This is a genomic window from Streptomyces sp. NPDC048462 (genome assembly GCF_043200175.1).
Classification (GTDB): Bacteria; Actinomycetota; Actinomycetes; order Streptomycetales; family Streptomycetaceae; genus Streptomyces.
The window spans coordinates 1-54,199 of record NZ_JBICXG010000039.1 but is presented as its reverse complement, the minus strand read 5'-3'; the positions used below and the strand labels follow the sequence as shown (position 1 = coordinate 54,199).

General features: G+C 72.2%; 54 protein-coding genes and 1 pseudogene (1 of these 55 cut by a window edge). 17 read left to right on the top strand and 38 right to left on the bottom strand.

Going from position 1 to position 54,199, the window contains the following annotated elements:
• The 10 genes from ACGFU6_RS36530 to ACGFU6_RS36485 all read right to left on the bottom strand — a co-directional run.
• Positions 1 to 193, bottom strand: the start of a protein-coding gene (locus ACGFU6_RS36530) for a rhamnogalacturonan acetylesterase (protein WP_393616872.1). Its footprint begins 629 nt before the window's first position; 193 of the gene's 822 nt are visible here — the first part of the coding sequence; the start codon lies at positions 191 to 193; the stop codon falls past the left edge of the window.
• Between the two features lie 168 nt (positions 194 to 361).
• The gene (locus ACGFU6_RS36525) at positions 362 to 1,696 is read right to left on the bottom strand and encodes an ABC transporter substrate-binding protein (protein WP_393616871.1); all 1,335 of its coding nucleotides are present in this window, start codon (positions 1,694 to 1,696) and stop codon (positions 362 to 364) included.
• 61 nt (positions 1,697 to 1,757) lie between these two features.
• Positions 1,758 to 3,314: a family 43 glycosylhydrolase gene (locus tag ACGFU6_RS36520; protein WP_393616870.1), complete on the bottom strand. Its 1,557-nt coding sequence runs from the start codon at positions 3,312 to 3,314 to the stop codon at positions 1,758 to 1,760.
• Positions 3,311 to 4,138 (bottom strand): PmoA family protein, encoded by an 828-nt coding sequence (locus tag ACGFU6_RS36515; protein ID WP_393616869.1) that lies wholly within the window; start codon positions 4,136 to 4,138, stop codon positions 3,311 to 3,313. Before ACGFU6_RS36515 ends, ACGFU6_RS36520 begins: the two co-directional genes overlap by 4 nt.
• Entirely contained in the window at positions 4,135 to 5,316 is a 1,182-nt protein-coding gene (locus tag ACGFU6_RS36510) for a Gfo/Idh/MocA family protein (RefSeq protein ID WP_393616868.1), read from the bottom strand. The genes ACGFU6_RS36515 and ACGFU6_RS36510 overlap by 4 nt, the downstream gene beginning before the upstream one ends.
• Positions 5,317 to 5,321: 5 nt before the next feature.
• Positions 5,322 to 6,242, bottom strand: a complete 921-nt coding sequence (locus tag ACGFU6_RS36505) for a carbohydrate ABC transporter permease (protein WP_393616867.1) — start codon at positions 6,240 to 6,242, stop codon at positions 5,322 to 5,324.
• The gene (locus ACGFU6_RS36500) at positions 6,239 to 7,168 is read right to left on the bottom strand and encodes a carbohydrate ABC transporter permease (protein ID WP_393616866.1); all 930 of its coding nucleotides are present in this window, start codon (positions 7,166 to 7,168) and stop codon (positions 6,239 to 6,241) included. Before ACGFU6_RS36500 ends, ACGFU6_RS36505 begins: the two co-directional genes overlap by 4 nt.
• Positions 7,169 to 7,306: 138 nt before the next feature.
• A complete protein-coding gene (araD, locus tag ACGFU6_RS36495) occupies positions 7,307 to 9,034 on the bottom strand; it encodes an L-arabinonate dehydratase (RefSeq protein WP_393616865.1) in 1,728 nt (575 codons plus the stop codon).
• Positions 9,031 to 9,933, bottom strand: a complete 903-nt coding sequence (locus tag ACGFU6_RS36490) for a dihydrodipicolinate synthase family protein (RefSeq protein ID WP_393616864.1) — start codon at positions 9,931 to 9,933, stop codon at positions 9,031 to 9,033. The genes araD and ACGFU6_RS36490 overlap by 4 nt, the downstream gene beginning before the upstream one ends.
• 32 nt (positions 9,934 to 9,965) lie before the next feature.
• On the bottom strand, positions 9,966 to 10,622 hold the full coding sequence (locus ACGFU6_RS36485; RefSeq protein ID WP_393616863.1) for a GntR family transcriptional regulator: 657 nt from the start codon (positions 10,620 to 10,622) through the stop codon (positions 9,966 to 9,968).
• Between the two features lie 265 nt (positions 10,623 to 10,887).
• On the opposite strand from ACGFU6_RS36485, the gene ACGFU6_RS36480 reads away from it, so the two are divergent.
• On the top strand, positions 10,888 to 12,111 hold the full coding sequence (locus tag ACGFU6_RS36480) for an MFS transporter (RefSeq protein WP_393616878.1): 1,224 nt from the start codon (positions 10,888 to 10,890) through the stop codon (positions 12,109 to 12,111).
• Here ACGFU6_RS36480 and ACGFU6_RS36475 read toward each other — a convergent pair.
• Positions 12,094 to 13,272: a hypothetical protein gene (locus ACGFU6_RS36475; RefSeq protein ID WP_393616862.1), complete on the bottom strand. Its 1,179-nt coding sequence runs from the start codon at positions 13,270 to 13,272 to the stop codon at positions 12,094 to 12,096. The two genes, ACGFU6_RS36480 and ACGFU6_RS36475, sit on opposite strands and share 18 nt — an antisense overlap.
• Complete coding sequence (locus ACGFU6_RS36470) at positions 13,269 to 14,234, bottom strand: 5-dehydro-4-deoxyglucarate dehydratase (protein ID WP_393616861.1); 966 nt, start codon at positions 14,232 to 14,234, stop codon at positions 13,269 to 13,271. The genes ACGFU6_RS36475 and ACGFU6_RS36470 overlap by 4 nt, the downstream gene beginning before the upstream one ends.
• A 315-nt stretch (positions 14,235 to 14,549) precedes the next feature.
• Between ACGFU6_RS36470 and ACGFU6_RS36465 the strand changes: the two genes are divergently transcribed.
• Together ACGFU6_RS36465 and ACGFU6_RS36460 are read left to right on the top strand one after the other, a co-directional pair.
• Entirely contained in the window at positions 14,550 to 15,359 is an 810-nt protein-coding gene (locus ACGFU6_RS36465; protein ID WP_393616860.1) for an NAD-dependent epimerase/dehydratase family protein, read from the top strand.
• A gap of 52 nt (positions 15,360 to 15,411) precedes the next feature.
• On the top strand, positions 15,412 to 16,644 hold the full coding sequence (locus ACGFU6_RS36460; RefSeq protein WP_393616859.1) for a TerD family protein: 1,233 nt from the start codon (positions 15,412 to 15,414) through the stop codon (positions 16,642 to 16,644).
• A 126-nt stretch (positions 16,645 to 16,770) separates the two neighbouring features.
• On the opposite strand, the gene ACGFU6_RS36455 is transcribed toward ACGFU6_RS36460, so the two are convergent.
• From ACGFU6_RS36455 to ACGFU6_RS36440, 4 genes are all read right to left on the bottom strand, one after another.
• Positions 16,771 to 17,001, bottom strand: a complete 231-nt coding sequence (locus ACGFU6_RS36455; protein WP_037711258.1) for a hypothetical protein — start codon at positions 16,999 to 17,001, stop codon at positions 16,771 to 16,773.
• A gap of 318 nt (positions 17,002 to 17,319) precedes the next feature.
• Positions 17,320 to 18,819, bottom strand: coding sequence for an alkaline phosphatase PhoX (locus ACGFU6_RS36450; RefSeq protein ID WP_393616858.1), 1,500 nt, complete (start codon positions 18,817 to 18,819; stop codon positions 17,320 to 17,322).
• A gap of 156 nt (positions 18,820 to 18,975) precedes the next feature.
• Positions 18,976 to 20,469, bottom strand: a complete 1,494-nt coding sequence (locus tag ACGFU6_RS36445; RefSeq protein ID WP_393616857.1) for a hypothetical protein — start codon at positions 20,467 to 20,469, stop codon at positions 18,976 to 18,978.
• A 178-nt stretch (positions 20,470 to 20,647) separates the two neighbouring features.
• Positions 20,648 to 21,361, bottom strand: a complete 714-nt coding sequence (locus ACGFU6_RS36440) for an antibiotic biosynthesis monooxygenase (RefSeq protein ID WP_393616856.1) — start codon at positions 21,359 to 21,361, stop codon at positions 20,648 to 20,650.
• Positions 21,362 to 21,506: 145 nt separating this feature from the next.
• Here ACGFU6_RS36440 and ACGFU6_RS36435 point away from each other — a divergent pair, with 145 nt between their 5' ends.
• Both ACGFU6_RS36435 and ACGFU6_RS36430 read left to right on the top strand, forming a co-directional pair.
• The gene (locus ACGFU6_RS36435; RefSeq protein WP_393616855.1) at positions 21,507 to 22,625 is read left to right on the top strand and encodes a lipid II:glycine glycyltransferase FemX; all 1,119 of its coding nucleotides are present in this window, start codon (positions 21,507 to 21,509) and stop codon (positions 22,623 to 22,625) included.
• An 87-nt stretch (positions 22,626 to 22,712) separates the two neighbouring features.
• A pseudogene (locus ACGFU6_RS36430) lies at positions 22,713 to 22,921 on the top strand (GNAT family N-acetyltransferase); the annotation flags it as partial.
• Positions 22,922 to 22,939: 18 nt separating this feature from the next.
• On the opposite strand, the gene ACGFU6_RS36425 reads toward ACGFU6_RS36430, so the two are convergent.
• Complete coding sequence (locus ACGFU6_RS36425) at positions 22,940 to 23,554, bottom strand: DUF4232 domain-containing protein (protein WP_393616854.1); 615 nt, start codon at positions 23,552 to 23,554, stop codon at positions 22,940 to 22,942.
• A 195-nt stretch (positions 23,555 to 23,749) separates the two neighbouring features.
• Here ACGFU6_RS36425 and dapA point away from each other — a divergent pair, with 195 nt between their 5' ends.
• Positions 23,750 to 24,643 carry a 4-hydroxy-tetrahydrodipicolinate synthase gene (dapA, locus tag ACGFU6_RS36420; protein WP_393616853.1) on the top strand — a complete coding sequence of 298 codons (894 nt, stop codon included), beginning with the start codon at positions 23,750 to 23,752 and terminating at the stop codon, positions 24,641 to 24,643.
• A gap of 77 nt (positions 24,644 to 24,720) precedes the next feature.
• On the opposite strand, the gene dapD is transcribed toward dapA, so the two are convergent.
• The 4 genes from dapD to ACGFU6_RS36400 all read right to left on the bottom strand — a co-directional run bounded on the left by dapD (position 24,721) and on the right by ACGFU6_RS36400 (position 28,534).
• Positions 24,721 to 25,710 (bottom strand): 2,3,4,5-tetrahydropyridine-2,6-dicarboxylate N-succinyltransferase, encoded by a 990-nt coding sequence (gene dapD, locus ACGFU6_RS36415; RefSeq protein WP_123526781.1) that lies wholly within the window; start codon positions 25,708 to 25,710, stop codon positions 24,721 to 24,723.
• Between the two features lie 130 nt (positions 25,711 to 25,840).
• A complete protein-coding gene (locus ACGFU6_RS36410) occupies positions 25,841 to 26,713 on the bottom strand; it encodes a CU044_5270 family protein (RefSeq protein WP_393616852.1) in 873 nt (290 codons plus the stop codon).
• Positions 26,700 to 27,299, bottom strand: a complete 600-nt coding sequence (locus ACGFU6_RS36405) for an RNA polymerase sigma factor (protein WP_393616851.1) — start codon at positions 27,297 to 27,299, stop codon at positions 26,700 to 26,702. The genes ACGFU6_RS36410 and ACGFU6_RS36405 overlap by 14 nt, the downstream gene beginning before the upstream one ends.
• Positions 27,296 to 28,534 carry an MFS transporter gene (locus tag ACGFU6_RS36400; protein WP_393616877.1) on the bottom strand — a complete coding sequence of 413 codons (1,239 nt, stop codon included), beginning with the start codon at positions 28,532 to 28,534 and terminating at the stop codon, positions 27,296 to 27,298. The genes ACGFU6_RS36405 and ACGFU6_RS36400 overlap by 4 nt, the downstream gene beginning before the upstream one ends.
• A 164-nt stretch (positions 28,535 to 28,698) precedes the next feature.
• On the opposite strand from ACGFU6_RS36400, the gene ACGFU6_RS36395 reads away from it, so the two are divergent.
• Together ACGFU6_RS36395 and ACGFU6_RS36390 are read left to right on the top strand one after the other, a co-directional pair.
• Complete coding sequence (locus ACGFU6_RS36395; protein WP_393616850.1) at positions 28,699 to 29,598, top strand: winged helix-turn-helix transcriptional regulator; 900 nt, start codon at positions 28,699 to 28,701, stop codon at positions 29,596 to 29,598.
• Positions 29,599 to 29,708: 110 nt separating this feature from the next.
• Positions 29,709 to 31,016 (top strand): lipase, encoded by a 1,308-nt coding sequence (locus ACGFU6_RS36390; RefSeq protein WP_393616849.1) that lies wholly within the window; start codon positions 29,709 to 29,711, stop codon positions 31,014 to 31,016.
• 63 nt (positions 31,017 to 31,079) lie between these two features.
• Here the strand turns inward: ACGFU6_RS36390 and ACGFU6_RS36385 are convergent, their stop codons facing one another.
• The 3 genes from ACGFU6_RS36385 to ACGFU6_RS36375 form a co-directional block, all read right to left on the bottom strand.
• Positions 31,080 to 31,583: a DinB family protein gene (locus tag ACGFU6_RS36385; protein WP_393616848.1), complete on the bottom strand. Its 504-nt coding sequence runs from the start codon at positions 31,581 to 31,583 to the stop codon at positions 31,080 to 31,082.
• A 68-nt stretch (positions 31,584 to 31,651) separates the two neighbouring features.
• Positions 31,652 to 32,188, bottom strand: coding sequence for a TetR/AcrR family transcriptional regulator (locus tag ACGFU6_RS36380; RefSeq protein WP_393616847.1), 537 nt, complete (start codon positions 32,186 to 32,188; stop codon positions 31,652 to 31,654).
• Positions 32,188 to 32,508, bottom strand: coding sequence for a DMT family transporter (locus ACGFU6_RS36375; RefSeq protein ID WP_393616846.1), 321 nt, complete (start codon positions 32,506 to 32,508; stop codon positions 32,188 to 32,190). The genes ACGFU6_RS36380 and ACGFU6_RS36375 overlap by 1 nt, the downstream gene beginning before the upstream one ends.
• Before the next feature lie 108 nt (positions 32,509 to 32,616).
• Between ACGFU6_RS36375 and ACGFU6_RS36370 the strand changes: the two genes are divergently transcribed.
• The 3 genes from ACGFU6_RS36370 to ACGFU6_RS36360 all read left to right on the top strand — a co-directional run bounded on the left by ACGFU6_RS36370 (position 32,617) and on the right by ACGFU6_RS36360 (position 35,559).
• Positions 32,617 to 33,738 (top strand): hypothetical protein, encoded by a 1,122-nt coding sequence (locus tag ACGFU6_RS36370; protein ID WP_393616845.1) that lies wholly within the window; start codon positions 32,617 to 32,619, stop codon positions 33,736 to 33,738.
• A gap of 177 nt (positions 33,739 to 33,915) precedes the next feature.
• The gene (locus ACGFU6_RS36365) at positions 33,916 to 34,548 is read left to right on the top strand and encodes a HEAT repeat domain-containing protein (RefSeq protein ID WP_393616844.1); all 633 of its coding nucleotides are present in this window, start codon (positions 33,916 to 33,918) and stop codon (positions 34,546 to 34,548) included.
• Positions 34,549 to 34,554: 6 nt separating this feature from the next.
• Positions 34,555 to 35,559: a HEAT repeat domain-containing protein gene (locus ACGFU6_RS36360; RefSeq protein ID WP_393616843.1), complete on the top strand. Its 1,005-nt coding sequence runs from the start codon at positions 34,555 to 34,557 to the stop codon at positions 35,557 to 35,559.
• An 82-nt stretch (positions 35,560 to 35,641) separates the two neighbouring features.
• Here ACGFU6_RS36360 and ACGFU6_RS36355 read toward each other — a convergent pair whose 3' ends face one another.
• The 5 genes from ACGFU6_RS36355 to ACGFU6_RS36335 form a co-directional block, all read right to left on the bottom strand.
• Positions 35,642 to 36,922, bottom strand: a complete 1,281-nt coding sequence (locus tag ACGFU6_RS36355; protein WP_393616842.1) for a TRAP transporter large permease subunit — start codon at positions 36,920 to 36,922, stop codon at positions 35,642 to 35,644.
• A 4-nt stretch (positions 36,923 to 36,926) separates the two neighbouring features.
• Positions 36,927 to 37,559, bottom strand: a complete 633-nt coding sequence (locus tag ACGFU6_RS36350) for a hypothetical protein (protein WP_393616841.1) — start codon at positions 37,557 to 37,559, stop codon at positions 36,927 to 36,929.
• Positions 37,556 to 39,685 (bottom strand): hydantoinase/oxoprolinase family protein, encoded by a 2,130-nt coding sequence (locus ACGFU6_RS36345; RefSeq protein WP_393616840.1) that lies wholly within the window; start codon positions 39,683 to 39,685, stop codon positions 37,556 to 37,558. The genes ACGFU6_RS36350 and ACGFU6_RS36345 overlap by 4 nt, the downstream gene beginning before the upstream one ends.
• A gap of 197 nt (positions 39,686 to 39,882) precedes the next feature.
• Complete coding sequence (locus ACGFU6_RS36340; protein ID WP_393616839.1) at positions 39,883 to 41,496, bottom strand: FAD-dependent oxidoreductase; 1,614 nt, start codon at positions 41,494 to 41,496, stop codon at positions 39,883 to 39,885.
• Between the two features lie 63 nt (positions 41,497 to 41,559).
• Positions 41,560 to 42,663, bottom strand: coding sequence for a LacI family DNA-binding transcriptional regulator (locus ACGFU6_RS36335; protein ID WP_393616838.1), 1,104 nt, complete (start codon positions 42,661 to 42,663; stop codon positions 41,560 to 41,562).
• A gap of 229 nt (positions 42,664 to 42,892) precedes the next feature.
• Here ACGFU6_RS36335 and ACGFU6_RS36330 point away from each other — a divergent pair, with 229 nt between their 5' ends.
• Entirely contained in the window at positions 42,893 to 43,075 is a 183-nt protein-coding gene (locus ACGFU6_RS36330) for a hypothetical protein (RefSeq protein ID WP_393616837.1), read from the top strand.
• A gap of 49 nt (positions 43,076 to 43,124) precedes the next feature.
• Here ACGFU6_RS36330 and ACGFU6_RS36325 read toward each other — a convergent pair whose 3' ends face one another.
• Positions 43,125 to 43,754, bottom strand: coding sequence for an alpha-ketoglutarate-dependent dioxygenase AlkB (locus ACGFU6_RS36325; RefSeq protein ID WP_393616836.1), 630 nt, complete (start codon positions 43,752 to 43,754; stop codon positions 43,125 to 43,127).
• A 100-nt stretch (positions 43,755 to 43,854) separates the two neighbouring features.
• Positions 43,855 to 44,721, bottom strand: a complete 867-nt coding sequence (locus ACGFU6_RS36320; RefSeq protein ID WP_393616835.1) for a helix-turn-helix transcriptional regulator — start codon at positions 44,719 to 44,721, stop codon at positions 43,855 to 43,857.
• 150 nt (positions 44,722 to 44,871) lie between these two features.
• On the opposite strand from ACGFU6_RS36320, the gene ACGFU6_RS36315 reads away from it, so the two are divergent.
• Positions 44,872 to 45,840, top strand: coding sequence for an SDR family NAD(P)-dependent oxidoreductase (locus ACGFU6_RS36315; RefSeq protein WP_393616834.1), 969 nt, complete (start codon positions 44,872 to 44,874; stop codon positions 45,838 to 45,840).
• 49 nt (positions 45,841 to 45,889) lie between these two features.
• Here the strand turns inward: ACGFU6_RS36315 and ACGFU6_RS36310 are convergent, their stop codons facing one another.
• Positions 45,890 to 46,528, bottom strand: coding sequence for an AraC family transcriptional regulator (locus tag ACGFU6_RS36310; RefSeq protein WP_393616833.1), 639 nt, complete (start codon positions 46,526 to 46,528; stop codon positions 45,890 to 45,892).
• 201 nt (positions 46,529 to 46,729) lie between these two features.
• Between ACGFU6_RS36310 and ACGFU6_RS36305 the strand changes: the two genes are divergently transcribed.
• On the top strand, positions 46,730 to 47,431 hold the full coding sequence (locus ACGFU6_RS36305) for an alpha/beta fold hydrolase (protein ID WP_393616832.1): 702 nt from the start codon (positions 46,730 to 46,732) through the stop codon (positions 47,429 to 47,431).
• Between the two features lie 36 nt (positions 47,432 to 47,467).
• Here ACGFU6_RS36305 and ACGFU6_RS36300 read toward each other — a convergent pair whose 3' ends face one another.
• From ACGFU6_RS36300 to ACGFU6_RS36285, 4 genes are all read right to left on the bottom strand, one after another.
• Entirely contained in the window at positions 47,468 to 48,025 is a 558-nt protein-coding gene (locus tag ACGFU6_RS36300) for a CGNR zinc finger domain-containing protein (protein WP_393616831.1), read from the bottom strand.
• 481 nt (positions 48,026 to 48,506) lie between these two features.
• Entirely contained in the window at positions 48,507 to 49,040 is a 534-nt protein-coding gene (locus ACGFU6_RS36295) for a DinB family protein (protein WP_393616830.1), read from the bottom strand.
• A 349-nt stretch (positions 49,041 to 49,389) separates the two neighbouring features.
• Positions 49,390 to 49,599, bottom strand: a complete 210-nt coding sequence (locus ACGFU6_RS36290) for a DUF397 domain-containing protein (protein ID WP_393616829.1) — start codon at positions 49,597 to 49,599, stop codon at positions 49,390 to 49,392.
• Positions 49,596 to 50,426 carry a helix-turn-helix transcriptional regulator gene (locus ACGFU6_RS36285; RefSeq protein ID WP_393616828.1) on the bottom strand — a complete coding sequence of 277 codons (831 nt, stop codon included), beginning with the start codon at positions 50,424 to 50,426 and terminating at the stop codon, positions 49,596 to 49,598. The genes ACGFU6_RS36290 and ACGFU6_RS36285 overlap by 4 nt, the downstream gene beginning before the upstream one ends.
• Positions 50,427 to 50,529: 103 nt before the next feature.
• Between ACGFU6_RS36285 and ACGFU6_RS36280 the strand changes: the two genes are divergently transcribed.
• Both ACGFU6_RS36280 and ACGFU6_RS36275 read left to right on the top strand, forming a co-directional pair.
• Positions 50,530 to 50,769 (top strand): hypothetical protein, encoded by a 240-nt coding sequence (locus ACGFU6_RS36280; RefSeq protein ID WP_393616827.1) that lies wholly within the window; start codon positions 50,530 to 50,532, stop codon positions 50,767 to 50,769.
• Positions 50,766 to 50,957 (top strand): hypothetical protein, encoded by a 192-nt coding sequence (locus ACGFU6_RS36275; RefSeq protein ID WP_393616826.1) that lies wholly within the window; start codon positions 50,766 to 50,768, stop codon positions 50,955 to 50,957. Before ACGFU6_RS36280 ends, ACGFU6_RS36275 begins: the two co-directional genes overlap by 4 nt.
• Before the next feature lie 442 nt (positions 50,958 to 51,399).
• Here the strand turns inward: ACGFU6_RS36275 and ACGFU6_RS36270 are convergent, their stop codons facing one another.
• On the bottom strand, positions 51,400 to 52,179 hold the full coding sequence (locus tag ACGFU6_RS36270; RefSeq protein ID WP_393616825.1) for a hypothetical protein: 780 nt from the start codon (positions 52,177 to 52,179) through the stop codon (positions 51,400 to 51,402).
• A 175-nt stretch (positions 52,180 to 52,354) separates the two neighbouring features.
• Positions 52,355 to 53,395 carry an NAD(P)-dependent alcohol dehydrogenase gene (locus ACGFU6_RS36265; protein ID WP_393616824.1) on the bottom strand — a complete coding sequence of 347 codons (1,041 nt, stop codon included), beginning with the start codon at positions 53,393 to 53,395 and terminating at the stop codon, positions 52,355 to 52,357.
• A 94-nt stretch (positions 53,396 to 53,489) separates the two neighbouring features.
• Between ACGFU6_RS36265 and ACGFU6_RS36260 the strand changes: the two genes are divergently transcribed.
• Positions 53,490 to 54,092 (top strand): TetR family transcriptional regulator, encoded by a 603-nt coding sequence (locus ACGFU6_RS36260; protein WP_393616823.1) that lies wholly within the window; start codon positions 53,490 to 53,492, stop codon positions 54,090 to 54,092.
• Positions 54,093 to 54,199: the final 107 nt, after the last annotated feature.

The window sequence follows — 54,199 nt, the reverse complement described above, 5'->3', positions numbered from 1 at the left end:
AGAACGGCAGGGCCATGCCCCAGCCGGTCTCGGGCGCCGCGTCGGCGTACTTCTGTGCGGCCGTCGAATCGCCGGCGATGTGCACGGTACGGGGGCGGCCGCCCGGACTGTGCGCCGCCGCCGCGGTGCCGGTGGCGAGCACCAGGGGCAGCGCGGCGATGGCCGCCGCGGTCTGCCTGCGAGTGAGTGACACGATGAAACTGCCTCTCTCGTGGATGCGTAGCGGTGCGTACGACGACGTGCGCACCGCGGTACGGAGTACCGGAGAAGAAGTGCGGGCGAGCGGGGGCCGGCGGCGGGACGCGACCCGAACCGCCGCCGGCCCCCGGTCGCCGGGGTGCCGGCCCGGCGGGCGGCCGGATCAGCCGTTGCCGATCTCCTTCCACTCCGCCTGGGCCTTGTTCAGCTCTTCGGCGATCTTGTCCAGGAAGGCCTTGGCAGTGACCTTGCCGAGCAGCAGCTTCTGGAACTCCGGCTCGTTGTCCGCCTTGCTGATGTTGTTCCAGTCGGGCAGGTAGTACGGCAGCTGCACGATCTTGGTGGAGCCGTCGGTGAGGGCCTTCGCGGCCAGCTCGGTCGGCTCCGTCGCGCTGATCCAGGGGTCCTTGGCGGCCTCGGTGTTGGCCGGGATGGCGCCGGCGGACTCGTTCCACTTGCTGTTCGAGGCGTGCGAGGCGGCGAACTCGATGAACTTCCAGGCGGCGGTCTTGTTCTTGCTGGACCGGAACAGGCCGAGGCCGTCGACCGGGTTGGAGACCTGGACCCGGGTGCCGCCGTCCCCGATGGGGTTGGGTATGCCGGCGAACTTCTCCTTGCCCAGGGCCTTCAGGTGGTCCTGGTAGGAGCCGAGGTTGTGGCTGAGCATCCCGATGGTGCCGGTGTCCCACTGGGCGACCATCTTGGTGAAGTCGTTGTTGACGTCGGCGGCAGGCGTCGACTTCTTGTAGAGCGCGGCGTACTTCTCCAGCGCGGCGACGTTCTTCGGGTCGTTGAGCGTCGTCGTGTCGCCGTTCCAGAACTCCGTGATGCCGGACTGGCCGTACGCGGCGTCCATGGCCTGGGCGATGGAGCCGGCGCCGCCCCGGATGGTGTAGCCGAACTTGTTCTTCTTGGCGTCGGTGAGCTTGTCGGCCGCCTTGTAGAAGTCGGCCCAGGTGGTGGGTGCCTTCAGGCCCGCGGACTCGAACAGGTCGGTGCGGTACCAGAGGGCGCCGTTGTTGGCGGAGGTCGGCACCGCGAACATGTCGTCGCCCCGGCCGCCCGCGTCCTTGACGCTCTCGACCATGCCCTCGACGAGCTTGCCCTTGAGCGCGGAGTCCGTGATCCGGTCGCCGAGCGGCTCCAGCGCCTCCTGCGAGACCATGTTGGCGAGGTAGGCCGTGCCGACGCCGCCCACGTCCGGCAGCCCGCCGCCGGCGATGGCCGTGTCGTACTTGGACTGCACGTCGGCGATCGGGATGGGCACGTACTTGACCTTGATGTCCGGGTTCGCCTTCTCGAAATCCTTGATGATCTCGGTCCAGATGGCGGTGCGCGGACCGCCGTTGTTGTCCCAGAAGGTGATTTCTCCCTTGCCGCTGCCCTCGGTTCCGCTCCCGCTGCCGTCGTCGCCGCAGGCAGTGGCGGTCAGCGCGAGTACCGCCGCGACGGACACCGCTGCCGCGGCACGCCCCCGCTGCGTCTTCGAGATCTTCATGGTCGGCTCTTCTCTGTGGGTGGTCCGGGTGACGGGTTGCTGCGTGGGGGGCTTCGTACGGTCAGGCGGTGGTGCGGAACCGGGTGAAGCAGGCCGTTCCGGCCGGCCCGGTCCCGGCAGGTGCGGTGGCGAACAGTCCGAGCAGGGCGCCGACCCAGCGCCAGGGCGTCGCGGCGAAGACCTGGCCCGAGGGCCTGAATCCGGTTCCGTCCCCCGTGTCGGCGTGGAAGCGGCAGCGGGCCCCGGGAGCCACCTCGATCCGCAGCCGGGCCCGCCCCTCGGAGGCCGGCCGGCTGTGCTCGGCGTCCCGTTCGTGTTCGGCGACGGTCTCGGCGTACCGGTGCACGAGCCGCACGGCCCCGTCCCCCGACCGCTCCAGGCCGATCCAGCCGAACGCGTCCCCGAGCACGGCGAGCCCCGCCTTGGCGCCCGCCTCCCCGCTGCTCAGGGAGAGGTCCACCTCGGCGGTGAACGTCTCGGCGGGCAGCCGCTGGACCAGCACGTTGGGCAGGGCCCGCAGGTCGTGCGCGTACGCGGTCCGTACGCAGCCGAGCCGCAGCCCGTCCCCGCCGTGCTCGACGGTCCAGCCGGGGCGGGGGTTGGCGGTCCACTGCCACTGCCTGCCGTAGCGGCCACCGGGGAAGCTGTCGCTGCTCGCCGGGGCCTCGGCGACCTGGCGGGGCGCGGCCGGCTTCGGGTGTGTGGAGACGGGTTCGCCCGCGTCGCCGATGACCGGCCAGCCGCCGTCCTCGGCGGCCCAGCTCATCGGCTGGAGGTGGACGACCCTGCCGTGCGCCCCGCGCTCCTGGAAGTGCAGGAACCAGTCCTCGCCCGCCGCCGTGCGGACCCAGCCGCCCTGGTGCGGTCCGTTGACGTGGGTGCGGCCCTGGGCGAGGACGACGCGTTCCTCGTACGGTCCGAAGAAGTCGCGGGAGCGGAAGGCGCCCTGCCAACCCGTCGCCACACCCCCGGCCGGGGCGAGGATCCAGAACTCGCCGTCGTGCCGGTAGAGCTTGGGGCCCTCCAGGGTGAACCAGCCGGGGATCGTGTCCGCGTCGACCAGGGTCTTGCCCTCGTCGAGCAGCTCCCGGCCGTCCGGGCTCATCCGGTGGCCGGTGAGCCGGTTCTTAATCCCGGAACGGGACTTGGCCCAGGCGTGCACCAGGTACGCCTCGCCGGTCCCCTCGTCCCACAGCGGGCAGGCGTCGATCAGCCCCTTGCCGGCCTTCACCAGGTGGGGCGTGGTCCACGGGCCCCGGATGTCCTCGGCGCTGATCTGCTGGATGCCGTGGTCGGGGTCGCCCCAGAAGATCCAGAACCGTCCGGCGTGGTGTCGCAGCGACGGCGCCCACACCCCTCGGTCGTGGCGCGGCACGGCGAAGTCCGCGGCGGGTTCGAGGCGGTCCAGGGCGTGGCCGACGATCGACCAGTTGACCAGGTCCCGCGAGTGCAGCAGCGGCAGTCCGGGGGCCCGGCCAAAGCTGGAGGCGGTGAGGTAGAAGTCCTCGCCGACCCGCACCACGTCCGGGTCGGACCAGTCGGCGTTGAGCACCGGGTTGCGGTAGGTGCCGTCCCCGAGGTCGGCGGTCCAGGGGCGGGCGCCTCGGGCGGTGCTCACGCGGTCACCGCCCGGCGGACGTAGGCGGCGGCCCCGTCCCGGTCGAGGCGGCCGTCCGCGATGACGGTGACGACCCTGCGCACCACGGTGGCGCCGGCCGGGACGGGCAGCCGGTGGGCGGCGGCGAGGGACGAGCCGACGCCCGGGTACTCGGTGGTCCGCACGAACCACGGGTCCTGCCGGGTCTCCTCGGTGGCGCCCGCGAACACCAGGGTCCAGCCGTCGCCGCTCATCGCGACCCAGTCGGCGGCGTGTCCGTGCACCGCGTCCTCGCCGTCCCCCCGGCCGCTGAACACGGCGGGCGCCGAGGGCTCCTTGGGCGCGCGCCAGAAGAAGCCGCCGTACCCGGCGCCCGGCCGGCCGTTGGTGGCGGGGCTGCCGATCGACAGGTCCGAGGTGCCCCGGTTGGTGAGCGAGAAGGAGAAGTCCAGCGCCCAGGCGGTGTCGGAGAGTTCGGCGGTGGCGACGGTGCGGTGCTCCCGGAGCAGTTCGGTGTCGCCGGCCTCCCAGCTGAGCTCCTCGACGAAGCCGTCCGGGTCGCGGAGCTTCCAGCCGAGGTGGCGCTGGATCCCGTGGTTGTCCAGTGCGGTGGGGCCCTGGTCGCGGACGAAGGTGCGGCCCCCCCAGAAGTTGTGCCCCGCCACGTCGGGCACGGCGACGGAGGTGCCCAGGTGGTGCAGGTGGTCGGCCGGGTGCTCCTCGGTGACCGGGGTGCCGCCGAGGGTGGTGACCGGGTGGAGGTAGGGGCGTCCGTCGGGGGCGGGGAGGTAGGTGTAGCGGCCGACGGGGCGGCCGGCGCAGCTCAGGAGTGCGGTGGTCGTCACGGTGAACTCACCTCGGTAGGGAGCGCCCAGGGGACGCCGAGTTCGGAGAAGAGCGTGAGGGTTTCGGCGCCCGCCGCGACGGCCGCGTCGATCCCGCGCACCACCCGGCGGGTGCCGCCGCCGGTGAGGGCGGGGGCGGTGTGCCAGGCGCCGGAGGGCAGGGCGCGCGGCTCGGGGGCGGTGCGTACGGCCTCGACGACCTCCATGAACGCGCCGGTGCGGTGCGGTGGTGCCAGTAGCGCGGTGCCGTGCGTCAGGTGGTCGACGAGGTTCGCCAGTAGGTCGGTCCGCCCGTGGACGGTCTCCTGGGGACCGTGTCCGGCGCGCTGGACGAGGACCCGGTCCTGCTTGTACCAGAAGGTGATCCGGCCTCGGTCGCCGTGGACGATCACATAGGGTTCCCCGGCCTGTTCGGCGCAGAGGGTGACGGCGGCGGTGACGGGCGGGCCGGACCTGGTGGTGAGGCGTACGCAGGAGGTGTCGTCGGCCTCGATGTCGTGGGCGCGGAAGAGTTCGGTCTCGATCGACGTGATGTCCCGCGCCTCGCCGCTGCCGGCGAGTTCGAGCGCGGTGGCGACGGCGTGCGCGAGCGGGTTGGTCAGGACGCCGTCGACCACGTCGGTGCCGCCGATCCGCCGCCGCCCCGCCCAGGGCGCCCGCCGGTAGTAGGCGTCGTCCCGGACCCAGGCGCCGGCGGCCCCGTAGCCGCGCACGGTGCCGACGGCGCCGGTGCGGACGAGTTCGCGGATGGCGGGCACGGCGTGCGAGCCGAAGGACTGGAAGCCGACCTGGCAGGCGATGCCCGTCTCCCGTACCCCGGTCAGGATCCGTTGGAAGTCGGCGAGGGTCGCGGCGGGCGGTTTCTCCAGCAGGAGGTGGACGCCGCGTGCGGCGGCGGTGAGGGCCAGCCCGGCATGGGTCTGGATGGGCGTGCAGATGACGGCGGCGCGGGCCCCGGTGGAGTCCAGGAGCGCACCGAAGTCGGCCGACTGCTCGGGGGGTTCACCGGCGAAGGCGCCGAGTTCGCCGTCGTCGAGGGGCCTGAGTTCACAGACTCCGGCGAGCCGGACGAGGCCCTGGTCCTGGAGACGGCGGATGTTGGCGAGGTGCCAGCGGCCGTGGCCGCGGGCGCCCGCGAGGACGATCGGGACGGGCGTGGTCGTGGGCAGTGACGGCATGTCCGTCACCCCTTCACGGCGCCGGCGCTGAAGCCGGTGATCAGCCACTTCTGGATGAAGGCGAAGACGATCACCACGGGGACCGCGGCGATCACCCCGCCCGCGGCGAGCGCGCCCAGGTCGACGCTGTCCGCGCCGATGAGGGTGTTCAGGCCGACCGGGATCGTCTGCTTGTCCTGCTCGCTGAGGAACATCAGGGCGAACAGGAAGTGGTTCCAGCTGTGCACGAAGGCGAACGAGCCGACCGCGATCAGCCCCGGCCTCAGCAACGGCAGCACCACCGCGCAGAAGGCACGGAAGCGCGAACAGCCGTCCACCCAGGCGGCCTCCTCCAGGGAGACCGGCACGTTCTTGATGAATCCGCTGATCAGGATGATGGAGAGCGGCAGCTGGAAGACCGTCTCGGCGATGACCACGCTGCCCAGCGAGTTGATCAGCTGGAGGTTCTTGAAGATCTCGAAGAGCGGTACGAGCATCAGCGCGCCCGGGATGAACTGCGAGCAGAGCAGCGCCAGCATGAAGGCGTTCTTGATCCGGAAGTTGAACCGGGCCAGCGCGTATCCGCCGGCCAGTGCGACGAGCGTGGTGGTGACCAGGGTGCAGATGCCGACGATCATGCTGTTCTGGAAGAAGACGGCGAAGCTGCGCTCGTTCCAGACCTTGTTGAAGTGCTCGCCGGTCATCGGCCAGGGCACCAGCGAGGTGGACCCGGCGGGGCGCACGGCGAACAGCAGCATCCAGTAGAACGGGATGAGGGTGAAGACCAGGTAGATGCCGAGCGGTACGTAGATCTGCCAGCGCGGCACCTCGTCGAAGGCGCGCTCGCGGCCGGGCCTGCGGCGCCGGTGCGCGGTGGGCGGGCGGGTGCTCGGCGCGGACGGGTGCGCGGAGTGGGTGCCGTTCTTCTCGGCCAGGGCGGCAGTCACTTGTGGTCGCCTCCGAACTTGCTCAGGCGCAGATAGACGATCGAGCAGAACAGGAGGATCACGAAGGCGACGGTGGTGAGCGCCGAGGCGTAGCCGAAGTCGTGGCCCTCGATGCCGGTGTTGGCGACGTAGAGCGGCAGTGTGGTGGTCTCGCCGGCCGGGCCGCCGCCGGTGAGGGTGTAGAGCAGGTCGACGTTGTTGAACTCCCAGACGCCGCGCAGCAGGGTGGCGAGGATGATCGCGTCCCGCAGGTGCGGCAGGGTGATGTGGAAGAACTGGCGCAGCCGCCCCGCGCCGTCGACGGACGCCGCCTCGTACAGCTCCTTGGAGACGGACTGGAGGTCGGCGAGGATGAGGATGGCGAAGAAGGGGACCCCGCGCCAGAGTTCGGCGACGGTCGCGGCCCAGAAGACGGTGCCGGTGTCGGAGAGCACCGAGGTGCCGTAGTCCCCGATGCCGGCGTCCGCGAGGTAGCGGCTGAAGCCGGTCGAGGAGTTGTAGAGCAGGATCCAGATGGTGCTGGTCAGCACGCCGGAGACGGCCCACGGGGAGAAGACCATGGCGCGGGAGATGCCCCGGCCGATGAAGGTCTGGTTGACGATCAGGGCGAGCGCGAGGCCGAGGGTGAGCTGCAGCGCGACCTGCGTGACCACCCACTGGGCGCTGAAGCCCAGGGTGGTCCAGAACTGGTCGTCCTCGGTGAAGATCCGGGTGAAGTTGTCGAAGCCCGCGAAGCCGTTCCGCCACGGCTTGGTGACGTTGTAGTTCTGCAGGCTGTAGTAGAAGACGCTGATCACCGGGTAGGCGATGAAGCCGAGCATCAGCAGCCCCGCCGGGGCGATCAGCAGGTACGGCAGTCGGCGGGGGCTCGCGGAGCGGCGCCTGGGCACCTTGGGCGGTGTGGCCACAGCGGCGGCTTGGGCCATGACACGTCTCCGTTCTCTGGTGGTACGGGGTACGGGTGCGGGTGCTTCGGGTGCGGGTGATGCGTGTAGTGCGCAAGCGCTTGCCGCATGGCGTTCGACGTGTCGAACAGGGTGGTGCGCGGAATTCCGGTGGGCCGTTCAGCCGGCGTACGGGTCGGGGACTTCTCCCGGCCGGGCCAGGAAGGCGAAGTCGCAGCCGGTGTCGGCCTGGGTGATCTGGTCCTGGTAGAGCGCCGCATATCCGCGCTCGTACCGGTTGGCCGGCGGCCTCCACTCGGCCCTGCGCCGCTCCAGCTCCTCCTCGCTCACGTCGAGGTGGAGCAGGCGTGCCTCGACGTCCAGGGTGATCGGGTCACCCGTGCGGACGAGGGCGAGCGGGCCGCCGACGTAGGACTCGGGTGCGATGTGCAGCACGCAGGCCCCGTAACTGGTGCCGCTCATCCGGGCGTCGGAGAGCCGCACCATGTCCCGTACGCCCTGCTTCAGCAGGTAGTCGGGGATCGGCAGCATGCCGTACTCGGGCATGCCGGGGCCGCCCTTGGGGCCGGCGTTGCGGAGCACCAGCACATGGTCCGGGGTGAGGGCCAGGGCCGGGTCGTTGATGGTGCGCTGCATCTCGCGGTAGTCGTCGAACACGACCGCGGGGCCGGTGTGGCGCAGCAGGTGCGGTTCGGCGGCGATGTGCTTGATGACGGCGCCGTCGGGGCAGAGGTTGCCGCGCAGCACCGCCACGCCGCCCTCCTCCGCGAGAGGGTTGTCGCGTTCCCGGATGACGTCGCTGTTGTGCACGAGCGCCCCGTCGAGCTGTGCGCGCAGGGTGTCGTGCGTGACCGTGGGGCGGTCCAGGTGCAGTACGTCGGTGAGCCGGGCCAGGAAGCCGGGCAGCCCGCCGGCGAAGTGGAAGTCCTCCATGAGGTACTTCCCGCCGGGCCGCAGATTGGCCAGCACGGGGACGGTGCGGGCGACGCGGTCGAAGTCGTCGAGGGTGAGCCTGACCCCGGAGCGGCCCGCCATCGCGATGAGGTGGATGACGGCGTTGGTGGAGCCGCCGAGCGCGAGGACGGTGGCGACGGCGTCCTCGTACGCGTCGGCGGTGAGGATGTCGGACGGCTTCCGCTGCCGCCACACCAGTTCGACGATCGCGAGGCCGGAGTGGGCGGCCATCCGGTCGTGGCCGGAGTCGACGGCCGGGATGGAGGAGGCGCCGGGGACGGTGACGCCGAGCGCCTCGGCCGCCGCGGTCAGGGTGGAGGCGGTGCCCATCGTCATGCAGTGGCCGGGCGAGCGGGCGAGCCCGTTCTCCAGTTCGGCCATCTCGCAGTCGCCGATGAGTCCGGCCCGCTTGTCGTCCCAGTACTTCCACATGTCGGTGCCGGAGCCGAGAACCTCGTTGCGCCAGTGCCCCGGCAGCATCGGCCCGGCCGGTACGAACACGGCCGGCAGGTCGGCGGAGGCGGCGCCCATCAGCAGCGCGGGCGTCGACTTGTCGCAGCCGCCGAGCAGCACCGCACCGTCGACGGGGTAGGAGCGCAGCAGCTCCTCCGTCTCCATCGCCAGCATGTTGCGGTAGAGCATCGGGGTCGGCTTCTGGAACGTCTCCGAGAGGGTAGAGACCGGGAATTCGAGCGGGAAGCCGCCCGCCTGCCAGACGCCCCGCTTGACCGCCTGGGCGCGCTCGCGCAGATGGACGTGGCAGGGGTTGATGTCGGACCAGGTGTTGAGGATCGCGACGACCGGCTTGCCAAGGTGTTCCTCGGGGAGGTAGCCGAGCTGGCGGGTGCGGGCGCGGTGGCTGAAGGAGCGGAGCCCGTCGGTGCCGTACCACTGGTGGCTGCGCAGCTCCTCGGGGGTGATGCGGCCGGTCATATGGACCATCCCGCGACCTGGTCCGCGACCTCGGCGCGCAGCGCCTCGGGCAGCACCCGGCTGGGCGGGCGGACCTCGCGGCCGCAGAGCCCGAGCGAGGCCAGGGCCTCCTTGACGACGGTCACGTTGTTGGCGGACTGCCCCTCGGCGCGCAGTTCCTCGAAGCGGCGGATCCGCTCCCAGATCTTCATGGCGGCCGGGTGGTCGCCGGCCCGCAGCGCCTCCAGCATGGCCAGCGAGACGCCGGGGGCGACGTTGACGAGGCCGGAGGTGAATCCGGTGGCGCCCGCGGAGAAGTACGAGGGGGCGTACAGCTCGGCGAGCCCGGCGATCCAGACGAACCGTTCCAGGCCGGCGTCCCGGGCGAAGGCGGCGAAGCGGGCGGCGTCCGGGACGGCGTACTTGACGCCGATGACGTTGGGGCAGCGGTCCGCGAGCACGGCCAGGGACTCGCCGTCCAGCTGCGGGTTGCGGATGTAGGGCACCACGCCGAGTCCGGGGACGGCCTCCGCGATGGCCCGGTGGTAGTCGATCCAGCCGCCCTGGGAGACGTACGGGTGGACGGGCTGGTGCACCATCACCATCTCGGCGCCGGTGTCCCGGGCGTGCTCGGCGGCGGCGACGGCGGTCGGCACGTCGTGGCCGACGCCGACCAGGATCGTGGCGCGGCCGCCCGCCTCGTCGATGGTCAGCTCGGTGACGGAGCGCCGCTCGTCGGGGGTGAGCGCGTAGAACTCGCCGGTGTTGCCGTTGGGGGTGAGGATGCGGACGCCGCCGTCGAGCAGCCTCCGCAGCAGGGCGCGGTGCGCCGCGGTGTCGATGGTGCCGTCCTCGGCGAACGGGGTGACCGGGATCGCCACGACGTCCGCGAGGGCCGCCCTGAGCGGTGTGAGGTCCATGCGGACCGGCCTTTCTTCGGTGTGCCGGTGGTTCACGCCGCACCGCCCCCGTCCTCGTCGTCGGGGAAGGCGCGGCGGACGAACGACGCGATGTGGTCGTGCAGGGCGCCGGCCGCGGCGTCCGCGTCGTCGGCGAGTGCGAGCCGCAGGATCTCCCGGTGCTCGGCCGCCTCCCGCTCCCAGGACGGGATGGTCGCCCAGGCGACGGTCGACACGAGGGCCGCCTGGTCGCGGACCTCGTCGAGCATCCGCGACAGCAGCGGGTTGCCGCAGGGCAGGTAGAGCGCCCGGTGGAAGTCCCGGTTGGCGAGCGACCTGTCCGCCTTGTCGCCGGCCGAGTCGGCCCGCTCCAGGGCCTCCTGGGCCGCGTCGAGCGAGGCCCTGCGGGTGATGGAGCGGCGCAGCGCCTCCGGTTCGAGCAGGAGCCGTACGTCGTACACCTCCCTCGCCATGGTCGCGTCGACCAGGCGCACGGTCACGCCCTTGTACTGGCTCATGACGACGAGTCCGGTGCCGGCGAGGGTCTTGAGCGCCTCGCGGACGGGGGTCTTGGAGACCCCGAACTGCGCGGCCAGCTCGGTCTCCACGAGCGCCTGCCCTGGTCTCAGCTGCGCCGTGAGGATCGCGTGCTTGATCGCCTCCAGCACGTACTGGGTGCGGGACGGAATCGGGGTGGGCGCAAAGGTCATGGGTGAAGGGCTCTCACATCTCGCGTATCGCGTCTCATATATGACGTACGAAGTACGACGCGATGAAGCTAGAGGCGCCGGGAATGTTTCGTCAACGCTTCCGGCAGAAGAACTTCGCCGGACTACGACGTGTGCCGTACACGCATCCCGGCGGCGGGCCGCCCCGCCGGACGGCCTACGGCATCCTCCCGATGCCCCGCGCCCGCCTTGGCCGCCAGCCTGATCGCACAACACAGATGCAGGTCAGGGAGGTTCGGTGGGCACGATGGCGGGTTCGGCGACGGGACGGGTACTGGGCGACCGGACGGCGGGTCTCTTCCTCGCGGCGGTCGTCGTCTCCGGGTTCGGCAGTTCCGCGATGTCGCTCGCGGCCGGGATCTGGGTCAAGTCACTTACGGGCTCGGACAGTCTGGCGGCGCTCGCCCTGTTCAGCGTCTGGCTGCCGGTGCTCTTCGGGCCGGTCCTGGGCGCGTTGGCAGACCGGTTGCCCAGGAAGCCCCTGCTGGTCGGGGCGAACGTCGTCATGGCCCTGCTGCTGACCACCCTGACCGCGGTGGACTCGGCGGGCCGGGTCTGGATCCTGTTCGCGGTGCTCATGGCCTACGGGACGAGTTCCGTGCTGATGGACTCGGCGGAGACGGCACTGGTCGCGGGGGCCGTGGACGCCCGGCTGCTGGGCGACTTCAACGGGCTGCGGATGATGGCGAACGAGGGCATGAAGCTGGTGGCCCCGCTGACCGGCGCGGCGCTCTTCACGCGCTTCGGCGGCGCCTCGGTGGCCCTGCTGGACGCGGCCTCCTTCGCGCTGGCCGCCGGGCTCTACGGGCTGCTGCGGGTGCGGCGGGCGACCCCGGCGGCGGGCGGGGGCGGGGCGGGCGGCTGGAGCGCCGGGGTGCGGCAGGTGTGGGGTTCGCCGGTGCTGCGGCCGCTGGTGCTCGCCGGATCGGTCACGATGCTGTGCGCCGGGCTCAACGGGGCGACGCTGTACGCCGTCGTGGACCGGGTCCTCGGCCACTCCCCCGCGTACGCGGGTGTGCTCTCGATGGCGCAGGGCGTCGGGTCCGTCGCGGTCGGGCTGCTGGCCGGACCGCTGCTGCGGCGGCTGCCGGAGCGGGTGTTCACGGCGGCGGGCATCGCCCTGTTCGGGGTGGCGGTGGGGCTGCGCGCGGTGCCGTACGACGCGGTGGCGCTGGTGGCGTGCGGGCTGATCGGGGCCGGGCTGCCGTGCGTGCTGATCGCCGCGATGACGGCGGTGCAGCGCGAGACGCCGGACGCGCTGCTGGGCCGGACGGCGGCGACCGCCGGCACGCTGATGTTCGCGCCCAACGCGGTGGCGCTGGCGCTGGGCGCGGGGCTGGTCGCGCTGGTGGACGTGACGGTTCTGGTGGTGCTGGTGGGAGCGGTGGCGCTGGCGGTCTCGGCGGTGCTGGTCACGGGCCGGCGGCGAAGGGTCACCACCGGCCCGCTCCCCTCATCGGCCGAGGCGTGAGAGCGCTTCGGCGACGGCCCGCAGATCCGGGTCCGATGCCAGCCCCGCGTGATACAGGCGCAGTTGGTTCGCACCGAGCGAGAGCGCGTGGCGCGCGTCGCGCTCCAGGGTGTCCGGGCTGCCGCCCATCCCGCGCACCGCCGTGAGGTTGGCCGCGAGCACACCGGCCCGCCCGGCGAACGGGCCGAGCACGGCCTCGCGCACCGGGTCGGCGCCGGTGCACGGCAGCACCACGCCGTCCGCCACGGACAGGATGTGCTCCGGGCCGACGCCCACGTTCGCGCCGGTGCGGTACGGCGCGGGGTCGGCGTGCAGCAGCACCTGGAAGTCCGGTGCGGCGACCGCCCGCACCGCGCCGACCACCGACTCCTGGAGCCCGCGGGCCACCTCGGTGCGCCACCGGAGCGTGGCGGCGGCGAGGTCCGCGCCGAGGAGCTTCTCGATGCCGGACCAGCCGGCTTCCTGCGAGCCGGCGCCGGACCAGGCCGGCTCCAGCGCCCTGCGCACCGCCCCTGCCAGTTCGTCGGCGTCCAGGCCCTGACCCGCGTACCCCGTGCGGCAGTCGGGGCAGAAGCAGAGCGACATCAGGTACTGGGCCGCGTCACCGAGGCCGACGCCCGCGATCTTGTCGTGGGCGTGCAGATGCGCGAAGCCGTACCAGCCGCAGGACTCCAGCTCGGTGCCGTGCGTACCGCCGCGCACCGCCGCCTCCGCCGCCAGGTCCACCAGGTAGGCGCGGACCTCGGGCCGGGCGATGCACGGGGCCCACGGGTAGCGGTCGCCGTAGGCGTTGACCACGCAGGTGTCCGGGTGCTCGGCGCCCAGCCGGGAGCTGTGCGCGAGGACCACCCAGCTGTGCACCTGGAGTCCCGCACCGGCCAGCGCCTCGGCGGCCTCGGCGTAGGGGTCCGGCGAGTCCACCCAGGACTGTGCGTGGGGGCGCAGCCGGCGTCCCGCCCAGCGTGCGGCGTCCGGCGGGTAGAGCACCGCCGCGTGCCCGGCCGTGACGATGCGGTGGCCGGGGTGCCGCGGGGTCAGCGCCCGGGTGGAGTGGTAGGCGGCGGCGAGCGTGACCTGCTGGACGCCGAGGTCCGCGACGCGGGCGGCCGCGTCCGGGTCCCCGACGACGTCCCAGGGGTACAGGAAGGCGGAGGTCCTCACCCGCGCTCCCCGGCGCCGGCGGCGTTCCGCTCCAGCAGCGCTCGGCCGCTCGCGATGATCGCGGTCAGCTCCTCGATGTGCGCGGCGGGCGGCTCGGTGAGCGGGCTGCGTACCCCACCGACGTCCAGCCCCTGGAGCCGGACGGCCGCCTTGACCAGCGAGACCGCGTAGCCGCGGCCCTTGGACCGCAGTTCGACGAGCGGCCGGTAGAAGTGGTCGAGCAGCGCGTTGACGAGGCCGTCGTCGCCCGCTTCCAGGGCCCGGTAGAAGGCCAGCGCGATATCGGGCGCGAAGGCGAAGACGGCGGAGGAGTAGAGCGTGACGCCGATGCCCCGGTAGGCGAGGCCGGTGAGCTCGGCGGTGGGCAGCCCGTTGAAGTACAGGAAGTCCCGGCCCGGCAGTCCGGTGCGGACGGCACTGACGATGCGCTGCATCAGGTCGAGGTCGCCGTAGCCGTCCTTGAGGCCGATGATGCCCGGCGTCTGCGCCAGGGCGAGGACGGTCTGCGGGGTGAAGACGGCGTTGTCGCGCTGGTAGACGATGGTCTCCAGCCCGGTGGCGGCGGCGAGCGACGTGTAGTGGGCCAGCAGCCCCTCCTGGTCGGCCACGACCAGGTACGGCGGCATGGCGAGGAGCCCGTCCGCGCCCGCCTCCTCCGCGAGCCTCGCGAACTGGACCGCGAGCGCGGTGCCGTATCCGGCGCCCGCCACGACGGGCACCTGGCCGGCCGTCTCCTCGACGGCCGCGGCGACGACGAGCCGGAACTCCTCGGGCGTCAGGGCGTGGAACTCACCGGTCCCGCAGCAGGCGAAGACCGCCGCCGCACCGGCGTCGATGCCCGTGCGCACGTGCGCGCGGAAGACCTCGAGGTCGACGGAGCCGTCGGGTCCGTAAGGGGTGACGGGGAAGAAGAGCGGCCCGGCGACAGCGGTGAGTCGGGCGGCAAGAGGGGCTGAGGTCACGGGCGCTCCCTGAGCGGTTCAGGCGTGCACAATTCTGACTGGCGTCCATATTCATGAACGCCTTCACGCTAGAGCAGCGGCTTACCGGGGTCAAGACAGGTCGCCCCGGTCCGGAGTCGGGGTTCCGCCCTCACGCACCGGACGGGCTCGGGTTCCAATCAAGCCGGTCCGGCGATCGAGGACGGAACCCCGCGCGCCGGTCCGGGGCGATCCCTCTTGACGCAACCCCATCCCGCTCCATATTTTGTCCACGCATGTGAACCCCATCCAAGGACCCGGCGAGCGCAGCCGCCCCCGTACCGAGGAGATCCGCGTATGCCCGCTCCCCGCACCGTCCTGCTCACCGGCGCCGCAGGCGGCCTCGGCACCCTGATGCGCGGACTGCTGCCCGCCCACGGCTACCGGCTCCGCCTCCTGGACATGGTCCCCGTCGAGGGCGAGCCGGACGCGATCACCGCCGACCTGGCCGACACGGAGGCGCTGCGGGAGGCGGTGCGGGGTGTCGACGCGATCATCCACCTCGCGGGGATCTCACTGGAAGCCTCGTTCGACAAGATTCTCCGGGCGAACATCGAGGGCACCTACAACCTCTACGAGGCCGCGCTCGCGGAGGGCGTACGGCGGATCGTCTTCGCCTCCTCCAACCACGCCGTGGGATTCACCCCCCGCCCGCTCCCGGGCGACCCGCTGATCCCGATCGGGACCCCGCGCCGCCCGGACACGTTCTACGGGCTCTCCAAGTCCTTCGGCGAGGATCTCGCCCAGCTCTACTGGGACCGGCACGGGCTGGAGACCGTCTCCGTGCGCATCGGCTCCTGCTTCCCGGAACCGACCTCCGTACGGATGCTCTCGGTCTGGATGAGCCCCGGCGACGGCGCCCGCCTGTTCGACGCCGCGCTCACCGCCGAGAACGTCGGACACACGGTCATCCACGGCTCGTCCGACAACACCCGGCTCTGGTGGGACCTGGCCTCGGCACGCTCGCTCGGCTACGACCCGCAGGACGACTCGGAGCCGTACGCGGCGAAACTCATCGCCGAGCAGGGCGAACTCGACCCGGACAACCCGGACCACGCCCACCTCGGCGGCCACTTCTGCACCAACCCGCCGATCTGGCCGCACTAACGAGCTCGTTAGGTAAGGGAACGGCAAAGCCGGGTCATTCGTTAGCCCCGGCATGACCGCTATGACACCTGGCTCGAACATCCCTCTCTCCGCCCCCCGCGTGGCGGTGGACGTCGCCGCTCCGGTGCGGCTCGACGTGTCGGGCCTGCTGCTCACCGCCGACGGCAAGGTGCGCTCCGACGACGACTTCATCTTCTACAACCAGCCTTCGGGCCCCGGTGTGACCTACCGCTCCGGCGGCGGCACGGCGCCCGACGCGATCGTGGTGGACACCGCGGCGGTGCCGCCCGGCATCGAGAAGATCGTTGTGACCGCGAGCCCGGACGGAGCGGGTCAGACCTTCCAGGGCATCGAGCCGACCGCCACCGTGCGCAACGCGGACGACGGCAGCGCGCTCGCCACCTTCACCCCGCCGCAGCTGGGCGCCGAGACCGCGCTCGTGGTCATCGAGGTGTACCGCAGGGGCGGGGCCTGGAAGGCGCGCGCGGTCGGCCAGGGCTATGCCAACGGGCTGGCGGGCATCGCCACCGACTTCGGCGTCTCCGTCGAGGACGAGCCCTCGGCCGCCCCGGTGCCCGCCGCCGCACCCGCCCCCGCGGCGCCCCCGGCACCCGCCGCCGCACCGGTGGACCCGAGGCTCGCCGCCCCGCCGGTGCCCGCCGCGCCGCCGGCCCCGCCCGCTGCCCCTCCGGCGGCCCCGGCCTCGGGCCGGATCAACCTGGACAAGGGCCGGGTCAACCTGCAGAAGAACCAGACGGTGTCGCTGGTCAAGGGCGGCCGGCCGCTGCTCTCCCAGGTCAAGATGGGCCTCGGCTGGGAGCCCGCGTTCCGGGGCAAGGACATCGACCTGGACGCGTCGGTGATCGCCTACGGGCCGAACCGCAACCACCTGGACAGCTGCTACTTCGGCAAGCTCTCCATCCTGGACGGCGCCATCAAGCACTCGGGCGACAACCTCACCGGTGAGGGCGCCGGGGACGACGAGGTGATCGTCGTCGACCTGGGCCGCATCCCGGCGGAGGCGACCGGTCTGGTCTTCACGGTCAACTCCTTCACCGGCCAGAAGTTCACCGAGGTGGCCAAGGCCTACTGCCGGCTGATCGACGCGGCCACCGGCGAGGAGCTGGTCCGCTTCGACCTGACGAGCGCCGAAGCCCAGACGGGCGTGATCATGGCCAAGCTGATCAAGCAGTTCTCCGGCGAGTGGGAGATGACCGCGGTGGGCGACTTCGTGAAGTCACGCACCGTCCGGGGCATGGTGAAGCCCGCGGCCCAGTCGCTCTAGTGCGTGGAACGGCTTCAGGGGCACCCGGCTGGTGCGGGTGCCCCTGAAGACTGCGACGGGAAAGAGGCCGTCGGCAGAGCAGACGAAGAGGACTACGGCGGACGCGGCGCGTGCTCGTGGCTTCTCTCAGAGCTTGGTCAGCTTGGAGTACGGGCTCAGGATCCTCCCCTGTCGCCCCGAGAAGTCGATGAGCACTGCGTCGTTGTCGCCCTCGACAGCAAGGACTCGGCCGAGTCCGAACTGGTCGTGCGACACCCTGTCGCCCACATCGAACAATTCGACCGGTGGGGCCGCCTGGGCCGGGCGGTTGAAGGGACTGGAAGGCAGGTGACGCCGGGATCCGGCTGACTGTTTCATTACCTTGAGTATGCGCCCTGGAAACGCCGGACGCCATGCCCGACCGCTCCTGGGGCCCCACTGATGCCGGATTCGTAATCAGCGATTCCGCGCCCGGCCGGCCGCCTGTCCCGCTTCCGGCAAGGGCACCGGGCCATGCCGGGATGCCCGCGGGCCCCCCGTGGTGTGGCGCTTATCCCTTTCCGACATGGTGCGCCGGGGCCGCTCCGCCCGCCACGGCGGGCGTACGCACCCGGCGGCCCGGCCGGCCCGGTGCCACGCCGTGATGTCCCTCCCCCGGGGGACACCGGACCGGCCGGCCAGGACCGCTCGTACGGGTTACCGCTGCTCTCGCGGCTGACGCTTCCACGGGCCGGTGATGGCCACCATGATCCCGGGCGTCTGGATGTTGGCGAACAGCGTCTTCCCGTCGGGCGAGAACGTGACCCCGGTGAACTCGCTGTACTCCGGGTCCTCCTCGGTCCCGGCGTTCAGCTCGTTGCGCGCGATGGGGTAGGTGCGGCCGCTCTCGGTGGCCCCGAACAGGTGCTGGACACCCTCGCCGTCCTCGGCGATCACGAGGCCGCCGTACGGCGAGACGGTGATGTTGTCCGGGCCGTCGAAGGCACCGTCCTTCGAGGGGTCGGCGTTGACGCCGAGCAGCACCTTCAGCGTCAGGGTGCGGCGCTTCGGGTCGTAGAACCAGACCTGGCCGTCGTGCTGCACCGGGCTCTCGTCACGGGCGAACGAGGAGACCATGTAGGTGCCGCCGTCCCCCCACCACATGCCTTCGAGCTTGCGGGCCCGGGTGACGGCCTTGTCACCGAACTGCTTGCGCACCGAGACGGTCCTGGCGTCACGGTCGGGGACGTCGACCCAGTCCACGCCGTACACCGTGCCGATCTTCGTGGCGCGCGAGAGGTCGTCGACGAACCTGCCGCTGCGGTCGAAGCACTTGGTGGCCTGCAGCACACCGGCGTCGGCGGCGAGCGTGCGCAGCTTGCCGCGGCCGTGCCTGAAGCCGTGCGGCGGGACCCAGCGGTAGAGCAGCCCGTTGGGACCGGAGGCGTCCTCGGTCAGGTAGGCGTGGCCCTGCTTGGGGTCGATGACGACGGCCTCGTGGGCGTACCGGCCGAAGGCCTTGATGGGGCGGGGGTCGCGGTTGGCGCGCTTGTCGTACGGGTCGACCTCGAAGACGTAGCCGTGGTCCTTGAGCAGGCCGTTCTTCCCGGCCTTGTCCTCGGTCTCCTCGCAGGTGAGCCAGGTGCCCCACGGGGTGGCGCCACCGGCGCAGTTCGTGGAGGTGCCGGCGATGCCGACCCACTCGGCGGTGCGGCCGTCGCGGCGGGTCTCCACCACGGTGCAGCCGCCGCCCGCGACCGCGTCGTAGACGAGGCCGTCGGTGAGCGGGACCGGGTGCTCCCAGTCCGCGCGGACGCCGGCCAGCTCGTGGTTGTTCACCAGCAGGGTGACGCCGCGCGCGCCCTCGAAGGCGGCCGTGCCGTCGTGGTTGGAGGGGGTGTACTCACCGGTCTCCAGCTTGGTGACACCGCTGTGGGTGATGACCTTGTACGAGAATCCGGCGGGCAGCGCGAGTATGCCCTTCGGGTCGGGGACCAGCGCCCCGTAGCCGGGCTCGTGTCCGTGTCCGTGTCCGTGACCGTCGTGGCCGTGACCGTCGTGGTCGTGACCGTGGCCGTGGTCGTCGTGGCCGTGCTTCGAGTCCCCGGCGGCGAGGGCGCCGGGCGCGGTGGCCAGCGCGGCGACGGTTCCGGTGAGGGCGATGCCGGCACCGGTGAGGGCGGACTGTCTGGTGAATTCCCTGCGCGTGAAGGCCATCACGTACTCCTGGTGCAGCTGGGGCGGTAGTTGGCGGGATCACCGTCCCGCGCCGTCGCCAACACCAGTTGAACTGAGCACGACTTCCAGGGAATGCGTTCCGTGAACTTCCCCGGCGGCGGGGCGGTCCGTCCCGCCGCCCCGCCGCTGTCCGCCTCAGTTGCCGGAGCCGCCCCGGGACCGGGCCTTGAAGGCGGCCTTGCGGGCGTCCTTCGCCAGCTTCTTGTCGCTGTGCAGCCGGCCCATCGCCTCGAGGACGTCCGCCGTGGCCGGGTGGTCCACCCGCCACACCTCGTCGAAGAATCCGCTGTGCTGGCCGGAGAGTCCCTCGACCAGCCCCTGGAGCTCGTCCAGATCGCCGTCCGCCTCCAGCTGCGCGGCGATCGTGTCGACGGCGAGCCAGAAGATCATCGACTCCGGCGGCGCGGGCACGTCGGCCGCGCCCAGCTCCGCGAGCCAGACCCGGGCGAGGCCGCCCAGCTCGGCGTCGTCGAGCACGGCGCGCACGGCGGGCTCCGCCTCGGCGCCGACCAGGGCGAGCGCCTGCTGGCAGTGCAGCCGGCGCAGCGGTGCCTGCGGGTCCTGACCGCGTGCGGCGTCCAGGAGCTCGGCGGCGGCCCCGTCCTCGCCGCGCCGGGCGAGCCAGAGCTGGACCTCGCCGCGGGCCGCGTCCTCGGGGTAGTACGCGATGCCGCCGAGGAGCTCGTCGGCCTTCTTGTCGACGAGGTCGCCGATGACCGGGGCCTCCACGCCCGCGTCCAGCATCCTGGCCCGGATGCCGTACAGACCGAGGGGGGTCAGCTTCACCATCCCGTACCGGGTGACGTCGTCGTCGTCGGCGGGCGGGGTGGCGTTCTCGCCCTCCTCAGCCAGCAGTGCCTCGTCCACCGGCTGGTACTCGACGATGCCGATGGGCTCCAGGACCCGGAACTGGTCGTCGAGGCGCATCATCGCGTCCGACACCTGCTCCAGGATGTCGTCGGTGGGCTCGCCCATGTCGTCGGGCACGATCATCGACGCGGCGAGCGCGGGCAGCGGCACCGGTGCGTCGCCCGCGGCGCTGTCGGAGACGGTGAGCAGGTAGAGGTTGCCGAGCACTCCGTCGAGGAACTCGGCCTCGGTTTCCGGGTCCCAGTCCAGGGCCTCGAAGTCGATCGACCCGTCCTCGCCGACGAGGTCGGCGAAGTCGTCGAAGAAGGGGGCGGTGGCATCGGCGTGCGCGGCCTCCAGGCCGTCGAGCCAGATCGCCAGGACGTCCTGCGGCGATCCGCCGGTCAGCAGCGCCAGGTTCTCACCTGCGGTGACGGTGCCCTCGGCGTCCTCGCCGGCGCCGGCCTCCGCGTCCGCGCCGGGCTCCGTCTCGTCCGCCTCCGGGTCCTCGATCTCGACGAGCCCGGTGTCGACCGCGAGCCGCCAGGCCTCGCTGGCCTCCGCCGCCCCGTCCTCGTCCGCGGTGAGGCCGAGGTGCTCGGCCGCCTCGGGCAGCTGCGCTTCGACGAGCTCGCCGCCGGCGCCCACCCTGGTGCCGGGTCCGGCCCAGCGGGCGAGCCGGACGGCGCGGGCGAGCAGCGGCGCGGCAAGCGCGTCCCGTGCCAGCTCGGCCTCGGTGTGGAGCCGTACCGGCGGCAGGGTGGGGCGCTCTGCGGACATCAGGGGGTTCTCCTAGGAACGTACGGGTCGTACGCGTCGCCGGGCGATGGCTCCGGGCACGTACGGGGACAGGCGGCCCAAGCGTAGACGTTTTTCGTCCCCCGCCGCCCGGTACCCGGGAAGGTCCCCCGCAGCCCGCCCGCGGAGCCCTGTGCGACCGGCGCGCACGCCCGCGCGGTCACCGCGTCCGGAGGGCCGGCCGCAGGCTGAGCGCGGGGGTGTAGCGGTGCACGCCGCCGCCGCTCACGCCGGGGTAGGCCTGCACCCGCTCCCACTGCGGTGTCCGTGACCCGATCCCGTCCCCGGCGGCGGCCAGCGCGTCGATGTGGGCCTGCGCGCTCACCCATTCCGCGTAGTTGAGCACCCGGGTTCCGTCGGTGCTGACGTGGAAGTGGCCGCTGATCCCGCCGGGCGCGGGCGCGGGGTCGGTCCCGAGCGCCTCGAACACTCCGTCCACCCAGTCGCGTTGGCGGGCCTTGTCCGCTCCGTCGAACTCGACGTCGACGATCACGACGCATCCCGGCTCCCGTGCGTCCGGGCCGCCCGCCGTGGAGCGGTAGAGCTCGTGGGTGCGCAGCCCGAGCCGCTCGATCCCCGGCACGGCAGCGTCGATGTCGGCGTTGCGCTCGTCGCGGCCGGCCCGGACGAAGGCCCGGTGGCTCTCCTCGTCCGCCCACTGCGAGTAGTGCAGCAGCGTCCTGCCGTCCTCCCCCACGTGGACGGTGCACGAGAGCGGGCCGGGCCTCGGCCACTCCCGGCCGCCCCAGGCCGCCCTGATGGCCTCGACGGCCTGCCGCTGCCGCTCCGGCGTGCCGACGTCCCAGGTGCTGACCTTGACGATTCCCGCGTCCGCTCGGGTGAAATCGGGCCGGGTCACGAATTCCACGCTCATGGCTGCTCCCCTCACCGGCGCTCCCCTGCGGCGCGCCCGTGACGGCAACCCTGTTACGTCAAGTGCGCTTGAGGTCAACTACGGTCCGCACTTTCGTCATTAGGCTGACGCATCGTACAGAACCGGACAACGAACGGAGTACCGCATGTCGCTGCGGGTCGAGCGCATCACGCGTGAACAGCACCTGGCGTTCGTCGCGGGCCGGGGTTCCGCGAGCCATATGCAGGTCCCCTCGTGGGGCGAGGTGAAGCCCGACTGGCGCGCGGAGAGCATCGGCTGGCTCGATGCCGGGGAGCTGGTCGGGGCCGCGCTGGTCCTGTACCGGCCGGTCCCCCGCATCAAGCGGTATCTGGCCTATCTGCCGGAGGGGCCGGTCATCCCGTGGCACGAGGGCGATCTGCCCCGCTGGCTGGATCCGCTGGTGGCGCACCTCAAGGCGCAGGGAGCGTTCACGGTACGGATGGGGCCGCCGGTGATCGCCCGCCGCTGGGAGGCGCGGACCGTCAAGGACGCCATCCCCGATCCGGCCGCGCGCAGGCTGCGTGACATCGAGCCGGACGTGTGCGAGCCGGGGGCCGCCGAGCTGGTGGACCGGCTGCGCCGGATGGGCTGGCGGCAGGGCGAGGACGGGGGCACGGACGGCTTCAGCGCCGGACAGCCCCGGTACGTGTTCCAGGTCCAGTTCGCCGGGCGGTCGCTGGAGGAGATCCGCGACGGGCTGAACCAGCAGTGGCGGCGCAACATCAAGAAGGCGGAGAAGGCGGGCGTCAAGGTGGTCGAGGGCGACCACGACGACCTTCCGGCCTTCTACGAGCTGTACCGCGAGACGGCCGAGCGCGACCGCTTCATCCCCCGCCCGCTGGAATACTTCCAGCGCATGTGGACCGCCCTGCGCGCCGAGGACCCCGGGCGGATGCGGCTGTACCTGGCGCACCACGACGGGGAGGTCCTCTCCGCGGCGACGATGCTGACGGTCGGTACGCACGTCTGGTACTCCTACGGCGCCTCCACCAGCCGTCGGCGCGAGGTGCAGCCCAACAACGCGATCCAGTGGCGGATGATGAGCGACGCGCACGAGCGCGGCGCGAGCGTCTACGACCTGCGCGGCATCACCGACACCCTCGACGAGAGCGACCACCTGATGGGCCTGCTGCGCTTCAAGGCGGGCACCGGCGGCCGGGCGGCGGAGTACGTCGGCGAGTGGGACTACCCGGTCAACAGGCTGCTGCACAAGGCATTCGGCCTGTACATGTCGCGCCGCTGACGTCCGGGGCGGGCCCGTCGGCGGCCCCGGGGCCCCACGCGAGGATCGGGACCATGGTTCTGCGCCCCGCCACCCGCCAGGACCTGCGAGGCCGTCCGGATCAGGCCCGGCCTGCGCGGTGGCGGGCTCGGGCGGCAGCTGATGGAACGGGCCGTCGAGCGGGCGCGGCAGTGGGGTGCGCGCTCGTGCAGCTGACCAGCACCAGGCAGCGGACGGACGCGCACCGCTTCTACGCGTCGCTGGGGTTCACCGCGAGCCACGAGGGCTTCAAGCTCGCCCTCCGAGCGGGCCGGTGAACGGGGCGGCCGCGCGGGTCACCCGGTCGTCGAGGTCCGCCAGCCCGTCATGTTGAACTCGTCGAGCAGCCGTACGTCGCTGCCCTCCAGCGGGAAGGTGCGCGCCTCCAGGCCGGGCGCCGGGGCGATCTCCAGTGCGTCACCCTCGATCATGTCGCCGCCGGTCGGGGTGGAGACCCAGGCCAGGAGCGAGTGCATGGTCTTCCCGGGGGACAGCATGACCTCTTCGGGGCCCTTGTCCTGGCCCATGTAGGACGAGCCCGGATTCACCTTCACCGGCAGCGCGTCACCCTTCTCGTCGAGGGCCTGGACCGAGGGGTAGCCGTCGACCCGGACGGGCTTGCCGCCGCAGTTGGTCAGGGTGAGCCCCACGGCGCGGTGGCCGAGGGCGGCCTCCACGGGGCCCATGTCCACGACGAGACCCGAGTCCGGGCAGCCGGTGGCGGAGGGTGTGGAGGTCGGGCGGACCGGCTGCCCCGGACGCGCGGCGGGTTCGGACGCGATGTCCAGCGGGGACGGCCGGTCCGCGCGCACCCCGGCGGACGCCGTGCGCGACGGGCTCGGGCCCGCCTCCCCCTCCCCCGCCGGTACGAGGAAGCCCGCGCACCCGGACAGGGTGAGTGTTCCGGTCATGATCAGAGCCGCCGAGGCGGCTCCGCGTATCCGTGTCCCCGTCAGTACCCGCACGCCCATGCTTCCGCCCCCAGGTCGGCCCCGCCCCATGTGCGGCCGATCATGCCAGAGCGCAAGATTGTTGAGCGCTGCTTCAGCTTCACCCGGAGAAGAACTAAGTAGACCTTCACGGTCCGGTGGGCGGACACTTCGGACATGACGTCTCCCGGAGCACCACGGCCGCGCCCCTTCGGCAGCGCCCTCTGCGCCATGATCACCCCGTTCACCGCCGACGGGGCCCTCGATCCGGACGCGGCCGCCGGGCACGCCTCGGCCCTGGTCGCGGACGGCTGCGACGGTCTGGTGCTCAGCGGCACCACCGGCGAGTCCCCGACCACCTCGGACGCCGAGAAGGCGGCCCTGGTACGCGCGGTGCGGGAGGCGGTCGGCCCGGACGTGTCACTGGTCGCGGGCGTCGGGACCAGCGACACCCGGCACACCGTGGAGCTGGCCGGACAGGCGGAACGGGCGGGCGCCGACGGCCTGCTCGTCGTCACCCCGTACTACAGCCGCCCTCCGCAGGCCGCCGTCGAGGCGCACTTCAGGCGGGTCGCCGACGCGACGGGCCTCCCGCTGATGCTGTACGACATCCCCGGCCGCACCGGCACCCGGATCGAACCGGAGACGGTGCTCCGGCTGGCGGAGCACCCGCGCGTCGTGGCCGTGAAGGACTGCTCCCAGGACCTGCTGGGCGCGACGAAGGTGATCGCGGCCACCTCGCTCGCCTACTACTCGGGCTGCGAGGAGCTGAATCTGCCGCTGTACGCGGTGGGCGGCGCGGGCTACGTCAGCACGGTCGCCAATGTGGCGCCCCGCCCGCTGCGCGCCGTCCTGGACGCGTTCGACGCCGGGGACACGGCGGGGGCGGCGCGGCTGAACGGGCTGCTGGCCCCGCTCGTCGGGCTGATGATGGCGTCCGGGCTGCCCGGCGCGGTGACCGCGAAGGCGCTGCTGGACGCGGGCCCGGTCCGGGAACCGCTGCAGCCCGCCGGGCGCGAGGCGGCCGACGGGCTGCGAAGGGCGTACGAGGAACTGCTCAGCGCCTGTTGACCGCTCAGTCATCGCTGTGCGGGACGTGTTGGTCGTTGCTGTGCGGGACGTGTTGGTCGTTGCTGTGCGGGACCGTCTCAGTCGTTGCTGTGCAGGACGTCGTTGAGGCCGTCCCAGACCGCGTTGTTCGGGCGGGCCTCGACCGTTCCGCTCACCGAGTTGCGGCGGAAGAGGATGTTCGAGGCGCCGGAGAGCTCGCGTGCCTTGACGACCTGGCCGTCCGGCAGCGTGACCCGGGTGCCGGCGGTGACGTACAGACCGGCCTCGACGACGCACTCGTCGCCCAGCGCGATCCCGACCCCGGCCTCGGCGCCGACCAGGCAGCGCTCACCGATCACGATGCGCTCCTTGCCACCGCCGGAGAGCGTGCCCATCGTGGACGCGCCGCCGCCGATGTCGGAACCGTTGCCGACCACGACGCCTGCGGAGATCCGGCCCTCGACCATGGAGGTGCCGAGGGTGCCGGCGTTGAAGTTGACGAAACCCTCGTGCATGACGGTGGTGCCGGAGGCGAGGTGCGCGCCGAGCCGCACCCGGTCGGCGTCGGCGATCCGGACACCCTTGGGCGCGACGTAGTCCGTCATGCGCGGGAACTTGTCGACCGAGGTGACCTGGAGGTGCAGGCCCTCGGCGCGGGCGTTGAGCCGCACCTTCTCCAGGTCGTCGACGGCGACCGGGCCGAGCGAGGTCCAGGCCACGTTGGTCAGGAGGCCGAAGAGCCCGTCCAGGTTCTGGCCGTGCGGCTGGACGAGGCGGTGCGAGAGCAGGTGCAGCCGCAGGTACGCGTCGTGCGCGTCGAGCGGCTTGTCGTCGAGCGAGCCGATGACCGTACGCACGGCGACGACCTCGACGCCCCGGCGGGCGTCCACGCCGATGGCCTTGGCGGCGCCCTCGCCGAGCAGGTTGACGGCCCGGTCGGGGGTGAGCCGCTCGGTTCCGGCCGGGCCGGGCTCGGCGGTGAGCTCGGGCGCGGGGAACCAGGTGTCGAGAACGGAACCGTCGCCGGCGATGGTGGCGAGGCCGGCGGCGACGGCGCCGGTGGTGCTGGTGGAAGTCGTGTCGGTCATGACCAGAACCTAACCGGCCGGGGCCCGCCCCGGCCAACCGGTCTCAGCGTCCGGGCGTCCGCCGGCCGTCGTACGGGAGCACCCCTGTAGCCCCCGTACGACGGCCGGCGGACATCCGGGCCGGAAGGGGTCAGGGGCGCTCCCCCTCCCGGCCGACCAGGGCGGTCTTCATGACGGCGTCGGCGCCGTCACCGACCGGCGAGTACATTCCGCCGCTGCCCGCGTACCGGAAGGTCACCGCGTCCAGGAGCAGCAGACCGGGCCTGCCCGGGAAGCGGATGCCGATGACCGGCCGGCCCAGCGCGTCCTGGGTCCGCACGGCCCGGACCCCGGGAACGGTGGCCATCGCGCGGTAGACGGCGGCGAGCCCCTTCGGGTCGGCGGGCCAGGACATGGCCAGCATGCTCAGCGCACGGAAGTCGTGACGGGCGACGGGCTCGTCCTCGCTCGGGTAGAAGGCGCGGGCCAGCTTCCGCACCTCGACCGGGTCCGAGGGCAGGTCCGCCAGGAACCGGAACCGTTCGCGGGCCGAGTGGTCGTCGCCCGACTTCCCGTTCTCGAACTCCGGGTCCGCGTACCGGTACCAGTGCTCGGTCTCCCGGGGGCCGCCGCGCTCCTCCCCCGGCCCGTCCGCCTGCTCACGGATCTCCAGCTCCTTGGTGTAGACCCACTGCCCCACTCTCGGCCTCGGCACCGGATCGTCCGCGACCTCGGCAGCCGCGTCCCGCAACAACGGTGCGGCACTGCCGAGTTCGGTCATGTCGATGGTCCGTGCACCGGGCTGCACGCCCTGTTCCCCGCCCATGAGCTGCGTGCCCAGGACGGTCGCCAGCGCGACGGCGGCGGTGGTCGCCACCGCGGTGAGCCGCCAGTCGGGGCGCGGCCGGCGACGCCGCCCGGTGGCCTCGGTCAGCCGCTGCCGGCCCTCGGCCAGGGACAACCGGTCCGGCGTGGGCGCCTCGGCGCGCAGTGCCCGCAGGAGCGTCATCTCATCCGTGTCCATGGGCAGCCTCCAGGCTGTCGGTAACGACTGTGGGATCGGCGCCCAGGGCTGTGCGCACCTTGCGGCGGGCCCGGTTGAGCCGGGAGCGGACGGTGCCGACGGGCAGCGAGAGCGCGTCGGCCACCTCCTGGTAGCTGAGGTCGGCCCAGGCGATCAGCAGCAGCACGTGCCGGTCACCGGCGGACAGTGCGGCGAGCGCTCCGGCGAGTTCGGTGTGGGCCGCCTGGGCGCTGACCCGGTGGTCGGCCCGCTCGGTCCAGGACTCGGCGACCAGGTCGGTCCCGGTGCGGGCCAGCGCCCGCAGCCCCCTGACCTCGGCGCGCCGGTGCTTGCCGATGAGGTTGGCCGCGATCCCGTACAGCCAGGGCCGGGCGCTCTCCCGGCCGGTGTCGAAGCGGGTGCGGGCCCGGAAGGCGATGAGGAAGGTGTCGGCGGTGATGTCGTCGGCGGCGCCCTCGCCGAGCCGGCGGGCGGCATAGCGGTGAATGTCGGCGGCGTACCGGTCGTAGAGCAGCGCGAACATCTCGGGCTGTTCCAGCGACTGGCTGATGACGGCCGCGTCATCGTCTCTCGGTGGTCCGGTCACAGTGTCTCCGTCTTCTCCGACGTCTCCGGCTCCGTATGTGGCGTGTCACCTCCTGTTGCCCGAAGGGGCCTGGCGGGTTCACGCAGCCGCCGGGCCGCGAGCACGGCCACCCCGGCGCCGCCGGCCAGCACCGCGCAGGCGGGCCACAGGAGCGCGGGCGCGGTGGCGTACAGCGCGCCGCCCAACGGGGGTGCCAGCACCTGTCCGCTGATGGAGGCGCCCGCGTACAGGCTCTGGAACCGGCCCTGGGCGTGGGCGGGTGCCTGGTCCGCGACGTAGGCCGTGGCCGGGGTCTTGTAGAGGATCTCGCCCAGCGTCAGCGAGAGCATCATCAGGACGGCGAACAGCGCCCCCGCGCCGGGGATCAGCACCGCGTACCCGACCCCGACCAGCAGCAGTCCGGTGCCCACGATGCCGAGCGGCGCCCGGTCGCGCAGCGCGTGGGCGGCGGGGAGTTCGAGACAGAGGATGACGCCCCCGTTGACGGCGATGAGCCAGCCGTAGAACTGGGTGCCGTGGCCGTGGCCGGCGAGGAACACGGGCAGGGTCGAGTACTGCTGGCGGTAGACCAGGTCGACGCAGACGATCGCGGCGAGGAGCACCGGTACGGCGGGCCTGGCCCGCAGTTCGCTCCAGAGCCCGGGGGCGTCCGGGCGGTGTACGGGGCGGGAGTGCGCGGTGCCCGGGGCCGGCAGGATCCGTGCCGCGTACGCGGCGTACAGCAGGGTCCCGACGCCGTCGATGACGAAGAGCCAGTCGTACGAGAAGCGGGCGGCGATCAGCGCGCCGAGCGGCGGTCCGACGGCGAAGCCCCCGTTGCCCGCGAACCGGGTGAGGGCGAAGCTCTGGCGCCGCCGGCCCCCGGGGACGGAGACCGCGACGAGCGCGGAGTTCGCGGCACGCACCACGCCGCTCGCGTACTCGGCGAGCGGGAGCGCGCAGTACAGGGCGGCGAGCGGCAGGAGCGGGAGGCTGACGAGCACGACCCCGCTCACACAGGCGCCGGTCAGCAGCATCCGGCGGTGCCCGTACCGGTCGCCGAACCAGCCTCCGGTGAAGTTGCCCGCGACGAGTCCCGCGCCTCCGATGCCGCTGAGCACCCCGGCCTGGGCGACGGAGAGTCCACGCGGCCCGGTCAGGTAGACGAAGAGGTAGACGAAGGTGAAGCTCACCACGCCGTTGAAGAACGCGCCGAGTGCCAATAGCCGCACCGTGCGCGGCACGCCCCGCACCATCCCCGTCCCGGTGCCTGCCCCGATGCCCGTCCGCACGCCGTTCCCCGTCCCGTCCCCACCCTGAGGGACGCTCCGGGCGAGTTCCCTTTGGGAACGGACTATGGCAGCATGCTTTCCGCAGGTCAATCCAGTTGAATGGCCGTCCGACGTGACGGAGGAACTCCATGCCCCAGCGCACCAGCCTGGCCGACGCCGACTGCGCGATCGCCCAGGCGCTCGACGTGGTCGGCGACTGGTGGACCCTGCTGATCGTGCGGGACACGGCGCGCGGGGTGCACCGTTTCGACGCGCTCCAGCACGAGCTGGGGGTGTCCCGCAAGGTCCTGACGGAGCGGCTGCGGCTGCTGGTCGACGCGGACGTGCTGTCCCGGGAGCCGTACCAGGAGCGGCCCGCCCGGTACGAGTACCGGCTGACGCCGCGCGGCCGCGCCCTGCTGCCCGTACTGATCGCGCTCCAGGACTGGGGCGACGCGTGGGTGACGGGAGACGGAGCGACCATGGCCACCACACAGGAGTCCTCGCACGAGGCCGCACGGGTGCACGCGCTGGTGGGCACCCGGGTACCGGAGCTGAGCCTGCCGTTCCACACCGGCGGCGAGCACGACCCGGTCGCCTCGGCGACCCCGTACACCGTCCTGTACTTCTTCCCCGGCGCCTACGCCCGCCCGGAGTCCTACCCCCCGGGCTGGGCGGGCATCCCGGGCGCGCGGGGCTGCACCCTCGAATCGTGCACGTACCGCGACCAGCTGGCCGAGTTCACGGCGGCGGGCGCGACGGTGCACGGCGTCTCCACCCAACGCCCGGACGAACAGGCCGCCTTCGCGGAGGCTGAGCGGCTGCGCTTCCCGCTCCTGTCGGACGCGGACCTGACTCTGACGGCGGCACTGCGGCTGCCGACCTTCCGGGCCGCGGGGATCAGCCGGCTGAAGCGGCTGACGCTGGTGGTGGACCGGGACCGCACGGTCCGCGAGGCGCTGTACCCGATCACCGACATCGAACAGAGCGTGCGGGCGGCACTGGCGGCGGTCCGGGGCGCGGGAGCCGGTCGTACGGAACAGCCGTAGGACCTTGCGGGGGCAGGCTCCAGGAGAGGCCTGTGGGCCGCACCAGTGTGCCGGGCGGCGCGCCGCGAGAGGCTCGACGGACCGTATCCGAGCCTCACTTGGGGGAATTCGTGACCGTCTCCACCTCGCCGTCCGCGTTCAGCCCGGCCCGCTCCCGCGGCGCCCTCCGGGCCTGTGCCGCGGCCGTCTGCTGCGGCCTGCTGCTGAGCGGACCGGCCGTCGCCACCGCCGCCGCCTCGCCCGTCGGCCGGGCGCACGCGCACACCCCGGCCGCGGAATCGGGCCGGGGCACCCTGGTCTCCGCCGAGAAGCTGTACACGCTCGCGACCCCGCGGGCGGCCGCCGCCGAGCTGGCCGCCGCCGGGTTCGCCGGCGACACCGCGCGGCACGGCGTCGTCGCCTACCGGCTGGTCTACCGGACCGTCGACGCGTACGGCCGGCCGACCACGGCGAGCGGGCTGTTCGCCCTGCCGCTCAACAGCGCGCACCGGCTGCGCACGGTCTCCTTCGCGCACGGCACCGGCAGCCACAAGAACGACGCACCGTCCATGCAGCGCGGCGCGTTCGTGTCCGCACCGGTGATCGCGCACGCGGCCGCCGGCGCGGCCACGGTCGCGCCCGACTACCTGGGGCTCGGCAAGGGCCCCGGCCTCCACCCCTGGATGGACATCAGCTCGGAGACCACGGCCTCCCTCGACATGCTCCGGGCCGCGCGCGCCTTCGCACCCCGCGCCGGGCACGTGCTGGAACGCGAGGTCATGGTCACCGGCTTCTCGCAGGGCGCCTCGGCCGCCCTGGGCCTCGGCCGGGCCCTGGAGTCGGGACAGGACCGCTGGTTCCGGCTCGGCGCGCTGGCACCCATCAGCGGCGCCTACGACTTCGGCGGCGCGGAACTGCCTGCGCTGCTCGCCGGCGAGCTGGAACCCAAGTCGAGCGTGGTGTACGCGGCTTACACCCTGGTGGCCTTCAACCGGCTGCACCACCTCTACGACGCTCCCGGCGAGGTCTTCGAGGACCCGTACGCCGGCACGGTCGAGGCACTGTTCGACGGCACCCACACCGGGAAGGAGCTGATGGACGGAACTCCGGGCAACCTGCGCGACGAACTGCTGACCGACCACGGCTACGAACTCCTGGCGCATCCGACGGAACCGCTGGCCGCGGCCCTGCGCGAGACGGACGCCGTCTGCACCGACTGGACGCCCCGCGCCCCGGTCCGCCTCTACATGGCCGCCGGGGACGAGCAGGCCACCACCGAGAACACCGCGCACTGCCGGGCGGCGCTGCGCGCCGGGGGCGTGTCCGCGCCGGTCATCGACCTCGGCGAGGTCGACTACAGCGGATCGCGCCACCTGGGGTCCAACGTCGCGGCGACGGCGGCCGTCGTGCGCTGGTTCGGTGAGCTGTCCCGGCGGTGACGGAGGCGGCCGGAGCGGGCGGACACCGCGTGCGGGCCGGAGCGGTCCGGTTCCCCCGGCGGCCTACTCGCCGACCTCTCCATCGATCGCCTCACGGAGCAGGTCGGCGTGGCCGTTGTGGCGCGCGTACTCCTCGATCATGTGGGTGAGGACATAGCGGAGCGAGATCTCCTCGCCCCGGAAGTCCACCGTGTCGTCGAGGGACTCGACCCTGCGCTCGGCGGCACGGGAGCCCTCGCACGCCTCGCGCCAGCACGCGAACGCCTCGTCCACGTCGGCGTCCCGCACATGGAACTCACCGAACCCGGCGTCGGTCGCGGGCCACAGAGGTGTGCAGTGCTCCCCGCTCAGCACCACGCGGAACCAGCTCCGTTCGACCTCGGCCGCATGCCGTACGAGACCCAGGAGGGAGAGGCCCGAGGTCGCAACGGCCTTCCGCTTCAGCTGTTCGCCGGTCAGCCCCCGGCACTTCATGGCGAGGGTGGCACGCTGGTAGTCGAGGAACGTGATCAGCGACGCGCGGTCGCCGGCCAGCTTGGACGGGTGTATTCGCCGGTCATCACTCATCGGGCGATGATCGCAGGGGGCTGATCCGGGGCCGGCCGGGGGTCCGGACCGGGGCCGCCGGACAGGCGCTACCCCACGACCCGCCCCAGCATCTCCCGTGCGTAGGCCTCGTCGTAGACCCCGCCGGTAAGCAGGACCTGGAGACAGATCCCGTCCATCAGGGCGACCAGCGCCCGCGCGGTGGCCGGATCGGTGCGTGCCGCGAGGAGGCCGGCCGTGTCGTCGGTCCACTCGGCGGCGACTGGCCGCAGCGCGGGCCTGCGCAGGGCGGCGAGGTAGAGCTCGTACTCCAGCTCCGCCCTGCCTCGGCCGCCGCCGAAGAACTCCCCGAGCAGCCGGGCGAGTTCGGCCGCGAGGTCGGCGGACCGGTCGGTGAGGGCGGGGCTGTCGCGCATGAGCGCGGCGAAGTTCTCGTTCGACCGGCGGAGCGCGGCGATCAGCAGCTCGTCCAGCGAGGCGAAGTGATACGTCGTCGAGCCGAGCGGCACATCGGCCTCGGCCGCGACGGAGCGGTGGCTGAGTCCGGCGATGCCCCTGGCGCCGACCACCCGGATCGCCGCGTCGATGATCCGGGCGCGCCGCTCGGGATCGTACCGCCGCACCATCAGTGCGCACCGCCCAGGTTGAGTACCACCACACCGGCGATGACCAGCGCGATGCCGGCCACCTTGACCAGGTTGCCGGACTCACCCATGAACAGGATCCCGATGACGGCCACGGCGGCGGTGCCGATGCCGGCCCAGATCGCGTAGGCCGTGCCCATGGACAGGGTCTTGAGGGTCTGGGCGAGCAGCGAGAAGGCGAGCAGATAGCCGGCGACGGTGATCAGCGAGGGCCAGAGCCGGGTGAATCCCTCGCTGTACTTCATGGCGGTCGTCCCGGCCACCTCGGCCGCGATGGCCGCGGCCAGCAGTCCATATCCCATGTGTACGAGTGTACGCATCGTCCGGCGCGAAGGCCCGGGGTCAGCCGGACGGGCTGGGGGCTACCGTGGTCCGTCCATGTACATGACCGAAGGACGGGCGGGGCGGAAGTGGCGCAGGACGCAGGGTGGGGCGGCGGGCCGCAGGGCGTGCCGAACGGGGGCGCACCGTACGGGGGGCCGCCCGGCTGGGGCGGCTGGGGCGGCGGCTGGATGCCGCCCAAACCCGGGGTGATACCCCTGGGGCCGCTGAGGCTCGGGGACATATTCGGCGGTGCGTTCTCCACCATCGGCCGGCACGGCAAGCAGCTGTTCGGCGTCGGCGCGGCCGCCTACGGCGGGGCGTTGGCCGTGGTCGTGGCGGCGATCGCGATCGCCTACTCCGCCACGGCGGACCATCTGGACCGGCTGGTCTCGCTCAGCTCCGACGAGGACCCCAGGACCGAGGACTGGGTACCGATGCTGATCGCCTTCTGCTCGGTCGCCCTGGTGTGCCTGATCGTGGGCGTCCTGTCCACGGCACTGATGTACGCGGCCGTGCCCACGGTCCTCCAGGAAGCGGTGCTGGGCCGGCCGACCACCTTCTCAGGCGTCTGGCGCCGGGCCTGGGCACGGGTTCCCGCCGTGATCGGGACGGTGTTCCTGACCGGGCTGATCGCGATGATCCCCCTCGTGCTCGTCTGGGCCGCCGTCATCACCCTCATCGTCGGCCTGGCCGACTCGGGCGGCGGCGGTGGACCGGTCGCGCTGATCGTCATCGGTGTCCTCGGCGCACTGGCGACGGGACCGCTGGCGCTCTGGCTCTGGGTGAAGTTCAGCCTGGCCCCCACGGCCGCGGTCTTCGAGAACCAGGGCCCCATCGCCGCGATGCGCCGCTCGTCCGTGCTGGTGCGCGGCGACTGGTGGCGGATCTTCGGCATCACCCTGCTGACGGGCGTCATGGCTGCGGTCGCGAGCTATGTGATCCAGCTGCCGTTCACGCTGATCGGCATGTTCTCGGGCATGCTCGGCTCGGCCGGCCTGAGCGACGACCCGAACCCGGCGTCGATCGTCGTCGCCATGAGCGGCTACCTGCTGGCCCTCCTGGTCGGCCAGCTGGTCAGCCAGCTCATCGTGGCCACCTTCCCGCCGCTGGTGGCGGGCCTGCTCTACGTGGACCGCCGCATCCGCACCGAGGACCTGGGCCCGGTCCTCGCCGAGGCCGCCGCGGTGCCCCCGCAGTACGCGCACTGAGGCGGACCGGGTCGGCGGGTGAGAGGGGCAGGGGCCTGTTTGACCTTGACACGGTGACAAGGTCAAAAGTGATCGCCAAGGAGGTGGTCCAACATGGCGATCACAAGGCAGGGCTCGGACTCGGAACCGAATACGGCTACGGGTACCGGTACGGCTACGGGTTCAGATACGGCACGGATGCTTCGGGCTCTGGAGGACGACCGTTCGTCCGTCCGGCTGCGGGCGGCTCTCGCGGTCGGTACGACGCCCGATCCGGTCTTCGTCGACGGGCTCGTCGAACGGTGCGCGGTCGAGCCCGAGTTCCTCGTGCGCGACATGCTGACCTGGGCGCTCACCCGCCACCCGGCGGCCCTGACGCTTCCCGGGGTGCTGCGCGAACTCCACTCGGAGCGGGCGCAGGCGCGGAGCCAGGCGCTGCACACCCTGTCCAAGATCGGGAACCCGCAGGCGTGGCCGGCCATCACCCGGACACTCCTGTGCGACGCCGACGACGAGGTGGCGCGGACGGCTTGGCGGGCCGCGGTCGTGCTCGTACCGGCGGGCGAGAAGTCCGCGCTGGCCCCGGTGCTGGCGACGCAGCTCGGGCGCGGTGGGCGGGAGACACAGCTGAGCCTCAGCCGGGCGCTGGTCGGACTGGGCGAGGCCGCCGCGCCGGCGCTGGACACCGCGGCCGGCGTCGCGGAACCGGGCGTGCGGGCGCACGCGATCGCCACCCAGTGGCTGCTGAGCGACCCGGAGGCCGGGTTCGGGTTCGCGATCGAGGAGGCGAAGCGGGTCGTGGCCCTCGGCGGGTACGGCCAGGAGGGATGACGGGGCGTGCTGATCGGTGAGGTGGCCCGGCGGTCCGGGGTCAGTGCCCGGATGCTCCGGCACTACGAGTCGCTCGGTCTGGTGAGTCCTTCGGGCCGCACCGGCTCCGGCTACCGGGAGTACTCCGGGCAGGACATCCGCCGGGTCTTCCACATCGAGAGCCTGCGGTCGCTGGGGCTGTCGCTGCGCGAGATCGGGCGGGCACTCGACGACCCGGGCTTCACGCCCTCGCTGCTCGTCGACGACCTCGTCCGCCAGACGCGCGAACGCATCGCGGCGGAGACCGAACTGCTCACGCTGCTGAGCCGGGTCGACGCCTCGGACCCGGCCGGCTGGGACGACGTCCTCCAGGTCGTGGCCCTCCTGCGGGCGCTGGGGTCGAAGAGCGCCGACGCCCGCCAGCGCGCCGCCCTCTCCTCGGGCGACGAGGTCCCGGTGCCGGTGGAGGCCCTGGTGGAGGCGGCACTGAGCGAGACGGAACCGAACGTCGCCGGAGCCATTCGCTGGGCGCTGGCGCGATCCGGCGACCGGGGCGCGGCACTGCTGGCGCAGGGCCTCGGCTCACCCGTGGCCGCCGTGCGGGAGCGCGCCGTGCGGTCCCTCGCCGAGATGCCCGGCGAGGAGGCCGCCGCGCGGCTGCGCGACGCCCTCGACAGCCCCGACCCGGTGGTCCGGGGGCATGCGGCGCCGGCGCTCGGCGCCCGGGGTGCGGGCGATGCGGTCCCGACGCTCATCGACATGGTCGTGGCGGGAAGGAACGACACCGGCGCCGCCGACGCGCTCGGTGTGCTGGCGCGCGACGCCCCGGCGGCGGACCGGATCGCCGCCGGGATCGCCGACCGCCTCGCCGAGGACACCACGCGGGCGCCCGCACGCGGACGGCTGACCCAGGCGCTGGGAAGCGTTCCCGGGGCGAGGGCCTCCCGTGCCCTGGTGGAGCTGGCGCGGGACGAGGACCGTGCCGTCGCCCTGACCGCGGCGTACCTGCTCCGACTGCGCGACGAACACTGACCGGTGCGCGGCCCGGACCGGTACCGGAAGGATGGCCGGCCGGTGCCGGGGGCGTGGCCGCAACCACGCCCCCGGCGCACGGTCACAGGTAACTGGCGGCGGTCACACAGAATCCGCCCAGCGCCACGGCCCAGACGTACGGCAGGGTCCGCAGCATCACCTGCTGGGGTGTCACCCCGGCGTACTGCGCGCTCCAGACGGTCTGCGTACTGGTGGGGTCCGACACCCCGAAGACCTGGTTGTACGAGGTGGCGAGGCCGAGGACCGCGACGGCCGGGTAGATGCCGGCCGCGATGAGGACACCGGCGATACCCGCGCCGAGCCCGTAGACGTTCAGCGGCCCCCGGTACAGGCAGAGCGGCACCAGCACGGTGAACACCACGACGAACAGCACCGGGTTCTGCGGGCTGACGGCCTTCACCAGCGGCTCCAGGGACTCCACCGCGCCGGGCAGCTTCACCGCGGCGAGGAGGATGCCGATGGCGACGAACAGCACGATCGGTGCCGCCGCGACCTCGAACGCGCCGTACAGCGTGCGCAGCAGCCGCTTGTTCATGTCGCGCGGCCGAGTGGTGGTGACCAGTGCGTACAGGACACCGGCCAGCATCGACGGCAGGATCGCGACGTCGAAGCCGAGCGCGAGGACGAGCGGGACGAGCGGGGTGAGCAGCGCGTACCAGGGTGCGTCACCGAGCTGCTTGCGCCGGGAGGCGGGCTTCGCGGAGGCCGACTTGAGGGACCACGCGTGCTCGACCCCGCGGCGCCGGGTCTCGATGAGGACGAAGAGGACGGCGGCGGCCAGCGCGAACGGGAACAGCTTCATCATGAAGCCTCGGACCGTTTCGACGGGCAGTTCGAGCGCGGTGGAGAAGAACTGCCAGATGGGCAGTTCGAAGGGCATGCCGGCGGCGATGCCCATCAGGATCGTCCCGGCCGCGGTGACCTTGGGAATGCCGACGGCGATCATCGCGGGGATGCCGATGATGCCGGCGAGCATCGCCGCGGGGGCCGATCCGGTGACCGTGCCGACGAGGGTGGAGACGGCGAGGACGCCGAGGGCGACCACGACCGGCCGGTCCCCGCCGAACTCGACGATCTTGCGGACGAGGGTGCCGGCGATGCCGGTCTCGTCGAGCAGTCTGCCCAGCCAGGAGCCGAGCAGGATCGCGATCATCGTGGCGGCGAGCATCGGCGCGCCGTTCTGCACGACCGTGTCCAGGACGCTGTTCTCGCCGGTGAGCGGTGCTCCCGCGACGAGGGCGATGACGACGCCGAGGATGACGAGCGCGAAGGCGGTGGGCAGCCTGCGGGTGAGCATCGCGGCGACACCGGCCGCCATGACAAGAAGGATGACGACGCCCATGGCGTTACTTCTCTCTTCCGTGCGGGGATCCGTGCGGGGATCCGTACTGCGGCTCGGCCGCGGTGGCCAGGGCGGCCGTGAGCAGGAGCGGACTGCGTCCCAGGCCGCAGGCGGCGCGGGCGTGGGCATGGGCGGCGATCTCGTCGGCCCCGGCGACGTGGCCGTACAGGGTGTGGCGCCCCGCGCGCAGCACGACGTGGTTCAGTTCGCGCTTCAGGGCCTTCTTCGCGGGCCCGTGGTGCAGTTGCTCGTGCACGGCCTCGTGCGCGATCGCCGCCGCCCGTACCGAACCGGCCGGGAACCAGTGGCGCCAGCCGAGCCGGTCGGTCAACTCCTCGGCGAGGGCCAGGGTGTCGGTGAACAGCTCGACGGCCGGGACCGGCCGGGAGGTGTAGCGGGCGAGCAGGCCCTTCGCCAGGCCGCCGTCGCTCTCCACGATCCGCGCCGTGGACGCGGTGGGAGCCAGCGCCGCGCCGAACTCCTCGGCCGTGCGCGCCCATCGGCGCAGCAGCTCAGGGTCGCGGCCCTCGTGCGTGGGGGTGTTCGCCAGCAGCCGTACGCCGAACTCGACGTCGTCGCAATCCGCGAGCGCCTCGATCTCCGTGAGCACCGCCCGGCCGGGCAGGACGGCCGTCATGACCGCACCTCCACGACCGCGACGACCGGTTCGTCGGCAGCGCGCGAGCTCAGTTCGCTGCGGGCGAGCGCGAGCAGCGGCTGCGGGTCGAGCACCCCGGACAGGTCCGCTATCCGGGAGCCGAGCAGCAGCCGCAGCGCCGGGGCGCGGACGCCGCCGTCGCCGTACGACGTCGCCTCCTTCACCAGCCCCGCGAGGACCTCTGGCGCCCGGCCCACCGTGGTGGTCTCGACCCGGGCGTCCGGCGCGTGGAGCCGTACGACACCGTCGGCGTCGACGACCCGCACCGGGTGCAGGTCCGGGCGGAACCTGCGGTGTACTTCGGTGCCGTACACGGTGTGGGCGGGGGTGCCCGCGAGCACGGTCACGGACGCCGGGCCGGTCCTGAGGCTGTCGGCGGCGGCGCGCAGCCGGTCCGCCTCGTCGGCGCGGTGGGCCCGGTCCTGCGTGCGCAGTTCGGTGGCGCCGGTCGCGACGGCCCGCACGGTGCTGGTCTGCGGATCGACGGTGACCTCCACCTCCACCCCGTCCGCCGCGGCACCCTGGGCGACGACGGCGGCCTCGGCCTCGGCGCGCACGGCGAGTATCTGTTCCTGGCCGGCCCCCGGGATGATGCGCTCGACCTGCTCCCGGATGAGAGCGAGGGCCACACCGATGGGGCTGATGACCTCGTTGTGCCGGGCGATGCGGCCCTCCTGGCCGGTGACGGCCGCGAGGTGCGGTGTGACGGCGGCTGCGCCACCGCCCCCGCCGACGAGCACCGCGGTGTCCTTGTCCAGGCGGTAGTCGCGCATCATCGTGTCGACCACCGCCCTGACCTGCGCGGTGCCCGCGTCCAGGATCTTCGTCGCCGCCGTGGCGACGTCCGTGCCGAGCAGGGCGGCCAGCGGGGCGATCGCGGCCTCGGCGACGGCCCGGTCGCACTGCGCGAAGTCCCCCTCGGGCACCCGGCCCAGGGCGTTCGCGGCGCAGGTCATGGTGATCGCGAAGCGGCCGCCCGCGGCGTCGAGCACCGCGTAGTCGGCCGGGTCGTCCGCCATCGGCCGGATCAGGGCGACCTCGGCGCCCCGCAGGTCCTGCGCGCTCGCGAAGCAGGCGTACGCGAGCCCCGCGATGTGCGCGCTGCGCGGTCCGGCGCCGGTGACCGCGCCGCCGGAGACCCGGACCATCGACCCGCCGCCGACCCCGACGGTCCGGACGTCGAGCGCCGACAGGTACGAGCTCCGGCCGAGGATGGTGGCGTGCCGGACGGCGACCTTGCCGCGCCGCACGACGCTGATGTCCGTGGACGTTCCGCCGGTCTCCAGGAACAGGCCCTCGCTGATGCGTTCCTGCATGAGCGCCCCGGCGACGCCGGCCGCCGGTCCCGACAGCACCGTCAGCAGCGGTCTGCGCCGCATCTCGTCCAGCGACATCACCCCGCCGTCGCAGCGCATCACCATCAGCGGCGCGCTCACGCCCGCCTTGGTGATGGAGGCGTCGACGAGGTCGGCGGTGGCGAGCATGCGCGGCAGGATCGCGGCGTTCACCACGGCGGTCCGGGTCCGCTTGTGGAGCCCGTACAGCGAGGTGATGTCGTGCGCGGCGGTCGTCGGCAGCCCCAGTTCCCCGGCGGCGGCGACGACGGCCTCCTCGCCCTCGGGCCGGTCGACGCTGAACGGCTGGCTGGCGACGACCACTTCGGCGCCCTCCCGCACGACCGCGTCCAGGGCGGCGCGCACGGCGGGGGCGTCGTCCGGGTCGGCCACATGGGCGTAGACGAGCGGGAGCCGCTTGCCCGGGGTGAGCTCCAGCTTGCGGAAGGCGGCCAGCCGGCGGGTGAGCGACGCGCTCGGACCTGCGCCGATGCCGATCAGGCCGACGGTGGCGACGTCGCCCTCCAGCAGCGCGTTGGTAGCCTGTGTGGTGCCGTGGGCGAGGAAGGTCACGTCCTGCGGGGTGTGGCCGGTCTGTTCCAGCAGGCGGTCGAGAGCCTCGACGATGCCGTGGGCGACACCGTCCTCGTGGTGGTGGCTGGTGGGAACCTTCACCTGCCCCAGCAGAAGCAGGGTCGTGGCGTCGACGGCCACGGCATCGGTGAAGGTTCCGCCCACGTCGATGCCGACGCGGATGCGGTGGGTGTTCATGGCTGGGCACCTCCTTGTGCGGGTGGGCAGGGCGAGGGCGGCAGGGCCGGTCGGCGTTACGGGACCGGAGCCCTGGGCCGGGCGGGTACAGGTGGAGCTGCGCCCGCCCGGCGCTCCGCGGTCGCCCGGGGGCTGTGCGGTGGAGCGGGGCCGTGCGGTGGAGCGGGGTGTGTCGGTCCGTCAGGTGACGACGGGGGTCAGTAGCCGCGTACGTCGGGCCAGTGGCGCTGGACGCCCTCGCGCTCCAGCAGCCGGGCGAACGCGTCGAACCGCTTGTCCTCGGCCTGGACCCGGTGCGGCTCGACGCTCTCGGCGACGCAGTGCGCCGCGAGGGAGCCGGCGACCTCGCCGATGTTCCATTCCACCGGGTGGAGCCGGTAGCAGCCGTTGGTGATGTGGGTGGTGCCGATGTTCTTTCCGGCGGGCAGCAGATTGCGGACCCGGCGCGGGATCAGCGCGCCGAGGGGGATCTCGAACGGCACCGACCCGATGTCGATGTAGTTGTCGCCCCCGGTGGAGGGGTGCAGGTCGATGCGGTAGTTGCCGATGCCGACGGAGTCCCGGTACCGGGTGCCGCCGTACGGGCCGACGATGTCGATGGACACGTCGTGTTCGGTGACGGTGGTGACGGCCTTGATGCGGCGCGACTCGCGGACGTACGGGGCCTTGGCGAGCCCGTCGGACGTGCCCGTGATGTCGGGGCGCAGCCGCAGCCCGGGGAACCCCTGGCCGCCGTCGGCGCGCGGCGCCTCGGTCTGGAGCCAGTACAGCACCGACAGGGAGAGCTGGCGGGCCTCGGCCAGGGCGGCGGCCGAGGTCTCCTCGCCCGCGCCGATCAGAGGCTTCAGCCAGTAGTCGTTGAGCGGCCAGTTGACCAGCGTGATGTCGGAGTCGAAGGCGCCGGGCCGGTGCAGCTTGCGGGCCAGGATGCGGCGGAAGCCGAAGAGTTCCTTGTCGCCCGCGTCGGCGGACTGGTCCGCGTTGACGTCGAGCGGGTCGAGGTCCGGGTTGGGCACGAAGGTGCGCGGTACGGCTTCCAGGCTGCGGGGGTCGGGGGCGAGGAAGCCGAGCAGCGGGCCCGGCCAGAAGTCGGGCCGGTAGCCGCGCCAGAAGTCGTAGTCGGCCGGCCGCTCGATGGTGTGGTCCTCGCCCTCGTGGTGGGAGAGCGCGAAGCACACGGTGATGCCCTGCTGGTTGAGGGGCTGGGCCTGCTCGGGGGCGTGCGGTTCGTCGAACTCGGCGCGCGCCTCGGCGCCGGTCGCGTGCTCCACCCCGGCGAGTTCGAGCAGTTCGCCGGTCTCGGTGGCGTCGATGACGTAACGCGCTGCCACCGTAAGGCGGTTGCCGGTGCGGATGTCCTCCAGCGTGACGGACCGCACGGTGTCGTCGTCGCCCTCGTCGGCGGCGACCGGCCGGTGCTCGGTGAGCAGCGTCAGCCGGCCGGCGGAGCGGTGGGGTGCGAGCATCGCGTCCAGGACGGCGAGGGCGACGCGCGGCTCGTGGCAGAGCTTGCTGACGCGGCCGGCCCCGGGGTTGAGATTGGTGAGCGCCAGGGCCTCGGAACGCAGCGGGTACCAGCGGCGGTAGTGGTCCCTGATGGACTCGCGCAGGGCGCGGTACGAGGCGGTGGTCCCGAACTCCTCGACCCATGGGTGCTCGTCCGGCGGGACCGCCTGCGAGGTGAGCTGGCCGCCGATCCAGTCCGTCTCCTCGGTGAGGACGACGGTGCGCCCCGCCCGGCAGGCGGCGAGGGCGGCGGCGATGCCGCCGAGACCGGCGCCCACGATGAGGATGTCGGGTTCGGGTATCACGGTTCTCCTTGAAGTGCTTCGTGTGCTCGGTGCGTTGAAGCGTTGATACGGGTGCGAGGAGGGTCAGGGATGGCCGGCGGGCACCGGTCCCGCCGTCGAGCCGGCACGGAAGGTGCAGGCCACGAGGGGTTCCGTCGCCTCGTCGCCGGCCACCAGCGCGGCGAGCATGCGCACGGCGGCCGCGCCCAACTGCGGCCGGGGGATGTCGAATCCGGTGATGGGCGCACCGTCCGCCAGGTCCGGCGGGGGGCTGCCGAGCACCGCGAGCGAGGCGTCACGCGGGCAGTCGATGCCGACGAAGTGCGCGGCGCCGTGCAGGGCGCGCCAGGCGTCACCGGTGTCGGTCTCCTCCGCGACGAAGGCCGTCACCCCGTCGTCGAGCCAGCCGCGCAGCCGTTCCGCGGTGAGCTCGCGCTCCGGGTCGGCGGAGCGGAAGACGGCCCCGGGGCCGCCGGGCAGCCCCGCCTCCTCCAGGCCCTTGAGGAAACCGTGCTCGCGGTCGGTGGACGCGGGGGCGTCGTCGTTCTCGCGTACGAGCACGATGCGGCGGTGCCCGAGGGAGGCGAGGTGCGCCACGACCTCCCGGCTGGCGCTGATGTAGTCGGCGCCGACCCAGGCCAGTCCCTCCAGCTCGTCCCTGCGGCCCAGGTGGACGACCGGGAACCCGTCGGCCACCAGGCGCAGCAGCTCGTCCGCCGGTGCGTGGCGACCGAGGAACAGGCAGCCGTCGGCGAGGCGTACCCGGTTGAGCGCGTGGGGGCCGGCGGCCCCGGCGCCGCCCGTGCTGGAACCGGTGAACAGCACCAGGTCGTAGCCCCGGGCGGCGGCCTCCTGCTCGACGCCGACGAGGAACGGGTAGTACGAGTGCTGCACATCGGTCGGGAACGTGGAGGTGAAGCTGAAGACCCCGAGCAGGTTGTTGCGCGCGGCGGCCAGCCGGCTGGCCGCCGGATCGGGGACGTACCCGAGCGTGCGCACCGCGTCGAGCACCTTGCGCCGGGTCTCCTCGGAGATCGTCGCGCCCTGTTTCCGCGCCCCGAGGACCAGCGAGACCGTGGCCTGCGAGACCCCGGCGAGGCGCGCGACCTCGGCCTGCCGGGGGCGGGACGTACGGCCCCCGGGCGAGGGGGTCCGGCCCGGCCGGGCCCGCTGCTTGGGTTCTTCCACGGTGTGCCTCCGGATCGTTAATGCGTATTACTAATGCGCATTAACGAGTACTGTGAACCTCGGCATCGCAGCGGTCAAGGGTTCGCGCAGGACTTCTTCGGCCCTCGGCGGCCGTTGTCCGAGCCGGGACGCCCGGCCCGAATCGGGGTTCCCGGCAGGCGGGCGGTGGAGGACAATGCGTGTCAGTGCTGAACCGGCACCAGGGTTCCGTCGGACATACGGGGGACACATGATCTTTGTCGTAGCCACGGTGGTCGTACTCGCGGCAGCCATCGGCGGGTGCCTGATCGCGCTTCGACGCAGGGGCGGCTCGGGGGAACGCGGCGCGCTGGAGCGCGGCGCGGCGGACCAGGGGCTGGCACAGGGGCTGGGCACGGGGAACGCCCAGCGGCAGAACATGGGGCCCTTCTGAGCCCTTCAGTGCGGGTTGCCGCACCCCTCGCCCGAGCCCTCAGGACCGGTTACCGCACCCCGTGCGGCCGGAACTGGACGCTGATACGCCCGCCGGCGGTCCGGGCCGACTTGGGGATGGCGTGCTCCCAGGTCCGCTGGCACGAGCCGCCCATCACGATCAGGTCGCCGTGCCCCAGCGGGCGGCGCACGGCCCCGCCACCGCCCACCGGGCGCAGCAGCAGGTCACGCGGGGTACCGACGGAGAGGATGGCGACCATCGTGTCCTCGCGGGCTCCCCGCCCGATGCGGTCGCCGTGCCAGGCCACACTGTCGCGCCCGTCGCGGTAGTGGCACAGTCCGGCCGTCGCGAACTCCTCACCGAGTTCGGCGGCGTAGTGCGCGTTCAGCGCCCGTCGCGCCTCGTCGAGGACGGGGTGCGGCAGCGGTTCACCGGCCCCGTAGAAGGCGAGCAGCCGGGGCACGTCCACGACCCTCTCGTACATCTCCCGGCGCTCAGCCTTCCACGGAACGTCTGCGGCCAGCCGTTCGAACAGGACCCCGGCACCACTGAGCCACCCCGGCAGCAGGTCGATCCAGGCCCCGTCACCGAGGACCGTCCTGCGCATCCCGGCCAGCGGGCCCAGGCGCACGTCGTCGCCCTGGTCGAAGAGCGATCCCTGGAGCTGGTGCGTTGCCATGTCTCCAGCGTACGTGAATCGAACATATGTACCCACCTGGACGCCCGGCCCCCAGTCGGAACGCTCGCGCGGTGTGGCGTACCCGCTCAGCGGCCGCCGGTCAGGGGAGCACGGTGGCGGTGCGGCCACCTGTGACGCGGAGAAGGTCGAGCTTCCCCGCGTCGCTGCTTCCGGTCGCTGCCGTGTAGGTGACCATGCGCAGGTCCGCGCCGGGGACGATCAGGACGTCGCAGTCGAGCAGGATGTCGCCGACCTCGGGATGCCGGATCGTCTTGCGTTCCGTCGTGTGCTGGGCGGCGGCGGTCCGGGTGGCCCAGAGACGGGCGAAGGTATCGGACACTTCTCGCATTTCCTGAACGAGACGGTCGAGCTGGGCGTCCCCGGGGTAGCGGGACACGGCGTCCTTGAGGTCGGCGACGATCGACTCCGCGAAGGCTTCCTCTCCGCGCTCGGACCGGACAGGGCGCATCGAGGCATGCGCGGCGCCGTTGCCGAAGAGTGCACGGGCGAGGTTGCGTTCGGCGGCCGGGAGGACGGCGGGGTCGCCGTGCAGGGCGCTCCACGTGGTGTTCCACCACACCAGGGTCCAGTCGGCGGTGAACACCCCGATCGGTACATCGCCCAAGCGCGCGGCGAGCCGCTGGATGCCTGGGGGCACATGGGCGCTGACCGTCCCGTCCTGGGGCGGCAGGAGCCCGGCGCCCCGGTACAGCTGGTCGCGCTCGGCGCGGGAGAGCTGCAGGGCCCGGGAGAGAGCGCCGACGACCTGGGCCGAGGGGTGCTTCGCGCGCCCCTGTTCCAGGCGCAGGACGTAGTCGACGGAGAGCCCGGCCAGCTGGGCGAGCTCCTCACGGCGCAGTCCAGGGGCACGACGGCCGTCCGTCATCGTGAAGCCCGCGTCGGCCGGGGACAGCCGGTCGCGCCAGGCGCGCAGGAGTGTGGCGAAACCGGAGCGGTTGGAAACCATGGGTCCATTCTCGCCGCGCGGGACCGCAACAGCCTGGGTACTGCCAGTCCTGGTGACGGGGACGGCACTGGTTGACGGTGGCGCAGGCGGCCAACGTGGAGATGCGCCCGGAAGCCGGGCGCCATCGGTTCACCGGTTGAGGAGCCTTCCATGAAGCACACCATCGTGATGACGGGCGCGAGCCGCGGGATCGGCCGCATCGCCGCGCAGCACATCCTGCGCCGGTCGCCGGACACCCACCTGCTGGTCGTGGCCCGTGGCTCCGCCGGCACTCGGCTCACCGAGGAGCTCGGCGCGGCGGGACACACGATCTCGCACGTCCCGGCGGACCTCGGCTCGCTGGCCGACGTCCGCTCGGCAGCCGACGAGATCCGCGACCGGCTCGACCGCGGCGACCTGCCGCCGCTGCGCGGCTTCGTGGGCAACGCGGGCATGCAGTACACGAACGCCCTGACCGAGGGACCCGACGGGTTCGAGGCCACCTTCGCCGTCAACGTACTCGCCAACCACCTGTTCGTCCGGCTGCTCCAGGACCGCTTCACCGCACCCGCCCGGATCGTGATCACCGCCAGCGACACCCACTTCGGCGACTTCAGGCACAACATGGGCATGGTCCCCGGCCCGGCCTGGAAGACCCCGGACGTCCTCGCCCGCACGGGCGCCTTTACCGAGCCGGACACCGCGGCCGGCGGGCGTACCGCGTACTCGACGAGCAAGCTGGCCGCGATCTACCTGGTCCACGAGTACGCGCGCCGGCTGCCGGCCGGGATCGACGCCGTCGCCTACAACCCGGGGTTCGTCCCCGGTACCGGCCTCGCCCGCAACGCGGGGCCCCTCTCCCGGTTCGCGATGCGCCGCATCATGCCGGTGATGGCCCTCACCCCGTTCGCCACCGGCCGCAGCGCTGCGGGCCGCTACCTTGCCGACGTCGTCCTCGGCGCGACCCGGGCGCCGAGCGGCTCCTACGTGGACCGCAGCCGCGCGGACCGCTCGTCGCGGGAGTCCTACGACCCGCAGCGCGAAGGCGAGCTCTGGGAGGCCGCCGAGCGGTTCACCGCAGCGTACGCAGCCAGGGCGAACCCGTTCTCGGGCGACATGACGAACGGTTCACCGCGATAGGCCGAGCGGCCCGATGTTCAATTTCTGCCTGGCTGTATTCGCAGAGAAGTCACTGGTTCCGGTAGCGGCCGGGCGTGGTGCCGACGAGGCCGGTGAAGGCGGCTATGAAGCCGCTGGGGTTGGACCAGTCGCACGCGTGCGCGACATAGGCGATGTCGTGGCCGTCGGCCAGCAGGACCAGCGAGTGATAGACGCGCATATGGGTGCGCCATTGGTAGAACGTCATGCCGAGCTCGTGCCGAAGCAGCCGGCTCAGGGTGCGGCGGGAGCCGGCGCCTACGGCGCGGCCGAGACCGGGCAGCGGGGTGTTGTCCGCAGGGTTGTGCCGCAGGCGTCGGGCGATGGCGCGGAGCCGGTCGTCGACGGGTTCGGGGATGTGCAGCGGTTGTTCCCGCGCGTCGCGCAGCTCGTCGATGAGCACGCGCCGCAGCCGGGCCGGCCGGCCGCGGTCCTTCGGTTCGGGGGCGTCGTAGCCGCAGGGCCCGGTGAGCGTGAGCAGGAGTTCCCGGGCAAGGTCGTTGACCAGGAGCACGATGGGGCGTTCCGGCATCAGGCGGTCGCAGGAGTGCGGGAGGAACAGGATGCGCATGTCGGTGACGCTGTGGGCGCGGTGGTGGTGAGCGACGCCCGCCGGAATCCAGGCGATCCGGTTGGTCGGGACCACTGAGATGCCCTGGTGGGTGTGCACGGAGAGAACTCCGCGGGCTGCGCAGACGAGGTGCCCCGACGCATGCGCGTGCTGCTCGCTGCGCTGGCCCGCAGACCAGTGGTGCCGACCGTCCTCGGGCCACAACACCGATACGGGAGAGCCCTGTTGGCGGTCGGATGGTTGGCTTCGGAGAGGCCCTAGCGGTGGACGGCCACCGGCAGGCAGGCGGACCCTTGCCCCATGAGCACAGAAGAAGAGCCGAGAACTTTCGTCCTCGTACCTGGAGCCTGGCACGGGGCGTGGGTGTGGGACGGCATCGCGGCCAGGCTTCGTGAAGCCGGCCATCGGGCCGTCGCCGTCACCCTGGACGGACTGGAGCCCGACCCGCCCCCGGGCAGCGACGCGGCGAACCTGGACACCCACATCGACCGCGTCCTCACCGTGCTGAGCACCTGCGGCCCTGGACCCATCACCTTGTGCGCCCACAGCTACGCGGGCCTGGTGGCCGCCGGCGCCGCGGACCGGTCCACCCGCGCCATCGACCGGCTGGTGTTCTGCGACGCCTTCGTGCCGGCCGACGGCGACTCCTGGTGGGCGCTGGCCAACGACCACTACCGGAATCGGGTCATCGCCGGAGCACGGGCCGACGGCCGGACGGCGGCTCCCCCGGCCGGGACGGACCCGAGAAGGCGACCCCATCCCTTCGCCTCGCTCCTCCAACGCCTCCGGCTCGGAGACGGCATCGACCGAGCCGCGCGACGCACCCTCATCCACGCGTCCGCCTGGGCGGCGACACCCTTCCGGGCCCAGTTCGAGCGGCTGCGCAACGACCCCGACTGGGAGGTCCACGAACTGCCGGTCGGTCACGCCGTGTACGACGAGGTGCCGGAGCACCTGTTGGCCATCCTGAGCGACAACCAACCTTTCCCGATGATCTCGTGACGGCTCGTCACCTTCACTCGGCGGCGTCAGCCGTAGTCACGTCCTGCGCGACGTCCGTGCAGTTGACGCCGGGGCGTCACCGGCGCGCCGTTCGCGGTGACGGGCCACGGCGTCATTGTTGGCGCAGCGCACCGAGCAGTAGGCGCGTCGGCCGTTGCGGGAGGTGTCGACAAACGCCAGACCGCAGTCGCGGCGTGCGCAGCGCCCGAGCCGTTCGGGATCGGCGGAGCAGACGACGTAGGCGAGTCCGGCCGCGGTGACGGATCGGATGTGCGCGGAGGGGTCGGCGCCGATCGAGCTGTAGTGCAGGTGTGGTCGGCCGTCATGCAGGGAGATACGGGGACTGCTGGAGGCGTCTGCGAGCAGTGTGTTGACGGCCTGGCACCGCCCCTCAAGATCCTGACGCCCGAAGCACGTGGCCAGGCGCCGGCTCCACGTCCAGATCGTCTCGGCCTGCGCGGCGGTGAGCGCGGGGTGCGCAATGCCGTGCTCGATCAGCAGCGGTTCGAGGTGCTCGGGTCGCGGCGGCTCGGTCAGGTTGACCAGGTCAGCGGCCAGCCGGGCAGCCTCCCCACCGTAATGGTCGAAGTGCATAGGCGCATTACAGCATCAAGAGTCGTAATGGTTGAACTGCTCTAGACACTTACATCATGTTATTGGGCATGACTCCCCCATCCTCGGTCACGGCACCGGACGACCGGTGCCCCGTCTGCCATCAGCCGACTCCGGCGGAAACACGGTGGTGGACGCTCAGGTCCCGCCACCACACATCCGAAGGCGAGGTCGAGTACTGCGCCGGTGGCTGCGGCTGTCTCGTCATCCTGATCAACGGAGAGCTAGTGAAGAGCCTGTCCGCCGGTCGGCGGCAGTCCGCCGGTGGAGCGGCGCCAGCGGAGCGGATCACGCCGGGCGGGGCGCGACAGTGACACGGATTCGACCGTCACACAGCGCCCCTTCCCTACGTCTCGGTTGCGTCATTCGAGTAGCGCGAACGGCCGAAGGCCGTCGGTCTCGGCGAGTACCGCCTCCAGGACCGGCAGGACTCCGTGAACGTCGGACAGGACGGCTACTCGGTTCATTCGCCGGTCTGCCCGTCGATGAGTTCACGTGCGATGTCGAGTTGGCCGACGTGCCGCGCGTACTCCTGGAGCAGGTGGAACATGATCCGTCCGAGGGTCGGTGCGTCTTCGGGCGTCCGGAAGCGGCCCCCTGTGCGGGCCGGGTCGGCCAGAGAAGCCTCGGCTACAAGGGCCTGCGTCCTCATGACCTCTGCCCGGTAGTCGTCCAGTACCTCGGCGGCGGATTGGTTCGTCGGCAAGCTCCATTCACCCTCGTCACCGCCGGGCGGATAGGCGAGGACATCTTCGGCGGCGAATCCCCAGCGCATCCAGCGTCGTTCAACCCATCCGAGGTGCTTGACCAGTCCCAACGGCGACCAGCCCAGCGGCTGAACGGGGGTGCGGAGCTGTTCGTCGGACAGCCCGTCGATCTTTCGCATCAGAGCTTGGCGATACCAGTGGAGATAGCCCAGGAGTAGATCTTTTGGGTCGGAGACCGCGACTCCAGGGCCATCCAGGACAGCGGGAACATGATCCGAGGGCGTCTGCATTGCTCGACGGTAGTGCCGGATTCAAGTGGCTCCGGCCTGGGCCGCGAGCCCGGCGGTGGCGACTTGGTGGTAGCCAAGGGCGTCAGCGACGACGGGAACGGGCAACCAGCCCTTGCGGCCGCGAGTGCACGTGCGTTCCGCCTGCTCGTCGGCGTGGTCGAAGAGTGCGGGCAGTTCGGCCCGGGTGAAGGCCCGCTTGTCCGCCAGCCGTCATGCCCCCGGCAGGCTAAATTTCATGCCTCAGCCCAACGGTCCGGGCTGGAATCTGCCGACCTGAACACGTGCGAGGCCCCGCCCTGCTGAACCGACGCAAGACGGGGCGTACTCGGACGACGCGGATGCCGAGCGGTCAGACGGTTCCGAATTCCCCCGACTTGATGCCCGCCACGAAGGACGTGAACGAACCGGTCGGAACGCTCAGGACCGGGCCCGCCGCGTCCTTGGAGTCCCGGACCGGAACGACGCCCCGCGAGGCTACGAGGTTGGTAGCGACCTCAACGCACTGGCCACCGTTCTCACTGAATGAAGACTTGAACCAACGGGGGGATTCGGTCGTCACGGAGTGCCCTTTCGTAACTGGCTAATCATGGCCACGGACGCCGCGCGGGACAGCGCTTCAGCCTGCAGTTGATGGTAGTCCGTCAACAGTGGCAGCACCGATCCGCTGTCTCGCTCCAGGTGGCCGCGGTGGGCTGACTCCGCGTACGACACGAGCGAACGGTCCGGCATCGTGAGCACGGTCACCGGCAGAGTCATCGGACGACGAACCCCGATGTCGAATAGTGCGACTTGAAGCACCGTATTCGGTAACTCAGCGAACTCCACGAGGCGCGTGAGCTGGGCGTCCATAAGGGGATCGCCCCCGATGGGACGGAGAAGGCAGCTCTCGTCGAGTACCACAAACACCAGCGGGGGTGGCGTCCGCATGAGTGACGCCTGACGCTGCGCAATCAGGGCAATCCGTTCGTCGGCCTGCTCTCGGGAGGCTACGCCCCGCTTCACGGTGCTGGCTCCGAGCGCTGACGCGTAATCCTGCGTCTGGAGCAGGCCAGGTATTACGCCGACTTCGTAGAGCCTGATCTCGGCAGCGCGCTCCTCGTGCGCCACGTACTCCGGGAAGCCTTCCAGTAACGCCCGGTGCCGGACGGCTCGACTCTGGCGTTGCAGGCGATCGCCGCTCCCGAGTGCCCTGTCTGCACTTGCGGCGAACTGTTGAGTTGGAGTTCGCCGCCCAGTTTCGACAGCAGAAATGTGCGCCCCGGAACACCCGATGCGCCTTGCCAGCTCATCCTGTGTCCAACCACGTTCATCCCTCAGACTGCGAAGGAGCGCCCCGAAGGCCGCGCTGGGCGACCGTCCCGGGTCAAGCTCCTTTCGGTTCACCATCCGGTACCTAACTTGCCTGTCATTCTGCGTAAGTTGAAGACCTCCTGACCCTAAGCCACGCTGAACGCACTTGGTAGTGAAACGACTACAGAGAGGTGCGGCCATGCCTGAGCAGAGGTTCGCCCATGTACCGCCCGCCGGAACGCTCTTGGCGGACAGCAGCCGTGACGACCGCGTCGGGGAGTTCCGCGGGGTCTCCGGTCCGTACTGGTCGCTGCGCCCGGTCGGCGGGGGTCCCGAGTGGGAAGCCGACCCCGCGAACGTACGGCTGGCCACGCGCAACGAGCGGCTGCGCGCCCGTACCGCGTACGAGAACGCCCGGAGCCGGGGGGACGTGGCATGAACTCCAGCAGTAACACCGAGTGCGGGGTCTGCCGGGGCTTCGACCTGGCCGAGGCCGAGGCCCGGCGGGAGAACGACGAGAGCAGGGCGACCGACTGCCGGGTGCTGCGGCGGCGGCATCGCGCCGCCGAGCATCCCGACGGAATCGAGAGCGGGAACGGGAACGGGGTCGGGGTCGGGGCCACGTGAGCGGTCCGGGTTACTTCGTGGAGATCACCGCGACCACCGGGCAGCGCGCCGTTTCACTGGGCGGGGGCGTGGCGCGCAACCGCCGGCTCGCGCTCCGGTGGCTGCGGCGGCAGGCGCTCCGGCTGACGGAGGGGCTCGGAGGCGGGGCGGCGTGTTCCGGTGGGAGGGACATGCGCTCCGCCGTCCTCCGGAGCTCCGCCGTACTGAACGCGCTCCGACGCTGGGGTGATGATCCCGGGCAGCAGGACCAGGCAATGGTGCGGCTGGAGGCCGGAGGGCCTGAGGTCTTCGCGGTGGTCGACCCCGCCGCCGGACTTCTGGTGACGCTGGCCGGGCGGCGGGTCCGGGGCAGCCGGACGAGCGGCCGCCCCGGTCATCCGCTGGCGGTGAACCGCAGGTCGGCCCTACCCGCATCCGTGAGCGGCGAACTCCACAGCCCCGCTCAGCCGTCCGAACCGGCCCCTGCCGCTTCGCGTGCTGCGGCGAGGGCTCGCTGCCTGACCTCGCCGAACAACTGAATCGCGGTGGCGGCCAGGACGTCGTCCCTGCCGATGGTTCGCCCGTCTCCCGTGCGGGTGGACAGGGCCAGAAGGGATTTCGGCACGGAGAACCCCGTGTCAGCCGGTTCGCCCGGCGTCGTCAAGGCGACCGTGCCGAACCGTTTGATCCCGCCCTCCCGGACGACCATGGCCGCGTCCCGGGCCAGATCCGTCAGGAAGACGCTCGCGAGCCCGTCCAAATCGCGGACCATCGCCGGGACAGCTGCCGTACCCCGGTTGCGCAGGAGCTTCTTGATACCGGCCTCGAACCTGTGGGCGCCCAGCACCGCACTCGACTTGCGTGACCTGCTGCGCTTGGGAGCGTGTACGACGCTGCCCTCCGCGTCATGCACGACGCCGGTCAGCCCCTTGAACGTAGGACTGTGGCGGAACCAGCCGCCTCCCACCTCCAGCTCGACGTCCCGGTCGATGGCTGTCACGAGGTCCTTGGGAAGCAGCTTCTTTCGGGCCTCCTCCTCCGCCGCTCGCAGCGCGCCGTCAATGATGCCCGTCAGCACTGTCCGCGTCACCGACTCGGCAGCCCGAGCGGCCGACCGCGAGACGTGCAGCGGGGTGACGTCCCTGAACACCGCCTTGACGAGAGAAGAGTTGAGCAATGGAACGTCCATGCCCGCGGCGGACGCGGAAGCAGTGCGCTCGGCACCTGTGGAGTATGCGGGCATCGGAAGGAACGCTCCCTGTTGTCGGTACGCATCAGCGGCCCGCCTCGCCGCGCGGACCCGCTCTCTTGCGCCATCGTCAGTCGATGTCGCGCTCGGTCAAAGGTCTCACGGGCGCCGTTTCGCACGTTCACCAGCAGCCCTCAGCCGGTGCGGCACGCCGCACTCGGCATCCTCGTCAGTCCAGATCGGACATGTCGAGCACGAAGCGGTACCGGACGTCGTTCCGGCCGAGGCGGTCGAGTGCCGTGTCCACCTGCGCCGACGGGAGCACCTCGACATCGGCGGCGATGCCGTGGGCGGCGCAGAACCGGAGCATCTCGGCCGTCGCGGGCCGCCCGCCGCTGCCCGCGGAGCTGAGCTTCTTGCGGCCGACGAGCAGGTCCATGGCCTCGATGCTGACCGGGCCCAGGTGTCCGACGATGCTGAGCGTGCCGTCCATCGCCACCAGCTTGAGGTACGGGGCGAGGTCGTGCGGCGCGGAGACGGTGTCGATGATGACGTCGAAGCTGTCGCGTGCCGCCTCCATCTGTCCGCTGTCCGTGGACTCGACAAGCGCCTGGGCGCCGAGCCGGCGGGCGTCGTCGCGCTTGTCCCCGGTGCGGCTGATGACCGTCGTGGTGGCGCCGAGTGCCACGGCCATCTTGACGGCGAGGTGGCCGAGGCCGCCGAGGCCGGCCACCGCGACCCGACTGCCCGGACCCACGCCGAGGGCGTGCAGGGGCTCCCAGACGGTGACTCCGGCGCACATCAGCGGCGCGGCCGCCGCTGGGTCGAGCCCGGCGGGAAGTGCGTACGCGAAGGCCTCGCGTACGACGTACTCGCGGGAGTAGCCGCCCAGGGTGGTCGTCCCGTCGTGCCGGTCGGTGCCGCCGTACGTCAGGGTCGGGAACGAGTGGCAGAAGTTCTCCTGTCCGGCTTCGCACATGGCGCACGCGCCGCAGGAGTCGATGATGTTGCCCACCGCGACGCCGTCACCGACCGAGAAGGCGGTCACCTCGGGGCCGGTCGCCGTCACCGTGCCGGTGAACTCGTGGCCGGGGACCAGGGGGGACTTCGCATCCTGGTCGTGGGCGCCCAGCGCGTGCAGGTCCGTGTGGCAGACGCCGCAGTAGTCGACCCGCACCGCGAGGTCGTCCGGGCGCAGGTCGCGGCGCTCAAGCGAGGTGCGCCGCAGCGCCGCCGGACCCGCCGCCTGCCAGCCGGTGGTCGTACGCATAGTTGAATCCTTAAATAGACTGTTTGGTCTATTCGACAGTAGGCGCGATCGCACGACGAAGCAAACAGACTGTTCTGTTTGCTAGAATCGCGGCATGCCGGAACAGCCACAGACCGCGCGGGGTGCCGCGACCTACCAGCGCATCCTGGACGCCGCCACCGAGGAGTTCGCCCAGCACGGCATCGCCGGGGCGCGCATCGACCGCATCGTGACCTCGGCCCGGACCAACAAGGCTCAGCTCTATGCCTACTTCGGGGACAAGGAGCGGCTCTTCGACGCCATCTTCCTCGGCTCGCTGGAGCGCATCACCAACGTCGTGCCCATCGACGCCGACGATCTGGCGGACTGGGCCGTACGCCTCTACGACGAGTACCTGCGCCGCCCAGACCTGATCCGGCTGGCGACCTGGACCCGGCTGGAGCGCCGTCCCGCCGGGCACCTGGTCGAGACGCACGAGCACTACGACGATCGCAAGCTCTCGGCCATCGCCGAGGCCCAGGCCGCCGGGCGGGTCCGCGCCGGCAACCCGTTCGACATCATGGCCATGGTCATCTCCATGTCCATGGCCTGGTCCCCGGTCAGCAACGTCTACGCGGCGAGCAGCCAGGAACCCGACGACGCGCACGACCGCCGCCGCGCCCTCCTGCGCGACTGCGTGCGAACGGTCACGGCGGCCGGGCAGGACGACGGACAGTGAAACGGCCGTGGGGGGGCGGGGGGGGGGGGGGGGCCGCCCGGGGCGGCGGCGGGGCCGGCGCCCGGGCCCGCGGGGGGGGGGGCACCGGGGGCGGGGGCGGGGGCACA

What these genes read in the sequence shown, in the direction of transcription:
- ACGFU6_RS36260 (WP_393616823.1), top strand. Translation starts at nt 53,490, where the DNA reads ATGCCGGAACAGCCACAGACCGCGCGGGGTGCCGCGACCTACCAGCGC.
- ACGFU6_RS36305 (WP_393616832.1), top strand. Translation starts at nt 46,730, where the DNA reads ATGAGCACAGAAGAAGAGCCGAGAACTTTCGTCCTCGTACCTGGAGCC.
- ACGFU6_RS36285 (WP_393616828.1), bottom strand. Translation starts at nt 50,426, where the DNA reads ATGGTGAACCGAAAGGAGCTTGACCCGGGACGGTCGCCCAGCGCGGCC.
- dapD (WP_123526781.1), bottom strand. Translation starts at nt 25,710, where the DNA reads ATGACCGACACGACTTCCACCAGCACCACCGGCGCCGTCGCCGCCGGC.
- ACGFU6_RS36410 (WP_393616852.1), bottom strand. Translation starts at nt 26,713, where the DNA reads ATGGACACGGATGAGATGACGCTCCTGCGGGCACTGCGCGCCGAGGCG.
- ACGFU6_RS36265 (WP_393616824.1), bottom strand. Translation starts at nt 53,395, where the DNA reads ATGCGTACGACCACCGGCTGGCAGGCGGCGGGTCCGGCGGCGCTGCGG.
- ACGFU6_RS36380 (WP_393616847.1), bottom strand. Translation starts at nt 32,188, where the DNA reads ATGGTGCGGCGGTACGATCCCGAGCGGCGCGCCCGGATCATCGACGCG.
- ACGFU6_RS36450 (WP_393616858.1), bottom strand. Translation starts at nt 18,819, where the DNA reads ATGGCCTTCACGCGCAGGGAATTCACCAGACAGTCCGCCCTCACCGGT.
- ACGFU6_RS36435 (WP_393616855.1), top strand. Translation starts at nt 21,507, where the DNA reads ATGTCGCTGCGGGTCGAGCGCATCACGCGTGAACAGCACCTGGCGTTC.
- ACGFU6_RS36295 (WP_393616830.1), bottom strand. Translation starts at nt 49,040, where the DNA reads ATGCAGACGCCCTCGGATCATGTTCCCGCTGTCCTGGATGGCCCTGGA.
- ACGFU6_RS36400 (WP_393616877.1), bottom strand. Translation starts at nt 28,534, where the DNA reads ATGGTGCGGGGCGTGCCGCGCACGGTGCGGCTATTGGCACTCGGCGCG.
- ACGFU6_RS36355 (WP_393616842.1), bottom strand. Translation starts at nt 36,922, where the DNA reads ATGGGCGTCGTCATCCTTCTTGTCATGGCGGCCGGTGTCGCCGCGATG.
- ACGFU6_RS36510 (WP_393616868.1), bottom strand. Translation starts at nt 5,316, where the DNA reads ATGCCGTCACTGCCCACGACCACGCCCGTCCCGATCGTCCTCGCGGGC.
- araD (WP_393616865.1), bottom strand. Translation starts at nt 9,034, where the DNA reads ATGACCGGCCGCATCACCCCCGAGGAGCTGCGCAGCCACCAGTGGTAC.
- ACGFU6_RS36345 (WP_393616840.1), bottom strand. Translation starts at nt 39,685, where the DNA reads ATGAACACCCACCGCATCCGCGTCGGCATCGACGTGGGCGGAACCTTC.
- ACGFU6_RS36385 (WP_393616848.1), bottom strand. Translation starts at nt 31,583, where the DNA reads ATGAGTGATGACCGGCGAATACACCCGTCCAAGCTGGCCGGCGACCGC.
- ACGFU6_RS36460 (WP_393616859.1), top strand. Translation starts at nt 15,412, where the DNA reads ATGACCGCTATGACACCTGGCTCGAACATCCCTCTCTCCGCCCCCCGC.
- ACGFU6_RS36500 (WP_393616866.1), bottom strand. Translation starts at nt 7,168, where the DNA reads ATGGCCCAAGCCGCCGCTGTGGCCACACCGCCCAAGGTGCCCAGGCGC.
- ACGFU6_RS36455 (WP_037711258.1), bottom strand. Translation starts at nt 17,001, where the DNA reads ATGAAACAGTCAGCCGGATCCCGGCGTCACCTGCCTTCCAGTCCCTTC.
- ACGFU6_RS36490 (WP_393616864.1), bottom strand. Translation starts at nt 9,933, where the DNA reads ATGGACCTCACACCGCTCAGGGCGGCCCTCGCGGACGTCGTGGCGATC.
- ACGFU6_RS36365 (WP_393616844.1), top strand. Translation starts at nt 33,916, where the DNA reads ATGCTTCGGGCTCTGGAGGACGACCGTTCGTCCGTCCGGCTGCGGGCG.
- ACGFU6_RS36480 (WP_393616878.1), top strand. Translation starts at nt 10,888, where the DNA reads ATGGCGGGTTCGGCGACGGGACGGGTACTGGGCGACCGGACGGCGGGT.
- ACGFU6_RS36325 (WP_393616836.1), bottom strand. Translation starts at nt 43,754, where the DNA reads ATGGCAACGCACCAGCTCCAGGGATCGCTCTTCGACCAGGGCGACGAC.
- dapA (WP_393616853.1), top strand. Translation starts at nt 23,750, where the DNA reads ATGACGTCTCCCGGAGCACCACGGCCGCGCCCCTTCGGCAGCGCCCTC.
- ACGFU6_RS36445 (WP_393616857.1), bottom strand. Translation starts at nt 20,469, where the DNA reads ATGTCCGCAGAGCGCCCCACCCTGCCGCCGGTACGGCTCCACACCGAG.
- ACGFU6_RS36375 (WP_393616846.1), bottom strand. Translation starts at nt 32,508, where the DNA reads ATGGGATATGGACTGCTGGCCGCGGCCATCGCGGCCGAGGTGGCCGGG.
- ACGFU6_RS36395 (WP_393616850.1), top strand. Translation starts at nt 28,699, where the DNA reads ATGCCCCAGCGCACCAGCCTGGCCGACGCCGACTGCGCGATCGCCCAG.
- ACGFU6_RS36320 (WP_393616835.1), bottom strand. Translation starts at nt 44,721, where the DNA reads ATGGTTTCCAACCGCTCCGGTTTCGCCACACTCCTGCGCGCCTGGCGC.
- ACGFU6_RS36330 (WP_393616837.1), top strand. Translation starts at nt 42,893, where the DNA reads ATGATCTTTGTCGTAGCCACGGTGGTCGTACTCGCGGCAGCCATCGGC.
- ACGFU6_RS36440 (WP_393616856.1), bottom strand. Translation starts at nt 21,361, where the DNA reads ATGAGCGTGGAATTCGTGACCCGGCCCGATTTCACCCGAGCGGACGCG.
- ACGFU6_RS36425 (WP_393616854.1), bottom strand. Translation starts at nt 23,554, where the DNA reads ATGACCGGAACACTCACCCTGTCCGGGTGCGCGGGCTTCCTCGTACCG.
- ACGFU6_RS36525 (WP_393616871.1), bottom strand. Translation starts at nt 1,696, where the DNA reads ATGAAGATCTCGAAGACGCAGCGGGGGCGTGCCGCGGCAGCGGTGTCC.
- ACGFU6_RS36315 (WP_393616834.1), top strand. Translation starts at nt 44,872, where the DNA reads ATGAAGCACACCATCGTGATGACGGGCGCGAGCCGCGGGATCGGCCGC.
- ACGFU6_RS36270 (WP_393616825.1), bottom strand. Translation starts at nt 52,179, where the DNA reads ATGCCCGCATACTCCACAGGTGCCGAGCGCACTGCTTCCGCGTCCGCC.
- ACGFU6_RS36465 (WP_393616860.1), top strand. Translation starts at nt 14,550, where the DNA reads ATGCCCGCTCCCCGCACCGTCCTGCTCACCGGCGCCGCAGGCGGCCTC.
- ACGFU6_RS36350 (WP_393616841.1), bottom strand. Translation starts at nt 37,559, where the DNA reads ATGACGGCCGTCCTGCCCGGCCGGGCGGTGCTCACGGAGATCGAGGCG.
- ACGFU6_RS36485 (WP_393616863.1), bottom strand. Translation starts at nt 10,622, where the DNA reads ATGACCTTTGCGCCCACCCCGATTCCGTCCCGCACCCAGTACGTGCTG.
- ACGFU6_RS36300 (WP_393616831.1), bottom strand. Translation starts at nt 48,025, where the DNA reads ATGCACTTCGACCATTACGGTGGGGAGGCTGCCCGGCTGGCCGCTGAC.
- ACGFU6_RS36280 (WP_393616827.1), top strand. Translation starts at nt 50,530, where the DNA reads ATGCCTGAGCAGAGGTTCGCCCATGTACCGCCCGCCGGAACGCTCTTG.
- ACGFU6_RS36275 (WP_393616826.1), top strand. Translation starts at nt 50,766, where the DNA reads ATGAACTCCAGCAGTAACACCGAGTGCGGGGTCTGCCGGGGCTTCGAC.